Source organism: Paraflavisolibacter caeni (genome assembly GCF_025628885.1).
GTDB classification, from domain to species: domain Bacteria; phylum Bacteroidota; class Bacteroidia; order Chitinophagales; family Chitinophagaceae; genus Flavisolibacter; species Flavisolibacter caeni.
In genome coordinates this window covers 48,721-101,983 of sequence record NZ_JAOTIF010000006.1, presented here as the reverse complement: position 1 = coordinate 101,983, position 53,263 = coordinate 48,721, and the positions used below count along the sequence as shown (strand labels likewise).

Sequence of the window (53,263 nt, the reverse complement as noted above, 5' to 3'; positions counted from 1 at the left end):
TGGCTGAAGCTGTTGCCGACAATTACCTGCGTATGTTTTCCGTAGAACAAGTCATCAATCAATAATGCGTAAAAAGATCTGGTATATATTGACCATTGCCTGCAGCATTGCTTGTTGCGTATTACTGATGGATGCCTGCAAAAAGGGGGATATTATGGTCTCCCTAGTTTCTGCCAACTCCAAATATGACCAGGTAAAAAGGGGCCAAGCCTTGTTTACCAAAAGTGAGCAGGCGGGTTATAACACGTTTAAAGCCAAATGTGCATCCTGCCACCAGGAACCACTATTTACAGATCTGAGCTACCGTAATAACGGGTTGAAGTTTAACGACTATTTGAAGGATGTGGGCAGAATGCGCATTACTCAGAAAAAGGAAGATTCTTTGAAGTTTAAAGTCCCCAGCCTTCGTAATGTGGCACTGACCAATCCCTACATGCATGATGGGAGATTCTGGACACTTCCTGATGTTTTAAAGCATTATACATCCGGCATACAACAAAGCACTACACTGGATCCTGTTTTAGCGGGAGGCATTTCTTTATCAGCAGAAGAAAAGAATAATTTAATCAGTTTCCTGGAGACGTTGACTGATGATGAATTTGTAAATGATCCGCGGTTTGAGCAACCGCAATGAACAATAAGTATGATGTTGTATATTCCCAGAACAACCAGCCAGTATTATTTACGTATTGATTATTTAACCATACAGATATGAAACAAATTCTTTTGTCCCTTTTGATACTTTGCATTGTGAGTTGCAGTAAAAATAAAGATGAAGAAGCGCCGGTCATTACCATTAGTTCACCTACCAACAATCAATCGTTTGCCGCGGGCCAGACAGTAAATGTGTCGGCAACGGTTACAGATAATGTGGAACTTCATGAAGTGCATTTGTTTGTAACCAATAATGCTACGGGACATGAAGTGGTACATTTTGAACAGCATGCAGATGCAAAAACCTTGAATATTGATAAATCATTTACTGCGCAAACTGGTATTACCTATAGAATCAGAGTAGAGGCAGATGACCATGCTGGTAATGGATCTGAAGCACAGGTACTGGTGAGTAGTCAATAATAAGAGACAAAAGACCAATTCAGAACTAATGTAACGAATGCCCTTACCGATAAAGGGCCGCAGGATTTCAAGTAATCATCATGTTTTGATTTTCTTAACTTTACAAGATGCAAAACAAGAATGTGCGGTCGGTTTCGGAGTTCAATAATGAACTGAAGTTAAAGGGGTTCAATGTGTTCGAAATAGGAAGTGATAGTAATATAACCCGCTTTTATAGCAGAAAGGACTTCTATAAAATTTGCCTGACGACGGGTAAGAGCATCATTCACTATGCCGACAGGAGTTTTGAAACCGATGGCACTGTTTTGTTTTTTGGCAATCCCCACATTCCTTATTCCTGGGAGACTATTTCAACGAGCTATGTAGGCTATACCTGCCTTTTTTCCGAAGCGTTTTTAAAGGCGTCTGAACGGTCCGAAAGCCTGCTACAGTCACCTTTGTTTAAGATTAGTGGTACACCCATTTTAAAAATAACGGACCAACAAAGAGAGTTTTTAAATACCATCTTCCGGAAAATGATTGATGAGCAACAGACCGATTATGCCTATAAAGATGACCTGATCCGCAACTACATTCATTTGATCATCCACGAAGCCTTGAAACTGCAGCCTTCGGAAAACTATGATCAACATAAAAATGCTGCTTCCCGCATTACTTCCGTATTCCTTGAGCTTTTGGAAAGGCAGTTTCCTATTGAAAGCACCGACCTTCCACTCCAGTTAAAGACGGCACAGGATTATGCAAAAAACCTGAATGTGCATGTTAATTACCTGAACCGTGCTGTAAAGGAAGTGACCGGAAAGCCCACCACTGCCCACATTACGGAGCGCATCATTAGTGAAGCAAAGGCGCTCCTGCAGCATACCGACTGGAACATTGCTGACATTGCCTATGCACTTGGCTTTGAATACCCCTCCTACTTTAACAACTACTTCAAGCGAATGACCGGCACGAACCCCAAGTCCCATAGAGTACTGGAGGTTTGAAATTCTTAATTATTGGTTTGATAATCATTAACAGCAGGGGCTATAAATGAAAGACCTTTGCTATGTGTTATCAAACGCAGTGACAATGGACAAGTTGGAAAATGGAGATATCTCCAATCAAAGAGATCGAGACATTTTCGATAGGATGAAAGCCGGGGAACCCATCCGTTTGGATGACCCGCAGTATCCGAAGGTGTGGGAAGTCGTTTCCCGTACGATCAAGCTATCTGCTGGACTTAACACTTCTACAGACGTTGACCAGATACGGGAGCGATTGAGTGAGATCATCGGTACGCAACTGGATGAGAGCACAACTGTATTCGCTCCTTTTTACACCAATTTTGGCCGGTTTACCAAAATAGGCAAAGGCGTATTTATCAATCATGCCTGTTCATTCCTGGACATGGGTGGTATTACCATCGAAGACGATGTGCTCATCGGACCCAGAGTTAATCTCACCACCGAAAATCATCCATTAGATCCCGCAGACAGAAGAGCGCTGATTTGTAAGCCAATAGTCATTAAACGAAATGCATGGATTGGTGCAGCAGCAACGATACTGCCTGGAGTAACGATTGGGGAAAACGCTGTTGTTGCGGCTGGAGCAGTGGTATCTAAGGATGTTCCTGCCAATACAATCGTAGGTGGCGTTCCTGCCAAAATCATCAAATCAATTGATTAAAAACAAAATAGAAAAATGGGTTCTAATAAAATTAAAAGAGGAAATAAAATGAAGAAGCTCACATTCATAGTCGCCGCAATGCTTATGTTTTTGGGGCAGGCTTCTGCACAGTCAACTCAAAATGAAAAGTCAGTAAAAACTGTAGAAATGAAACCAATAAATCCGGATGGCTATACCACCTTTAAGGTAAGCAACAACATTGCAATGTATAAGGTTGTTTTCAAAAACCAGTACAATATGAATGTTGCAGGCCATCTTTTTATTTCCAAGAGTTTGGACCAGAGTAAAAAACAAGCTGCTATCATTGTTGGGCATCCTATGGGTGCTGTGAAAGAACAAAGTGCTAACGTATATGCTGCAAATATGGCTGAACGAGGGTTCGTGACGTTATCTCTGGACTTGTCTTTTTGGGGTGAGAGTGAGGGCGAGCCACGCAATGTTGTTGCACCTGATATTTATGCTGAAGATTTCAGTGCAGCTGTTGACTTTTTGGGTACCCGTCCATTTGTTGACAGGAACCGAATTGGTGTGATAGGAATTTGTGGCAGCGGAAGCTTTGTGATCAGTGCCGCTAAGATTGACCCAAGAATGAAAGCCATCGCAACTGTCAGCATGTACGATATGGGAGCGGCCAGCCGTAATGCATTGAATCATTCGCAGACCCTTGAGCAGAGAAAGAAAATTATAGCGGAGGCTGCGGAGCAACGTTATGTCGAGTTTACTGGTGGTGAAACTAAATACACCAGTGGAACTGTTCATCAATTAGATGAAAACACTCACCCTATACAGCGTGAATTTTATGATTTTTACCGCACTCCACGTGGTGAATACACTCCGAAAGGAGGGTCGCCGGAGCTCACAACGCATCCAACACTGACCAGTAACATGAAGTTTATGAATTTTTATCCGTTCAATGACATAGAAACGATTTCTCCCCGTCCAATGCTTTTCATCACGGGAGATCAGGCGCACTCAAAAGAGTTTAGTGAGGATGCTTACAAACGTGCTGCCCAACCAAAAGAGTTATACATCGTTCCACGTGCCGGGCATGTGGACCTGTACGACCGGGTAGAACTCATTCCCTTTGACAAGCTAACCTCCTTCTTTACCGAACACCTGAACCAGGGTAAGCGTGATCAAATTGCAAAGGAAAAGAGCACTGTTTCAGCAGATAGCAAATAGTTCGTCAATAAATCGAAACAACAGAATGAAAGTACCATTGATTGCAGCCCCGCAAATACAAATCATCAAAGCGGAAGAAATTAATCATGCCTGGACAAAGGTCCTTAACAAAGAAGCCCGTTACCGGTATGTCATTGATGCGGCAACATTTTAACATGAGTTCTATGAAAAAATTACTCTTGCTTGTATTCTGTGCATTTTCGCTTTTCGCCAGTTGTGCATCTTATGATAAAGATATCGCTGCACCTGGTGCCGGTAACAATACTGACATTAACTCAAATCCAACCGGAGGTAAAATGAAAATCAAGATTGGAAACAGCACGTTCACCGCAACGCTGTATGACAATGCCACAGCAGGCGCATTCAAAGCCCTGTTGCCAATGACCGTCAATATGGCTGAGCTTAATGGAAATGAGAAATATGTTGATTTATCCCGCAGTCTCCCGACCAACGCTTCCAATCCCGTAACCATTCAGACCGGCGATTTGATGCTATACGGTTCTACGACGCTGGTACTCTTCTACAAAACCTTTTCAACATCTTACAGCTATACAAAGCTTGGACGGATCGATGACGTTAAGGGACTTGGTGCTGCCGTTGGTTCGGGAAATGTGACGGTTACGTTTGAATAACAATAAACTAAAAATAAGCAGAGTTAAAAGAAAGAAGATAGTACGGTTATTGTGAGATGATGGTGCAAAGAATGAAACGAATTAAATCATGTTCACTCAAAACTGATAAATTGATCAATATGGAAGCAGTAAGAACAACAGGGGAAGGAGCAATTGCGCTTAAAACCAAAGAAGTTAAAGCATTCGGCACAGAAGCAGCCGATGCACCTCTAAACCAGTTAAACATTCATCGCCGAAAACCTAAGCCACATGACGTTGAGATTGACATCCTATATTGCGGTGTTTGTCATTCTGACCTTCATACAGCAAGAAATGAGTGGCACGGTACCGTTTATCCATGTGTACCGGGTCATGAAATCGTTGGAAAAGTTGTTAGCGTTGGCGATCATGTTACAAAATTTAAAGTTGGCGATTACGCAGCAGTGGGCTGCATGGTAGATAGCTGCCGTGAATGCGACTATTGTAAAGAAGGCCTGGAACAATACTGTGAAGAAGGAAATACCGGAACCTATAATTCACCTGATAAATACCTGGGTACACAAACGTATGGCGGGTATTCGGAAAGTATTGTTGTCAATGAGGTGTTCGTTTTACGGGTGCCTGAAAATCTTGACCTGGCCGCCACTGCGCCACTGTTGTGTGCAGGCATCACAACGTATTCACCACTGAAGCATTGGAATGTAGGGCCGGGTAAAAAAGTAGGTATCGTTGGCATTGGTGGTTTGGGACACATGGGGGTTAAACTTGCTAAAGCAATGGGCGCAGAAGTTATTGTATTTACCACTTCACCTTCGAAAGTTGAAGATGCAAAACGCCTGGGTGCTGATGATGTTGTGTTATCAAAAGATGAAGAACAAATGAGCCGCTATACCGGCAAACTTCATTTTGTACTTGATGCGGTTTCTGCGCAGCACGACATTAATGCTTATCTAAACCTATTGAGAGTGGATGGTTCACTGGCATTGGTGGGAGCACCCGAAAACCCGCTTCCCGTAGCCGCATTCAGCCTTATTCCTTACCGGAGAAGCTTTGCCGGCTCCATGATCGGTGGGATTGCAGAAACACAGGAGATGCTTGACTTCTGTGGCAAACACAATATCGTTTCAGATATAGAGATGATCAACATCCAACAGATCAATGAAGCATACGAACGTTTGCTGAAAGGCGATGTCAAGTATCGATTTGTGATTGACATGGCATCTTTAAAAAAATAAGCGTAATCCTGCATGGCAAGAATATTTATCACCGGCTCGGCGGATGGACTTGGGCAATTGGCGGCAAAGGCATTGATTAAGCAGGGGCACCAGGTTGTTCTTCATGCACGCAATGCAGAGCGGGCAAAGCGGGCGTTTGATAAAGTACCCGGTGCAGGCGATGTACTAACAGCTGATCTTTCCAGTATTGATGAAACGAAAGCGTTGGCTTCAAAAGTCAATGCTTTAGGGAAGTTTGATGCGGTTATTCACAATGCCGGTGTTTATCAGGTGTCAAGGAATAGTGTTCATGCAGACGGTTTGCCGGTATTATTTGTTGTAAACAGTCTTGCCCCCTATATCCTAACCTGTTTAATACAAAAGCCTGAACGGCTCATCTACCTAAGTTCCGGAATGCATCTTCAGGGTGATCCGAACCTGGATCGCCTACCCGTTGGCACACAGGGCAGGAACAGTCATGTAACCTATTCTGATACGAAGCTGCATGATGTAATCCTGTCTATGGCTATAGCACGTAAATGGACAGATGTGTTTGCCAATGCAGTTGATCCTGGCTGGGTGCCCACAAAGATGGGTGGTGCAGGTGCGCCTGACAACATTGAAAAAGGTTTTCAAACGCAGGTATGGCTTGCTGTGAGCAATGAACCTGAGGCCAGGGTCAGCGGTTATTATTTCCACCATAAGAGACAAGCTCATTATTTGCCAGCTGCTAAGGATGCCGGTGCACAGGAGCAGTTCCTTGCACGGTGTGAACAGATTACAGGAGTACTGCTACAATAAAGATGAAACCTAAATAGGAGTTGATCCAGCAGTCATGAAAACAACAATTTAAAATATAAAAGAAAAGAATGAGTAATAATATTGAAGGAAAAGTAATCGTCATTACAGGTGCAAGTAGTGGTTTGGGTGAAGCAGCAGCCAGGCACCTTTCAGAACAAGGAGCAATGGTTGTATTAGGTGCCCGTCGTGTAGATCGCATCCAGGCATTAGCAAACGAGTTAACGGAGAAAGGCGGTAAAGCCCTTGCCCTTGCAGCCGATGTAACACAGGTTGACCAGGTAAAAGCATTGGTGGATACGGCTGTTAAAACGTTTGGCCGCGTTGATGTTATTATTAACAATGCAGGATTAATGCCGCAGTCGCCACTCGACCGTTACAAGATTGATGAATGGAACCAGATGATTGATGTAAACATCAAGGGCGTATTGTATGGCATTGCAGCAGCATTGCCTTATATGAAAGAGCAAAAATCTGGACACATCATTAATGTATCTTCCGTAGCAGGTCATAAAGTGAGAGCCGGTGGTGCTGTGTATGCAGCAACGAAACATGCAGTAAGAGTCATATCAGAAGGCTTGCGGGAAGAAGTGAAGCCATACCATATTCGCACTACGATCATTTCACCGGGTGCAGTAGATACTGAACTGCCCAACACCATCAGTGAACCAGATGTAGCAGAAGGTTTCCAGAAGTTTTACAAGAATTATGCTATCCCGGCCCATTCATTTGCCCGTGTTGTGGCTTTTGCCATCAGCCAACCGGAAGAAGTGGACATCAATGAAATTTTATACAGACCGACAAAACAGGAATTCTAAAATTGAAATTACTTTAGTGAAAAAGTAAAAACGATTAGCGATGGAAATAACAAGAGTAGGTTCAAAGCCTTCCGGTAAGGGACCAGAGGATTGGTTCACCGGAGCAGTACGAATAGATCCATTGTTTGATGCTAACGAAGCGAGACGGGGTATAGCAGCCAGTGTAACATTTGAGCCTGGTGCAAGAACAGCATGGCATACACATCCACTTGGTCAGACGCTGATTATTACAGCAGGTTGTGGTTGGGTACAGCGAGAAGGCGGTCCTGTTGAAGAAGTACATCCCGGTGACGTTGTGTGGTTTGCGCCCAATGAAAAGCATTGGCATGGAGCTACAGCGGCAAATGGTATGACACATATTGCCATACAGGAAAATCTAAATGGTAAGGTGGTTGACTGGATGGAAAAAGTAACGGACGAACAGTATAAAAGGTAAGTTATGACTTACACCTACTTAGGCGACCGCTTTACTGATGTATCATTAAAAAAGAAATCATGTATGGCGGTTCGGAATGCGAGGGGTAAGTGCATCCGTGGCAAGAACGGCAATATGCTGGTGAGATTTGAAAATGGAGTTGTGGTGAATGTGGTGGCGAGATTGCTTAGGAAGAATACTCCAAGCAAAAAAGCCTTATAAATCAATGATCTATAAGGCTTTTTATTAACTGTTGTGGAGAATACCGGAGTCGAACCGGTGACCTCTTGCATGCCATGCAAGCGCTCTAGCCAGCTGAGCTAATTCCCCTTAAATAAAAGAGCCGGGCTAAGCCCATCGAGGTTGCAAAAGTAAGGGTTCAAACAATATCATTGCATTACTGGTACAATAATTTATTTAAGGATTTTCAAAAATTTTATGCAGAAAGGCGGAGAACCTAAAGAAGCAAGACCAGCCCAGGAACAGGAGATGCCGGGCATAGAACAGAAAATGACTCCGAAGTCGAAGACTGAGCGCCCTGAGCTTCTCCAAAAACTTGAAGGCAAGGTGGCCCTGATTACAGGAGGTGATAGTGGTATAGGTGGTGCGGTGGCCCGCTTGTTTGCCCAGGAAGGCGCTGATGTGGCCATTGTCTATATAAGTGAACACCAGGACGCGGCAACAGTTAAAAAGGATGTGGAAAGCCATGGCAGAAAATGCATTCTGCTGCCAGGAAATATCCGTGATGAGCAGTTTTGCAAAAAAGCTGTGGAAGACACTGTACAACAACTTGGACATCTCGATATACTGGTGAACAATGCAGCAACGCAAACCGAACAAAAGAGCATCGAGGATATTTCGACAGAACAATTGAAAGAAACTTTTGAAACCAATATCTTCTCTATGTTCTGGTTTACCAAATATGCATTGCCCCACCTAAAGAAAGGATCTTCTATCATCAATACAACATCCGTAACGGCATACAGGGGCAGCCCCTCTTTGCTTGACTATTCCAGCACCAAGGGAGCGATTGTTACCTTCACCAGGAGCCTGAGTGCACAATTGGTTGAGAAGGGCATCCGGGTGAATGGCGTGGCGCCAGGGCCTATCTGGACTCCGCTGATCGTTGGTTCATTTGAGGCTGACAAGGTAAAGACTTTTGGTACTGATGTGCCCATGAAACGAGCAGGCGAACCAGCAGAGGTTGCGCCCTGCTACCTGTTCCTGGCAAGCGACGATGGTTCTTACATGGCAGGCCAGATCCTGCATCCGAATGGAGGTGAAATTATCAATGGATAAAGTGTAGACTGGTGCGATTTTTGAACTAGTATTTATAGTTCTCTTGAGGGGTGGTTTTTAGTAAACCTGAGATCAAACCCATTGAACCTGATCTGGGTAATTCCAGCGAAGGGACGAGAGAAAAGAGTTCTGGTTTTTAACCAGGACTCTTATTTTTTTAAACCAGTTTATAAAGTGAATGGACTCTATTGCAAGAGTTTATAGAGGTTTAAGCAGGTCTTTGACCAAGAAAATATTCTGCCTGGCAGTAATGAACAGGTCACGTCTATCTTTTCCTCCCCAGCATATATTAGCAGGAATCGTTGGCAGTTGAATCAATCCCAATTTTTCTCCATTGGCATCTATGATGATGATACCGTCCGTATTACATAGGTAAAGGTTGCCATGAGGATCGCATTTAATTCCATCGCTGTTGTATTGGCCTACGATGCGCTTGAAAGTTAATGTCTTTACATCAAACTCCAATATCGTAGCTTCAAAAGGTTTGTTGGAACAGACAAATAATGATTCCTGATCCGGCGACAAACAAACCCCATTCGGATAGAGCATTTTATTCCACAATAATTCCACTTTGCCTTCCCGCCAGCAATAAACTCCGGCAAGAGGCTGGTATTTATCGCTATTTATTTTTTGTTCTTTTAAACCATAAGGAGGGTCAGAGAAAAATACCTGTCCCTGATGATGTGCAATAATGTCGTTTGGGCTGTTGAAAGGTTTACCGTTATAGCCAGTGATGTAAGGCAATAAGGTGTGACCATCATAAGCAGCCACATCGTGATTACCATGACGGCACACCAGGAGTTTCCCTTCTTTATTATAAGCCAGGCCATTTGAACCCATCATGCGGGGCAGTTCAGCACTGGCTTCATCTTCACACCCACTGTGGGAAATGTAGACTTCTTTGGCCTCTCCAGGTATAATCTTGCTGATAATGTTGCTCGGTATATCGCTGAATAGATAATAGCCTGAAGCATTCCAAACAGGACCTTCTGAAAACAGGCAGGTATCATCCAGCAGTTCCAGTTCAAAGTCTTTATTGATATAATCGGTAAGAGATGAATGGAAAATAGTTAGCGGGTGCATAAGCAGGGATATTGAAAAAATTATCTGATTAGCTGCATTCTTATTTTATCTATTACCTGGCAGACATCCATTGTAAACTGGTGTGAATAGAAAGGTGATTCTATAATGCCTTTTTGTATGCAGGCTTGCACTTCATCCATTTCAAAATAAAGCCCCATCCCCTTCCAATCGCTTTTATGCACCATTTTGGTTCCATCGGCCAGGTCCACTTCCAGTCCTTCAGGTTTTGCGCTCCATGGATTCCTGATGTAAATATTGCCCTTTTCACCGCAGATATCTATAAATGAATCCATCTGATCGGTTACAGAAGCTTCAATAAAAGCGTACTGCCCCATATCGTATGATAAGAATGCAGAGAAATCTTCATCTTCCCCATTATAAGCTAATTTGCCAGTAGCCTTTATGTAAGTAGGTTGCCCCAAAAACAAACAAGAGAGGAAAACCGGGAACGTGCCTAGTTCAAAAAGAGCACCTCCCCCGATATCTCCGCTGGCAGGCAATACCATTTCACCTGTTTTATAATAAACAGAGGCCTTAAGAGAAACCACGTCACCAATCAAACCACTGCTTATGACGGAAAGCACCTTTTGCACAACGGGCATAAACCGTATCCACAAGGCTTCCATTAAAAATGTTTCATTCTGCTTTGATAATTTAATGAGATCAGCTAACTGCCATGTGCTATCTGCTATAGGGCGGTCGCAAAGAACCGGCATACCGCCTTCAAGGCACAGCATTGCCTGCATGTAATGCTGCTTATGCGGCGAAGCAATATAAACGGCATCAATCCCAGATTGCAGCAAATCATGCACAGTATGACAAGCAGTTACATCATGCAATTTTTCATCTACATGTAGATCATTATGGTCTGAAGGCAGAAAGGCTTGTAAGGACTGAGGGTTGCATGTATACCTGGTTTCGGCCGAAAATGACAGCGCTCTTTCCAGTGAACCAATCATGCCCCATTTGAATGGCTCCATTTTGTGTTTTGTCTACAAGATATAAATATCCATTATACAAGCAATCGATTTAATATTTTTTTCAAGTCGACTCCTTTCCCCAGAATGGGTTTAAACAAATCGCCCTCCGTTTTTAAGCGGTCAAAAATATTTGTTGCATTGTGAGTGGTTGGCGTCAGTCCTTTTTTGACTTCGCTCCAATCCACAGGCGTTGAAACAGGAACACCCGGTTTGGGGCGGAGTGAATAGGGAGCTGCCGCTGTTTGCGCCTGACTGTTTTGTAAAAAGTCGAGGTAAATCTTCCCTTTCCGTTTGGCAGGGTTGCGTTCCAGGCTAGTGATTCCGGGCATTTCCTGGTGTACCAGTCCTACCAGTAGTTCTGCAAATTGTTTCGATTCATCATAAGTGTATTTCGCGCCTAGTGGAACATAGATGTGGAGGCCGGTTGATCCGGAAGTTTTGCAATAACAATCTGCTTTCAATTCATCCAGCAGGGACTTAACAACATGAGCCGTTTCAATTACCTGCTCAAATGAATTATTTTTATCGGGGTCCAGATCTACCAGGCAATAATCAGGCAGATCAGGCTTTTGATGACGGCTATGCCAGGGATGCATTTCTATACAGCCCAAGTTGGCCATGTATAGTAATGAGGCTTCATTATTACAAATCATGTATTGAATTGTCTCATCGGTAGACTCGCTATAATCTTCATGAGTTGGTATCCAGTCCGGCAGCTTGCCAGTCATATCTTTCTGGAAAAAGTGCTTACCATTGATTCCGTTGGGGTGACGGTGTAATGACTGTGGCCTGTCTTTCATATAAGGAAGTATATAAGGAGCGATGCGATGATAATAGTACAGCATATCGCCTTTGGTAAAGCCCTCCTTTGTCCAATACAGCTTTTTCAGGTTCGTTACCTGAACTAAGTGGCCGTTCAACTTGATATCAGCAGCTTTTTCATCGGCAGTTCCCAGCTGTTCGGGTTCCAGCTTTTTATTTTTGTAGGCGCCTGGATTTACTTTTTTACCAGCAGTTTTTGGTTCAGCCTTTTTTATCTTTTTCACAGAAGATGCCTTTACTGACTGTTTGTTTTCCGGATGGTTCAAAACAGCGCCTTTTTCTGTTGCGATCTGCAATAAGGTTTTCCCGGATTTAACAGATTTATCCTGGGCTGTAACATCTTCACCGGAAGCGTACTCATCCTTCTTTTTCACCAGCAACCAGGGTTTTTCATCGCCTTTCATTCTGAATAAAGCAAATAAGCCTTTTAGTTTATTGCCATGTAAATTAATAATCAGGTTTCCCTCTTCATATTGTTGCAACAGCAGCTGCTCCTGTTTCTTTTTACTCATCCCCTCGCCTTTTTCCGGCTCGTATGTGCCCTCATCCCAGACCATTACAGTTCCTGCACCATAATTTCCTTCCGGAATCACTCCTTCAAAATTCCGGTAGTCGTATGGATGGTCTTCCACCGGCATCGCCAATCGCTTATCGGCCGGTTTTAGGGAAGGGCCTTTAGGGACAGCCCAGCTTTTCAATACCCCATCCATTTCCAGGCGAAAGTCGTAATGCAGTTGAGATGCATCGTGCTTTTGAACAACGAAACGGAGCATGCCCTTGGATGATTTTTCCTTGCCTTCGGGTTCCGGCGTTTCGGAGAAACTCCGCTTTTGATGATAAAGCGATAGGCTCATGAAAGAATTTTACTAAAAGGAGTTTAAATCCTGTGCCATAAATGGTTTATTGTTTGCGGTTCTTTATTTACAGTCATCTCACAACCAAATTGAATTACTTATTTAAAATTTATTTTATGTTAAACAAGAAAAACAGCGACAGCAAACTCCCAGGTGCAAGAGAGGAAGAAGTGAACAGGGAAACTCCAGAAAATAGTACTTCAACGGCCATGCATAGGGGCAAAAGAAGTGCTTTCAATGAAGACGTGAACTTGAGCACTAACCCACCAGGACGTAAACGCGACCTTTCTGATCCATCCATTGAAGAAGGTGACGAAGACTATGATGATGAAGAAACAGAGCCAGATGATTATTTTGAAGATGCACACTACAGAAATGAAGAAGCGGAAATATTGAGAGAAGAACAGAAAGAGTATGAAGGATATGGTGATGAGGACTACCTGGATAAACCTTGATGCAACAGCACAACGACAAAAAAGCCCCGCAACTCATCGCGGGGCTTTCAATAACGTAGACAAACTTTTAAAGTTGGCATTTTACCTTATTTATGAGCCCGGTAGTTTCTGCTCGTTATGAGGTAGCATAATAAGTAGAAGGTTGATAAGTATTGGAATTTTTGAACATAGTAGAGAACACATTCACTGTGTTGTGCCACCAGGAGTTACGAGCTGTGGTTTGGGCTTCGTGGTAATCAGCTTTTTGCATTTTTACCTTTACCAATACCATTTGATCGTCGATCTTTTGGATGAGATCTTCCTGGAACAGGGATAAGGCATTGATTTCTTCCGGATCAGTAACGACCCAAGCCTTACCTGCTACTTGTAAAAAGTAGTTTTTTCCTTTTTTGTAAAAGTCCAGCCGCACAGGAAAGCCTTCTTCAAATTCGCGCAGGCTTTGCTTAGGCTTTTGCACCAGAAGCCATACAAATCCGAAATCGTCGACCTTTAAAGTAGAAACGATGGTAGTGGGAAACTTTAGCACTGAATCGCTCAAGTTAAAAAATATTGCAGTACCAATTTCCTCGATTTTCTGTTGAACAAAATTAAACTGTTGATTTACTTGCATAAGCTCCTATTTTGGTGATAAACGGGAGAGATATAAATACCTCTATCCAAATTAAATACCATAATGGATTAGGATTATTAGGCCTTTATCTAGGAGTTGGATGTGTAAAATTGTCCACAGGATATGGTGGTCATAGGATGTTAGCTGGCATTATTTTTAAAGAACTAACATAAACCTACAAAAAATTTTTGTTTATGGCAAGAACTTCAAAATCATTAAGTACAAAAAAGTCCGGAACTGCCATGGTTAAGCAGTACGATGAACACACAAAACTTCACGAGCTATTTGTTGAAGAACTGAAAGATATCTTCTGGGCAGAGAAACACCTTTTGAAAGCATTACCTAAAATGGCGAAAGCTGCCACTTCAACAGAATTGGCCAATGCATTCCAGGATCACTCAGAACAAACTGAAAACCAGATAGCCCGCCTGCAAGAAGTTTTTGAAATGTTGGATATGGCGGCAAGAGCAAAGAAGTGTGAAGCAATGGAAGGATTGGTAAAAGAGGCTATGAATGCTATAGAAGATACGGAAAAGGGAACGTCAACCCGTGATGCTGCGCTTATCATTTCTGCTCAGAAGGCAGAACATTATGAAATTGCTTCTTATGGTAGCCTGGTACAACTGGCCAAGACCATGAATCGTATGGACATTGCAGATGTTTTGCATGAAACACTGGATGAAGAAAAAGAAACGGATGTACACCTGACAGAAATAGCGGAAAGCAGCATTAATATTAATGCTCAACGTGAAGAAGAGTAATTAGCCATATGTAAAAATACGAAGTGTGCAAGCAGCCGCTTGCACACTTCGTATTTTTACATTTCCCCAATCAGCAATCGCCTCCCCTTATACCGTATTTTCCCCAAACTGGCTTGACTTTTTCTTTTTATGTAGAAAAGTCAATATGTCGAAAAAAAAAGTTCATAATCATTTTACAGCCCGCTTCGAAGCATTTGCGTCTGCAGTTACAAAAATCACCGGATCTTCTGTGGCATTTATTGTCGCCCTCCTGATCATTATTGTCTGGGGTATTACAGGGCCGCTCTTCCATTTTTCAGATACCTGGCAGCTTGTGATCAATACAGGTACTACGATCATTACCTTTTTAATGGTTTTCATAATCCAACAAACACAAAACAAAGATTCAATGGCATTGCAGTTGAAATTGAACGAACTTATTGCCTGCGAAGAAAGAGCCAGCAATCGCCTTATTGATGTTGAAGACTTAACACAGGAAGAACTGGAAATGCTTAAAAAGTTTTACATCAGATTAGCTACCCTGGCCAAAAAAGAACATGACCTACACAGTTCCCATTCTTTTGATGAAGCAAGCGAAATCCATGAACTAAAAAGCAAATCTCAGAAAGCCCGGATTGCTAAACGCTTAAAAACATAAACTTTTTCCCTATGGAACATATAGAACAACTTTCACATAAAGAATTCCTGGAAATTGATAAGGATTATGTCAGTGCAGCAATAGTAGCGGAATTGACATATGTCAACGATAAGGATCCCGGTATTCAGCGCGTAAAAAAAGGAACAGGCTTCTCTTACCTATATAAAGATCAGCCTTTGAAGGATGAGAAACAATTAGAACGGATACGGAAACTGGCAATCCCGCCTGCCTGGACAAACGTATGGATATGCCCAAAAGAAAATGGACATATACAGGCAACCGGACTGGATGCCCGCAACCGCAAGCAGTATCGCTATCATCCGCAATGGCACGAACTGCGCAATGAAACCAAATTTCACCGGTTGTATGAATTTGGCAAGCTCCTTCCCTCCCTACGTTTAAAATTAGAAGAGGATAGCGCAAAGAAAGATTTGAATGAAGAAAAGGTTGTGGCCATTGTGATCAGCCTTATGGAACGCACTTACATCAGAATAGGCAACAGTGATTACGAAAAACTCTACGGCTCGCATGGGCTGACCACTTTAAAGGACAAACATGTGAAAGTTGATGGCAGTAAAATCACATTTTCATTTAAAGGAAAGAAAGGAATTGATCATAAAATAACATTACGCAACCGCCGGTTAGCTAAAGTGGTGGAAGCCTGTCGTGAGATTCCTGGTAAAGAACTGTTTCAATACTATGATGCGGAAGGAAATAAGAAACCTATTGATTCCGGCCTGGTCAATCAATATATAAAAGATGCAACAGGAGGCGACTTCAGCGCAAAAGATTTTCGCACCTGGGCGGGCACACTCAACATTTTACGGGCTTTTAAATCACTAGGAGAAGCCTGCTCAGAAACCGACTATAAAAAAAACATAATAGCCGCACTCGACGAGGTGAGTAAAAAACTAGGCAACACCAGGACTGTATGTAAAAAGTATTATGTTCACCCCGGCATCATCAGGCTTTATGAAGAAAATAATTTGAACAAATACCTGCAAGAACTGGAAGAAATAGAAAAGCCCGATGATCTTACCGGGCTTACTTCAGAAGAGAGGGTCCTGATGAAAATCCTCAAGGAATTAGTTTGAGTAGTTGATGATCAACTCACTTGCTTTTACTGCGGCTCCTGGCAGAGGTGGCAGATTTCTTACTCCTTGCAGACTTAGATGCAGCAGCTTTTGATCTTGTGCGGCTAGCAGTACTGGTCGCACGTTTCGTTCCCCTAGCAGCCTTAGTTGTACGTGTTGTAGCTTTTTTAACTCCCCTGGCAGATTTACTTGCTGTGGCTTTGGTCCTGGAAGAGGTTGCCTTAGCCCTTTTAGCGGCTTTTGTTCTTCCTGGGGCTGCAGATTTGGATGCTGCCTTTTTAGGGACTTTTGCTCCCCGCTCTCTTGCTTCAGACAATCCAATTGCAATTGCTTGTTTACGAGAGGTTACCTTTTTTCCACTGCGCCCGCTTTTCAATTTTCCCCTTTTCATTTCATGCATTGCTTTTTCAACCTTGTCGCCGGCTTTTTTTGAATACTTTGCCATGGATGTACGTTTTAAGGTTAGTAATTCTCATGATTAGAAAGAAATAATTATACCCAAAAATGGGCATTTCCGGTACGGTTTTTTAAGAACCCAACATTAAAACCTATCACTATGGCAGACACTAAAAAAATAACAGGAATTTTAAATGATCTTATCCAAATCAACAATGACCGGGTTGTTGGTTATGAAAAAGCAATAGATGAATTAAAAGCAGGCGATGCTGACCTTAAAACGTTATTTAAACGTTATACACTTGAAAGCAAGCAATTTGTGAGTGAACTAACTCAAGAAGTAACACGGCTGGGTGGTAACCCATCGGATAGTACTACCAATTCTGGTAAGATATACCGTGTGTGGATGGATCTCAAAGCTGCTATCAGTGGCAAGGACAGGAAAACCATATTAGAAAATTGTGAGTTTGGTGAAGATGCAGCTCAAAAAGCCTATGATATAGCACTTAATTCAGATGTAGATTTGGAACCTACATTACGAGAGTTAATTGTTCGTCAAAAGGCTCAGTTGCGTATTGGACATGATGAAGTAAAGCGCCTGCGTGATCTGCAAAAAGCAAACAGGTAATTGACATTATCAACTGGTAATAAGCAACCGGCAATGTGCATTATGGAATATTATCATTTCAATTTGCCTAATGCCGGTTGCTTATTGTTTTATAGCTTGTTGATGTCTTTACTGAAGAATTGAATAATATGAAGTTTTTAATTTCATTTGAAGGTTCTGGCAAACATTTTTTATTTGGATACACTATATTAAATCCCCTTTTATGATCATCAATGAATACAATACGCAGCCCTATATGAAGAGCCTTTCCACCTGCCTGAATAAAATGGTTATGGAAGGTTATGTTGAAGATTTTAAAGTAACCGATCATGGATTAGAATCATTGAACCATGGTAAATATTATAAACCAGAAGAAATCCAGGTAGTCAATTACTTCCGTTTCGAAGGCATGTCAGACCCGGACGATAATGCAATTTTGTATGTGATCCAAACAAATGACGGTACCAAGGGAACTCTCATTGACGGTTATGGCGTTTACATGGATACAAAGCTTTCTGCTTATATGAAAGAAGTTGAAAACATTCACAAGAAAACTTCCAAGTAAACGTATTCTAAGTGGTAGTGATGATGAATTTATGTAAGGATTTTACATCTTTCTAATAAAAAAACAGGCTATCTCAATGCATTGAGACAGCCTTTGATAATATGGACTGTATATATAGAAATTGTATCAGCAATTAATTTATGCCCTCCTTATTATACCTAACAAAAGAGCAATAATTGCCAAGACAATTAGAATGTGTATTAATCCTGTAGCACTCCAATAGAATACACCTAAAAGCCAACCTATGATCAAGATCACTGCTATTATATATAGTAAGCTACTCATAAAATATATTTTTTGCTTCATTGATAGTATAGAAAAAATATTGCCAGAATCGGTTAAACCAATTAAGAATTTTCTATTTGTAGATGCAATAAAATATCAAAAGTTTCTTGTGTAGTAAATTCCACATTAGCTCTGGAATAGCTTAATTTTATTAAGTGATGAGCTGTTGATCATTCATTCCATAATTAATGAAAAAATTAAAGGCTTTCTGGAAGGTTTTTAAGAACGCATCATATGGGTTTGTAGATGATAATGCTTTTAAGTTAAGCGCATCCTTAAGCTATTATACCGTTTTTGCGTTAGCTCCTTTATTGATCATTATTATTTCCTTAACGGGGATATTTTTTGGCCGGGATGCTATGCAAGATCGCATCTACATGCAATTAAAAGGTTTAATCGGTTCGGAGGCGGCCATGCAGGTACAGGATATTATCCAGAACATTCATACGGCACACTCCAGTACGGCAGGAGCCATTATTGGAATTATTATTCTTTTTATCGGAGCTACGGGCGTTTTTACAGAAATGCAGGACTCAATAAATTATATATGGTCTGTTAAAGCAAAGCCTAAAAGAAGCTGGGTTAAATACCTTGCTAATCGCCTGCTCTCCTTCTCTCTTATTATAGGTATGGCTTTTCTACTATTGGTTTCTCTTATTGTAAATGCCTTGCTTAGTTTCCTGAGCGATTCTTTGATGCGTCTTTTACCCCAGTATACTGTCCAGTTATTTTATGTAGTCAATACATTAGTCATACTGAGTTCCATTAGCGGCTTATTTGCCGTAATTTTCAAGGTGCTGCCAGACGCTATTATCGAGTGGCGTGATGCCATTATGGGCTCTGTATTTACAGCCCTGCTTTTTTTACTAGGCAAACTCCTGATCAATTACTATATCGGTAAGGCCAATCTTGGCATCACCTATGGTGCGGCAGCTTCGATTGTTATTATCCTGGTTTGGGTATATTATTCTTCTATGATACTTTTTTTTGGTGCAGAGTTTACAAAAATGTATGCTTTGTCGCATGGAGAAGGCATCCGTCCCAAGGAAACTGCAGTCTTTATTATCAAGAAAGAAGCTAAAGAGATTTCTCTTTCACACCTGGAGACATGAATTTATGATGAGTGGCATAAATTTTTAAGAACCTATCCAAGATTTGAGATAAAGACTATTAGATGATATTAAAACTGCTAATATGAAATATGCAAAACACCCAAATTTTATACTGGGAATTATAGCAGCGATTGTCGTATTGATCGGAATTGGATTTAAAGGTAATGGGTATAATTCAGGTAACTACATTATAATGGGAGGGTCTGTTCTAGGAGCGATCCATTATATCTGGACACTTTTTGATGTGATAGGAAGGGACAGAGATGATTTAAGAGGCTTTCAAAAACGTTTCTGGCTGATTGTTGTTGTTGCTGTTCCCGCCCTGGGAAGTTTACTTTTTTATATCATGCACCAACAACATGATAAAATAGTTACTTAAAAAGGAGGTTAGCTTTAAAGCTAACCTCCTTTTTAGTTGCGTTTATGCTGTGGGAAATGTAATGACAAATGTTGTTCCTTCTCCAACTGTAGATGAAACGTCTATATGCGCTTTGTGCGCTTGAAGAATATTCAAAGTAGAGGCCAGGCCAAGTCCCATTCCGTTACGTTTTGATGTAAAGTAGGGCTCAAACAAGCGCGATAAATTTTCCTCCGGAATGCCACAGCCGTTATCGCGAATAGTGATCTTGTGAATCACATTTACACTTTCAATTTCAATATCCAGCTCTCCCTCATTTGACAGCATAGCTTCTAATGCATTGATAATAATATTCAAAAAAGCAATTTTCAGCTTTTCCCTATTTGCCATAACCCAACAAGGTTCGTTACAATAGCGAATCTGCATATTGACGCGTTGGAGTGTAATGCGGTCCAAGGCGTCAGCAACGCTGTCGTCCATTACAGATTGCAGGGTTGTGCGTTCGAATGTAAGTTCTGTTGGTCTTGAAGAGTCCAGCAATTCTGTAATCAGGTCACCAATACGCTTACTGTTGCGTTGTATAATATCCAAGTATAATCCTTCCTCTTCATCTTTTGCTTCATGGTTTAATTGCTCAACGGACATGTTGATGTTATTGAGGGGATTGCGCACTTCATGTGCCAACGTACGGACAAGGCGCCCTGTGGCTGCCAGTTTTTCGGCCAGGAGATTTGCTTTTTCTGCCCTTTTCAGGGTTGTAATGTCATGGACCAGGCATTGGTAATAGGTTTGCCCCTGTGCACTAGGTGTGGCTGTAATTGAAAGAATACAACTTTTCTTTTCTCCGACTTTTGTCTGAAATTCCAGTTCCAGGTCATTTATTTCAGCTTCTTCGTAAAGAATCTTTTCCAGGAGTCTCTTTGAAGCCTCTCCATCAATGACATTATATAAGCTCATGTTCAAGAGCTCTTCCTTTGGATGGCCCAACAGGTCGGAGGTAGCCTGGTTGAAATCTTTGAACAACAGGTTTTTATCAGCAATGAATACCGCATCTTTTGAAAGCTCAAAAATATTCCGGTATTTCTTTTCATTTTCACGCAATGCTTTCAGGTAGGATGTACGTTCCAATGCATAGCGGATGCATCTTTCCAATTTATCAATGGTCAATTCTGTCTTTATAAGATAGTCGGTAGCCCCCATTTGCATTGCTTCAATATCAATCTCCCTGTTACCCTTGCCAGTTAGTAATACAATTGGTTCCTGTACACCCATGTACACTGCCTGTTTCAGAAAGTCCAACCCAGTTTTAGCACCCAAGCGATAGTCAACAAAGTAAATATCGTAGTGTGGGTCCATCAGCTGCTCAACCGCATCGCTGTATTTGTAACACCAGTCAATTTGAAAAAGATAACCTTGAATTTGCTTTAATAAATCGGAAGTGATAAAAAAGTCGTCCTCATCATCATCTATTATCAAGATTCTAATGTGGCTATTGTTAAAGGATGACATTGGCTTAATCTTGTTTTCCGGGTAAGGTGATTGAAAATAAACAGCCATTTTCTACATCTCGATTATAAGCAAAGGAGCCTTTTAAAGCGTCGACTGTCAATTCTATTTCTTTTAATTTGTTGTTATACAATTGAATCCAACTTTCGTTGACTGTTATATTGGTATTGAAATCTATTTGAAAATTCCTAAAGCCTTTTTTTAACCTTACATTTGATGTGCTTACAGTATATGGATCACATTTTATGTGCAGGAAAAAGAAGCCTTTTGGAGGGTGTTTCATGATCATGGTTAGAAGACCATCAATAACAAAATGCCATTGTGTTTCATCGCCCTCGACTAATGGCAATGGATCGAGCCGGGCAGCCATTTGCTGAACAATGCTTTTCTCAAAACGTTTCCAATTACTTATTAAAAGCAGGTTCAGATCTACTACCTTTTCCTGCTTTTCCATGAATTGAACCCTATAGCTTTGACCAGGATGCCCTTGAGGATAGTTTTTGGATACAGAATTTTCTTTATCCCAACTCATGACTATTGATTATTAAACTCCTGATATTGTTTCATTTTATTGTATAATGTCTTACGATCAATATTGAGCAATTTTGCTGCTTTGCTTTTATTGAAGTTCACTTTCTTTAAGGCTTTCAATATCATTTCGTATTCAGCATCAATGCTTGCCCCTTTCAGTGTCGTTTCAGAAATCCCTCGCGGAGTTTCAACTACTTCTTCCCTAACTATTGTAGGTGGCGTTGCTGGCCTCACTGTGGTTTCGGGCTGACTCTCAAACTGGAGCTTGTTGTGATGAGATATCTCAAATGGAAGGGAAGTTGCTTCAACTTGTTCTCCATCTGTAAGCAAGGTCGCTCTTTTGATCACATTTTTCAACTCGCGAAGGTTGCCATACCAAACGTAAGTTTTAAAGATTTGCTCGACTTCATCGCTGAAGCGTTTTACATTTTTTCCAAGCTCCTGATTGGTTTGTTCCAGGAAGTGATTGGCAAATAGCATCACATCTTCAGGCCGCTGGCGTAAAGGCAGCACATCGATGGTAAATTCATTAAAACGATGGTAAAGGTCTTCACGGAATTTTCCTTTTCGAGTTGACTCCCAGAGTTTTTCATTGCTGGCAACAATAATGCGAACGTCAAGATCTATATCCTTTGTCCCCCCTACCCTGCGCATTTTCCGTTCCTGCACTACACGCAGCAGAGAAACCTGAATATCGTACGAAAGGTTGGCAACCTCATCCAGGAAGATCGTGCCACCATTGGCAATTTCAAAGCTGCCTATTTTTTGGTTCAAAGCACCGGTGAAAGAGCCTTTCTCATGACCGAACAGTTCACTACCAGCCAATTCTTTTGAAAGTGATCCACAATCAATGGCCACAAAAGGTTTGCCTTTACGCTTACTGCGTTTATGAATTTCCTGAGCGATTGCCTCTTTACCACTTCCACTTTCACCGTATATAATTACGGTATAATTAGTGGGTGCGACAAGATCGATCTGTTGCAAAAGAGCTCTGAACACTGAAGAATCTCCAAAAATATATTCACCAGAATGTATGATTTTAGAAGGTACCTGTTTTACAGCAGGAGGTGGCGTTGCATTTTCCTTTACTGGTGGTACAACCTGCTTAGATTCGCCGGCAAATGGTGTTTCTAATGCTTTCTTAATAGTCACAAGAATTTCATCAGGGAAGAGCGGCTTAGTTATATAGTCATACGCACCCATTTTCATTACTTCTACAGCTATTTTGATATCGCTATATCCAGTAATAATAATTACAGGGAGGGCCGGATACTTTTCTTTAATTTTTCCTAGCAATACATTGCCTTCCATATCCTCAAGACGAAAATCACACATTACTAAAGCAGGTTCGGTTTCATCCAGGATTTCAAGGGCTTTTTTACCATTATAAGCTTCCAATACCTCGTAGCCGTGGCGGGTTAAAAAACGTTTTAACAGCAGACACATGTCTCTGTCATCATCAATAATAAGAATTGTTTGCATATTGCTAGATTTCTATGGTTCGTTAATATTCTAATTGCTTGTTACTAAAGTAATAAAATTATCAAGTAATGAAACTATGCCCATAAACTACGCACATGAGATACAGGAATTTGTAATTGCTCGCGGTATTTGGCAACTGTGCGCCGGGCCACAGAAAAACCTTTTTGTGACAATATAGTCACCAATTGCTGATCTGTATATGGATTATGCTTGTCTTCACTTTGAATTACGTCCTCGATAGCAGATTGAATCACACGGTTGCTAATAACTTCACCTTTTTCATTGGCGATTCCTTCTGTAAAGAGATCTTTTAATAATATCAATCCAAACGGTGTTTCTGCATATTTGTTGCACGTAATACGAGATACCGTTGAGATATCAACTCCAACCATTTCGGCTACATTTTTCAAAATCATCGGTTTCAGCAAATTGATATCCCCTGTTAAAAAGTATTCATGTTGTATTTTGACAATGGCTTTCATGATTTTCAACATGGTTGCTTCGCGTTGCTGAACGGCATGTATAAACCATTGTGCTGACTGTAATTTGTTTTTCAAGTATTGCACTGCAGATTTATCCGTATTCATCTGAGTGTGGTTGTCAGCCATTTGTTTCCATGTGGAGTTAATATTTAAACTTTCAGAGCGATGCCTGTACAATTGAATTTCAATATCGTCTCCATTACGGATTATTATAAAATCTGGCAATATATTCTGATTAGCGATCAATGATTCCTGTTCTTCACATATTGGTTTCATTTTTAATGAAGCAATAAGTTTTAGAACTATTTTCATTTCCTCATCATCAATCTTCAAGTGGCTTTTAATTTTATCCATATTACGGTTGTGAAGATCCGTAAAATGTTCCTCCAGTAGCTTAATAGCCATTTTAACATCAGGCCGTTTGGTATTCATGCGACCAAGCTGAATCAACAAACATTCACGGATGCTCCGGGCACCAACCCCGACGGGCTCCAGTTCCTGAATTTTCTTAATAATTTCTATAATTTGTTCTGCCTCTATCCACTTATTGATCCGGAACGAAATATCCTCAGCCAAATCGTCGGGACATTGTTCCATTATCCCGTGGTCGTTAAATGAATCTATCACGAATTCGGCAAGCATTATTTCTGTTTCATCATCGCAACTCAGTTTAAACTGTTCCTTTAAGGCTTTACGGTAGTCAAACTGATTTACAATTGGCCGTTCAGGAAGTTTTTCGTTGTGCAGATAGTTGCAATATTCCATTTTATAGTCAGGTATATCATCGTAGCCATATTCCTCCCAATCCTGAAAGTCCTGAACCGAGTCTTTATTAAACTTTTCTGCTAACGGCTCAAATTCATTTTTCTGATCTTCCAGGAGCGGATTTTCCTCCAGTTCCTGTTGAATACGTTGTTCTAATTCTAATGTATTCAAATGGAAGAAGTTAAGCAATTGAATTTGTTGTGGTAAAATCTTAAGCCGTTGCTTCTGAGCTAAGCGCTGATTGATCATCATTTTTATTTTGGCTTACTATTTAATAAACAACTGAAACACCAAAATTTACAAAATAGTAAACAATTAATGTTGACTGATTTTCAATTAGTTATTGCAGAGTCTTGCATCTTTCTATCTAAATTACTAAATCGAATTTTACGTAAGCTCAACTTTTGGGGAATGAATTCCACGAAACACCAATTTCAACTATTGCCAAAAACAAATAAACCCAGCACTTTGCCGAGTTTATAAAATTGTATATCTCTAAAGTTATTCGGCTCTCTGAAGCCTCTGCTCAAAAAAAGAAGGAACCGGATACCGGTTATTTCTTGTACTTGACGAAGGGTCTGCCGACTTGCGCACCAGCTTTTCATGTTCAGCTGTTGAGGGCATTACAGGCTTATCTGCAATAAAAGCCTGGCGTATTATTGTGCCAGGTTCTCTTCCTGCTTGTTCGGTTTTCATCATGGCTTTCTAATTTTAAACCATTAAAAATTCTAGAAATTGATTGGACAAGACATTTCTATTCCTATTAAGTTCAAAATATTATACCAATTTTAAAAAAGTTGTACAAAAGGGTTCTCCAGTAAATAAGTAGTTTATAAAATTCAATACTTGTGTATATTTTCAGTTCAGGCTTACTAATCATTGATAATATTGCGTAAAGTGGGGCAATTAAATAGATCATTTTCACTAAGCTCATTAGTAGAACTATTTCCTCAATAACCACTGCATTTAAGCGCTGCGCAAAGAAATTGTTGCATATAAAGAAAATGGTACAATTCTTTAATTATTGAACCATGAATTGTTAACCTTAAAATACCTATACTTATGTTACGTTGGACAATCATCTTTTTAGTAGTTGCTATTATTGCAGCTATATTTGGATTCGGAGGTATTGCTGCTGGAGCAGCCTCTATAGCGAAAATTTTGTTCTATATTTTCTTAGTACTTTTTGTACTGTCATTGATAGCAGGCGGATTCCGCAGAGTTGATTAACAAATTAAAATTATCATCAGGAAATAAAAAAAGGTGCAGCAAACTGCACCTTTTTTTATAATGAAATGCCTCAATATACTGTGTCCTCATCCGAACTTTCGTTTTCACTTGTATTAACTGCTGTTTGGGAAGGAGCATTAACGGTTTTATTACCTGCCTGTTCATTTACAATAACTTTTTCATCAGCTCTGCTATCAGCAGGATTTGCATTTTCCAGAGAGTCTTCACTGCGCTCTCTCTTTTTTGTGGGGTCGGGTGGCTGAAATTCTGACAAGTATGCCACGCCGGATTGAGCCTGGCCGTTATTTTCATACTTATTCATAATTGTACATTTTAGATTGATGTTACATCACATATAATGGGAAAAAATTGTACCTAAGCTTATATCAAGATACAGTTGAGGTATCAAAACAATGTCATTATGAACAATGAGAAAATCTTAATGGGATCATCGCGCATGTCGACAAAAAGCCGCCTTCATTTATTTGTTTGGTATTCTGCTTTTGTTAAGTATCTCTCCTGGACTCCTCATCCTTAAATAAATCAGAAGTTCTGGCGGTAAAATCATCCTGTTTTTCCTGCATACCTGATGCTGGCGGAGCTTCTGAAGTGGCATATGCCTCAGGTGATGCATGGGGCCTAATTTTTTGGAAGAAATTGCGCACTTTCTGGAATATAAATAGCCGCGTTTCTTCGCCGATAATATGTGAGGAATAATTTTTAACCAGGAATGGGATGATGATCTTTGTAAACCATCCGGACCTGGCCAAAATAAACTTGCGGAGCAGCAGATCAACACCGAACTCTAATCCGAAGTTCATTAAAGGAGCTGTATTATCACGCGTAGCTATATTGTTGATTTGCCTTGCTACTTTATTGAAGGGTTTCAAACCTTCCTTTACACCGGCAATATCTTTACGTATGAGCTCTTCCTGGGTTTTAATAATGCCTATTAACCGTTGCTGCTCCTTTAAAAGGTCTTCGTATGTGCGAATGGTGCTATTCATATACTTTACTAATGATTGTATTACGGATCCAAGGAACAATTACTTTTTTACGCAGGGCGAAAATACAAATTACGATTAGCAGGAATAATCCGGCAACAATAAAGAATCCTCCTGCCGTACTATTTATCAGAGTACCTAACCACCAGGCAAGACCGAAAAAGATAAACTGTAGAAAGAAAAAAGAAAAGAAGAGCGTTGCAATACCAATGGCAGCCCCGGCGGCGGCATTAGAAGCCCCTATGGTAGCTTTGGTTTTTGCTAATTCTGAATAAGTCTTTACATAATCACTAACGTGCTCTTTTAAGTCCCTGACACTAGATTTCAATTCTTCCATAATGAAAATGTTTGAAAAGAAAATAGCAGGTCAAGAGACCTGCTAGAATTTTAGCTAAAATTATCTGCGGCTCCACTATAACGTTCGGCCATTTCACTGGTCATTTTAGCACCTTTTTTCTTCATATTGGCTATTTCTTCTTTTGCACTGGCAAAAAGGTCAGATAATTGGTTTGCCCAGTCTCCTGCTTTTTTAGATATATTCTTACGGGTTTGCAAACCTTTGTCAGGTGCTAAAAGCATCCCTAAGGCAGCGCCCGCTGCAGCGGCTCCGAAAATTCCCAGAATTAATTTAGTTCTTGTAGTCATGATTTAAATATTTAAGGTTAAGCAATAGCTTTCCTGAATATTTTAAATAATCGTACCAGAAAAAATGCCTGAGCTTGATAAATACTTCTTATCATCCTGTGTAAAAAACTCTACAAGAAAATTGAATGAATTGCCAATTAAAAATAAATGAATTTGTAAGTACCCTAATCAGCTATTGCCAGGGAAAAAGCAGGAATAAATTAAATTTTTAAGAAAGTATTTAAGAGGAAATTTGATGGCCAGCTGCTCTTTATTGGCTGAGATTAAGACAAATAGGTCGTTCATCTTTGAAATTCGATTAATACTCATTTCTTTGCACAGGTTTTGGTATGAAAATTACGGTACCCTATTAACTCCATGAACTATATGACGCAAAGGAAAAAAGTTTTAATAATAGATGATGAAGTAGATCTATGTTTGTTAATGAAGGCATATTTTATCCGTAAAAACTATGAAGTTCATATTGCTCATACTTTAAATGACGGTATGATCCGTCTTAGCCAAATTCATCCAGATTATTTATTAATTGATTATAACCTTCCGGATGGACTTGGATGGGATAAATTACCTGAAATGTACCAGAAGTATCCAAACATACAATACCACCTTATCAGTGCGTTTCGCCCATCAATGCCAGACGAGTTGGATGGCGCCAAATTAACTATTTGGGAGAAGCCTATTAGTCTTAAGGCACTGGATAATTTTTTTTAAGCATACCAGTCATACCCCTAATCCGCCTAAGGCGGAGAACTGCCAACGCACAAAGACTTTTAACAGGTACATTATAAGAAAAGCCCTCAACTTTAATATTGAGGGCTTTTCTTATATAAATCTAATATAGCCAAGGCTTTGCAGCGCTGCCCTCACCTTTAGGGGGCAGGAGTGTGACTGGGGGTGTTTTTTTACTCACCCCAAATTTCACCTTCTCCTTTCAGCCAGCTTTTTACCAGATCGGTTGTTACTGACTTTGGACGCTCGATTGGCAAACTTAATGCTCTATCCCAACACAAGCTGGCCAGAACACCTAAAGCACGGCTTACGCCAAATAACACTGTGTAAAAGTCGTACTCTACCATGCCGTAGTGTACCAGTAAGGCACCACTATGCGCATCTACGTTTGGCCAAGGATTTTTGATTTTACCTAAAGATTGTAAGATTGGCGGCACGGTTTCATAAATATTCCAAACCGTTTTAACCAGCGGGTCTTCTGGCATATGTTTCTTACCAAATTCCATTTGGGCTGTGAAACGAGGATCTGTTTTACGCAAAACAGCATGACCATAGCCTGGTACTACTTTACCTGCTGTCAAAGTTTTACGAACATATTCTGCAATTTGCTCCTTGGATGGGGATTCGGTATTTAATTCTTCACGCATTTCAAAGATCCACTTAATTACTTCCTGATTCGCCAGACCGTGGAGCGGACCAGCCAATCCATTCATACCAGCAGCGAAACTTAAATAAGGATCACTCAAAGCAGAACCTACCAAGTGTGTTGTATGGGCAGAAACATTACCTCCTTCATGGTCAGCATGAATGGTCATATAAAGCCTCATCAACTCCATAAAACCTTCATCATCATAACCCAGCATATGAGCAAAGTTACCTGCCCAATCGAGTAAACCATTTGGTTGAATGTGTTCGCCATTTTTGTATTTGCGGCGATAGATATACGCTGCAATGCGTGGCAAGCGAGCTATCAGGTCCATTGCATCATCAAAGACGGCATCCCAATAATCTTTTTTGTTCATGCCTGCCGCATAACGCTTTTGGTAATGACTTTCCGTCTGTAAAGCCATAATTGCCACTACAAACTGGGTCATTGGATGGGAATTAATAGGTAAGGCTTCAATTGTGTCGAAGACATGGTTTGGCACGTGACTGCGTCTTTGTAAGTTACTTGTCACCAGTTCCACATCATTCGCACTAGGAAGATCACCAACCAACATCAGGTAAAACAGTCCTTCAGGAAGAGGCTCACTGCCCCCTTCTGCTTTTGGCAACTTTTCCTGAAGTTCCGGAATGGAGTAGCCACGAAACCTAATCCCTTCCTGGGCATCTAAAAGAGAAGTTTCAGAAACTAAGCCAGTGATGCCACGCATGCCCTGGTAAATCTGTGACAGTTGTACCTCCCCAATTACTTTGTTGCCATGCGTTTTGAGGATGTCTTTGATCTCAATGGCAAGCGAATCTGCTTTTTCTTTAAACCTTGCTTTTAGGGAACCCATTTTATTTCACTTTTGGTTATTTTAAGGGAATAGTTTACTAATTAGGGACGCTAAGTTATATAATGATGACCTTGATGCAAAAAAAACACACATTAATATCTTTTATAACCCGACATAGTATTCATTCTTTGTATGTAATATGTGCATGAAACTCTTATTTTGGTGCTTTCCTGTATAAATAATAAGCGACAAAGGAAAATACTATATTAGGCATCCAGGCTGCTAATAAAGGAGGAAAATTTCCTTTGATTGAAAATACGGTAGAAAATCGATCGGATAAAATAAAAACAGCAGCGATAATAATTCCAATAGCGAGGTGTAAGCCACTCCCCCCTCTTGTTCTACGGCCAGCAACAACGGCTCCGATCAAAGTCAATAGTACAACGGAAGCAGGCGTGGCTGTACGGCGGTACATTTCTACCTTTAATGTGTTTAATCCCTCTGTACCTCTTAATTCTTCTCTTTTTATATATGCAACCAATTTTGGAGTACTTAGTTTATCTTTCAAATACTCGTCTTTTCTCAGTTCTGACGGACTTAAGTTCAACTTCATATTCTTTTCAGGCAAATACGCAACTTCTTCTTTCATGCTATCAATTTTGCGCTCGACGATACCATATAGCTTCCAGTTTTTTTTCGCTGTATCCCACTGCATTCTATCTGCCCGAAGATTATAAAAAGCTTTTCCATCGCGGATTCGTTCCAAGAAAAAGTTTGTAGCAGTTTTAGAGCCTGTATCATAATAGCGCAGGCCCACATAGGTGTTGGTATCAATTCGTAAATAGAAAGAATATTGGGTATTCAGGCTTTTATAAGGATCGCCCTTATCAAGATAGGTTGTCTGAAAATCGCTCCGGATCACATTTGCCCTGGGAATACCATACCGGTAACCAAACCAAAGCACAATAGCAAAGAATAAACCGCCAATCATATAGGGCCTTAACCATCTGTTGTAAGAAGTTCCACTGGCCAATATGGCTATCACTTCGGAACGTAAAGCCATCTTACTAGTGAAAAATATAACAGCGATGAAAACAAATAATGGAAACAGAAAGCTCCAGATATAAGGGATAAAGCCTGTGTAATACTTAACTGCAATATCGTAAGAACTGAGGCCTGTTCTAAGGAAATCCTCAGCTTTTTCACTACTGTCAACAGCCACTGCAATTACCGTAAACAGCAACATGCAAAAGATAAATGTAACGACAAACTTGCCTAGAATATACCAATCGATTTTTTTCATCTTCTGCGAAATAAAAGTATAAAAAACAAAAGGAGGTGTAAAGAAATGATAAGTTTTATCTTATTTAAACTTTGGTTTCTCTATGATCGAATTAGCTTGCTGAAAACAGTTGCCAAGGCTATTTGCTGCTATCCAACCGCTAGTCCAGGCGTGCTGAAAATTGAATCCGCCAGTGATACCATCAACGTCCAGAACTTCTCCTGCAAAGTATAAATTTGGCTGCTTTTTGCTCATCATCGTATTTGCATCTACTTCTGATAACATTATGCCTCCTGCGGTCACAAACTCTTCTTTGAAGGTTGTTTTCCCCTTTACTTCCACAACATAGTCAACTAAGTTCCGAATCAAAGCATTTTCCACTTTTGATGGCAGATCTGCAAAACGAAAATGATCAGAAACGCCTGACTGGTGGAGCAGGTATAAAAACAGCCTGGCAGGCAGATCTGTAAAATTATGATTGGTGACCTTCTTTGTACTCAAATGATTTCTAAAGCTCCTGAATTCTTCTTTCAAATTATTCTCATTAAAATGGGGCAACCAGTTTATATGTACTTTAAAAGCATAATTTTTAGCGGCCAATTCGCGAGCGCCCCAGGCACTTAGCCTTAAGATTGCAGGCCCACTTAATCCCCAATGAGTAATTAAAACTGGACCTTCTTCTGTGAGTTTTGAACCTTCAATTCTCACGCGAGCTTTTTCAGTACTTACTCCCATCAGTTCTGTAATGGGATGTTTCGGCAAATTGAATGTAAAGAGCGAGGGTACAGGTTCTGCAATTGTATGACCAGCATCTCTCAGCCAGTCGAACATGGACAATTTAGGATATCCGCCACTAGCAATACACAGCAAATCAGCGGTCAGTTGCCGCCCATTTCCCAGGATGAGTTTAAATGTCCCGGCATCATATTTCAGATCTTTTACCTCAGCCTGCATTATTATTTGAACACCATACCTGTCAGCTTCCTGTAACAAACAATCAATAATTGACTGAGATGAATTTGTCACCGGAAATATTCTTCCGTCCCTTTCTGTTTTTAGTTTTACACCTCTATCTTCAAACCATTTGATGGTATCTTTTGTAAAGAATCTATGGAAAGTTTTTTTGACAAAGTTTTGTCCCCTGGGATAACGCTTGCTCATTTCGGAGATCTCGAAGCAAGCATGTGTAACATTACAGCGCCCTCCCCCCGAAATCTTTACTTTAGATAAAATCTTATTCGTCTTTTCAACTATTAAAACCTGTAAGCCTGGATGGAGCCTTGCTGCATTGACTGCACAAAAAATGCCGGCAGCCCCTCCTCCTATTACTACCAAAACACGCCCGCTTAGGTTAGAATTTTCCTGATGCATAGCACACAATTATGGGCATGCAAATAAGTTCTCATTATTCTTCTCAGCAGCTTCAATTGGAGCATAATCAGAAAGCACATCAGCTTTTCCTTTTCTTATGCAAACATCATGTTCAAAGTGGACTGAAGGCTTGCCATCAGCTGTTCTAACAGTCCAACCATCCTTATCTGTATAGACCTCTTTTTTACCTAAATTGATCATAGGCTCTATAGCCAATACAAGTCCAGACTTCAACTTTGGCCCTGATCCTCGTTTGCCATAGTTCGGTACCTGCGGATCTTCGTGAAGTTGTCGGCCAAGTCCATGCCCTACAAGTTCCCGAACCACTCCATAGCCGTGTTTCTTCTCAGTATGCTCTTGGATGGCAAAGGCAATATCACCAATGCGGTTTCCTTCAATAGCCTTTTCTATGCCTTTATACAAAGATTCTTTGGTAATTTTTACCAGTTGTAAGATATCATCAGTGGGCTTTCCAATCAGGAAGGTATATGCATGGTCTCCATGAAATCCATTTTTGTACACGCCTATGTCAACAGAAACAATATCCCCTACTTTCAGTTCATTACCATTTGGAAAACCATGAACTACCACATCATTTACAGAAATGCAGGAGTTGAAAGGATAGCCATGATAATTTAAAAAGGAAGGAGCGCCGCCATGATCCTTGATAAAATCGCCAATCATTTTATCCAGAGATAAAGTTGTAATTCCAGGCTTAAGGATCTTAGCTACTTCAGCAAGTGTTTTACTTACCAATTGTGCACTCTCCCGCATTAATTCAATTTCCTGCGGATTTTTGATATGAACCATATTATATTATAAAAAAACCTGGTAAGCAAGCCTACCAGGTTCGTTTGTTTATGAAAATACTTATTAATCTATTCTTTAGTACTCTTTATTACAAACTTAATATGAAGCTTGAGTTACAGTTTGTCTTCCCTGGATCCGGCCGCTTTTCATTAATCCATCATATTGTCGCATCAATAGTTGCGTTTCGATTTGCTGGAGTGTATCAAGAATAACGCCCACCATAATCAACAATGAAGTACCACCAAAGAAAGTTGAAAAGCCATGGGTTACTCCAAGCAATTGAGCAATCCCAGGTAAGATACCTATCAAAGCCAATAAGATAGCGCCGGGCAAAGTAATTTTATCCATTACAGCACCTATGTAATCGACAGTGGGTTGACCGGGTTTTACTCCAGGAATAAAGCCGTTGTTTTGCTTTAAGTTATCAGCTATTTGCTTAGGATTAAAAATCAAAGCGGTATACAAATATGTAAATCCAATAACAACCACAGAATAAATTACCATATACCAAACGTTAGAGTGGTCGGTAAACATGGCAGCTATACCATGTCCTGTAGCAGTTCCTGTCAAATTAAATAAGGTAGGCAGGAAAAGAACAGCCTGGGCAAAGATGATCGGCATAACGCCTGCGCTATTTACTTTAATTGGCAGGAATTGACGAGCACCACCAAACTGGCGATTGCCTACGATTTGCTTAGCATAGTTTACAGGTATTTTTCTAACCCCCTGAACCAGCATGATACAACCCATAATGATAGCGATCAGGATCGCTATTTCGATGATAAATACCAGTATTTGTCCTGTACGAACTGATTTATTTGCCAGTTCCTGCATGAAAGATTGAGGCAGACGTGCCAGGATTCCCACCATGATAATCAGAGAGGTACCATTACCAAGCCCTTTATCAGTAATTTTTTCACCCAACCACATCACGAACAAAGTTCCAGCCGTCAATAAAACGACAGTAGATATCCAGAAATAACTTGCATATCCTTCAATAATTCCACCGGATTGAGCAGTCATTTGTCGCAGGTAAGCAACATAAGCAGAACCCTGAACCATGGTTACCGCAACGGTTAAATAGCGAGTCCATTGGTTGATCTTTTTACGACCACTTTCCCCTTCTTTCTGCATTTTTTGGAACTGCGGAACCAAAACTGTCATCAACTGCATAAAGATTGAAGCGGAGATGTAAGGCATAATACCCAATGCAAAGATTGAAGCCTGAGAGAAGGCTCCGCCCGCAAAAGTATCAATAAGGCCAAGAATACCACCGCTTGCTGACTGACCAAGTTGTTCAAGCTTTGTTGGATCAATACCAGGTAAAACAACATGTGTTCCCACCCGATAAATAAATAAAAGGAGCAGTGTAAAAAGGATTTTGTTGCGCAGTTCCTCTATGCTCCAGATATTCTTTAATGTTTTAATTAATTTCTTCACAGAATGATGAGAGTTTACAGTACAGAATTTGTTGAATTAAAAAGGGTTTGCGATATTAAGACATATAATCTTTATTGCAAACCCTTCTTCAATTTTTTATAAAATTATTACCCAATTATACGCTATATGCGCATCAAATTTAATCAATTTTAACTTACAATTTCAACTGAACCACCAGCAGCTTCAACAGCTTCTTTAGCTTTTCCGCTGATCGCGTTTACTTTGAAAGTGTATTTGTTTTTGAGCTCACCATTACCCAATACCTTTACTCTGTCAGTCTGGTTGATCAATCCATTCATGTACAAGTTCTCCAAAGAAAACTCCTGAATTCCATATTTCTCAGCAATCTGCTCAATTTGACCCAGGTTAAATACTTTGTATTCTACCCTATTGATGTTTTTGAAGCCACGTTTTGGAACACGACGTTGAATTGGCATCTGGCCACCTTCGTGAGCCATTTTTCTTTGATAACCAGTACGGCTTTGTTGACCTTTGTTACCTTTTGTAGAGGTACCGCCATGACCAGAAGCTTCACCACGACCTAAACGTTTTTCCTTATGTACAGCGCCTTTAGCAGGCTTTAAATTGTGTAATTTCATTGTTTTTGATTTTTACTCTGCGGGGCATCTCCCCTCGCTTATTTTACTATAATCCTATTCAAAAGTAATAGAGAAACCTAAAGGATATTCAATTAATTAGGCGATTTCTTCTACTGCTACCAGATGTTCTACTTTACGAACCATGCCCAGGATTTGGGGGGTAGCTTCTACTTCTTTAGCAATGTTCAATTTATTCAAACCCAAAGCTATTAATGTTTGCTTTTGACGCTCAGGTCTGTCAATTGGGCTTTTTACTAAAGTTATTTTTATTTTTTTCATAATTCAGTTATTTAACATAGCCAGAATAAAGCATTATCAATAAAAAAGTATTGATAATCAATACAGGACTATTTTAGCCATTAAAAACTTTCTTTAACCCGATTCTTCTGGTCTTAGCAACCTCAACAGGTTCGCGAAGAAGAGACAAAGCTTTGAATGTTGCTTTCACCACGTTGTGCGGGTTTGCAGAACCTAAAGATTTTGCTAATACGTCTGTAACACCAGCGCTTTCCAATACTGCACGCATAGATCCACCGGCGATTACACCAGTACCATGAGCGGCAGGTTTGATCAATACTTTAGCAGCACCTTCTTTAGCCAGTTGGTCATGAGGAACAGTACCATGCATAACAGGCACTTTGATCAAGTTTTTCTTTGCATCCTCAATTCCTTTTGTAATAGCTTCCTGAACTTCTTTAGCTTTTCCAAGACCGTGGCCAACTACGCCATTTTCATTGCCTACTACTACCAATGCAGAGAAACTGAAAGCACGACCACCTTTGGTAGTTTTTACTACCCGGTTGATAGCAACAACCTTTTCTTTTAATTCAAGATCGCCTGCTTTTACTCTGTTTAAATTAGCTTTTGCCATAAATTATTTTCGAATTACGATATACTATTAAATTGATTACGCTTTACAACCTACGATAGCAATCAGATAGCATATCGTAAATTATACATTGTAAATTTTAGAACTGAAGGCCTCCTTCTCTTGCACCATCAGCAACCGCTTTTACACGGCCATGATATAAGTACCCACCACGATCAAAAACAACTTCCTTAAGTCCTAATTCAGTTGCTTTACGAGCGATTGCCTGTCCAACTAATTTACTTTTTTCTGATTTAGTACCAGTTTGGGCGGCAATATCTTTATCTCTTGAAGATGCAGCTGCAATGGTTACAGCTTTATCATCATCAATCAATTGAGCATAGATGTCAGAATTGCTGCGGAAAACAGACAGGCGTGGTTTCTGAGTCGTACCAGCAATTTTAGTTCTGATGCGGTTACGAATATTTTTCCTTCTAAGTGTTTTAGCGCTTGTTCTCATTGCTTTTATTTATTTTCCTGATTCTGCCAGGAGAAAATTTGAAAATTTAAAATGAGCGAATGTGAAAACCAAAGATTTTCACATTCGCATATCAGCTCATTATTTACCAGCCGCTTTACCAGCTTTCTTACGAACCACTTCACCAGAGTAGCGAACACCTTTTCCTTTGTAAGGTTCAGGTTTACGAAGGCTACGCAATTTAGCAGCTACCTGTCCAATTAATTGGCGGTCGATTCCATTCAAAGTAATTGTTGGATTTTGACCTTTTTCCTGAGCAGTTGCAACTTTCAGTTCTGAAGGAACTTCAAAAATGATATTGTGAGAATAACCCAGAGCTAAATCTAAAACGTTACCAGTGTTAGCTGCTTTAAAACCTACACCGACAAGTTCTAATTTTCTTTCATAACCATCAGTTACACCTTTCACCATGTTTGCAACTAAGGCTCTATATAAACCATGCATAGCACGGTGGCGGATCTGATCTGTAGGACGAGAGAAAGTCAATTGATTGTCTTTTATTTCAGCAGTAATATCACGATCAATCGCTTGCTTTAATTCACCTTTAGGTCCTTTTACTGTTACAATATTGTCATTGTTTACAGTTATAGTTACACCTGCAGGGATTGTAATTGGTTGTTTACCTATACGAGACATAAAAAAAGATTGTTGTTTGTAGATTAATCTGATAGCTGTTGACCGGTCAGCCTGGATAGGTGTCGGCTTAATGTATCAGCAACTCTTTTATATTGAAACAAGTTCTGATAAGGAATTTATAAACCTAGTTCCTTATCAGAACAAGTGCATTAATAAATGTAACAAAGAACTTCGCCGCCTACGTTTTGAGCTTTAGCTTCTTTATCAGTCAATACACCTTTAGATGTAGAAAGAATAGCAACACCTAAACCACCTTTTACACGACGGAAATCAGCTGGCTTTGCATAGTGACGCAGACCTGGACGGCTTACTCTTTCCAGACTTTGAATAGCTGGTAATTTTGTTTGAGGATCATACTTCAAGGCGATTTTGATCAAGCCTTGTTTGTTATCATCTTCAAACTTGTACTTCAAAATATAACCTTGATTGTACAAGATCTCAGTCATACGCTTTTTTAAATTAGAAGCAGGAATTTCTACGATTCTGTGTCCTGCCATTTGTGCGTTGCGAATTCTTGTCAAAAAATCTGCTATGGGATCTGTTACCATATTTATTGCCCTCCTACATTCCGCCTGAGCGGAATAATTGGAAAAGTTTTAAGTTTTAAGTTTAATTATTTTAAGCTTACTTATTAAATTCTGAAATGCCAGAATACAATAAGCTATATTACCAGCTGGCTTTTTTCAATCCTGGTATTTTACCATTCAGGGCCATGTCACGCAGGGCAACACGGGAAATTCCAAAGTAACGAACATATCCTCTTGGACGTCCAGACATTTGGCAACGATTTTTCAAACGTACGCTTGAAGAGTTCTTGGGTAATTCATCCAAAGCTTTCCAGTCGCCAGCTTGCTTCAATGCTTCTCTTTTTTCAGCATATTGAGCAACCATTCTTTCTCTTTTGCGCTGTCTGGCTTTTACTGATTCTTTAGCCATAATTATTTATTTATGATTTACGATTTGTGATTTACGATTTACGATTTAGAAGTTTGTATTGCTTCTGGCAAATCGCAAATGGTAAATCGTAAATTTTTTTACTTCTTAATGTTTTTGAAAGGCATCCCTAATTCTTTCAGTAACTCATATGCTTCTTCATCAGTTTTAGCAGTAGTTACGAAAGTGATATCAAGACCAGTGATTTTGTTTACTTTATCGATATCGATTTCAGGAAATATAATTTGCTCAGTCACACCCATTGTGTAGTTTCCACGACCATCAAAAGATTTCTCATTGATACCTTTAAAGTCGCGAACACGAGGTAAAGAAACAGCAATCAACCTATCCAAGAATTCGTACATCTTTTCACCACGTAAAGTAGTTCTTGCACCAATGGGCATGTTTTTACGCAACTTAAAGTTGGAGATATCTTTTTTAGAGTAGGTAGCTACTGCTTTCTGACCACTGATGGTTGTCAGTTCTTCAATCGCGATATCCACCAACTTTTTATCAGCTACAGCACCGTTAACACCACGGTTGATAGCGATTTTTTCAAGTTTAGGAACCTGCATGATTGATTTGTAACTAAAGCGCTTCATCAAAGCAGGAATTACTTCCTGTTTGTATTTGTCTTTTAATCTCGGAGTATGTTTTACTGTAGCCATTATTTAATTACCTCCCCAGATTTTTTAGATATACGTACTTTTTTGTCTTCTTTTACTTCTCTTTTTACTTTAGCGGCTTGCTTACCATCCCACAACATAACATTGCTAATATGGATAGGAGCTTCTTTTTTTACAATTCCGCCTTTGGTATTTTGTGCTGAAGGCTTAGTGTGCTTAGTGATGATGTTGACACCTTCAACAATTACTTTACCATCCTCAACCAATACTTCTTTTACCAGGCGAGGCTTTTTCAAGTCTTTATCATCACCAGCAATCACTACTACCTGATCGCCTTTCCTGATATTGTACTTTGGTTTGAATCTTGTTTTCATAACCTAAATCCCCGGAGGGACTTTTTGTTTTATGTTATCAAATATTTATTATCGTTTGTGAGTGTTGATTGGTCAGTAGTGAAAGAGCATTTCAACTTTCCGCGCACTCCAGCCAACTTACTACAAAACTTCTGGGGCCAATGAAATGATCTTCATATAACCTTTATCACGAAGTTCTCTTGCAACGGGTCCGAAGATACGTGTACCACGTGGTTCATCAGCTGCGTTCAAGATCACTACTGCATTGTCATCAAAACGGATGTAAGAGCCGTCTTTACGACGCAGTTTGTTCGTTGTTCTTACGATTACTGCTTTAGCTACTGTGCCTTTTTTTATACCACCGGCTGGTATAGCGTCCTTTACGGTAACTACGATTTTGTCACCCACTTTTGCGTAACGCTGACCACTATTTCCCAATACACGGATACAAAGCACTTCTTTTGCGCCGCTATTATCCGCAACATTTAACCGGGATTCTTGCTGGATCATTTCAAAAACGATTTACGAATTACGAATTACGAAGTACGACTTTCATAATTCGTACTTCTTATTTGCGATTTCAACTAATTATTTCACTTTCTCGATAACTTCAACCAACCTCCAACGCTTAGTTTTGCTAAGGGGGCGAGTTTCCATAATCTTCACAACATCACCAATGCTGCACTCATTTTTTTCATCGTGAGCATGGAATTTGGTTGTTTTCTTTACGAACTTACCATAGATGGGGTGTTTTACCTTTCTTTCTACGGCAACAGTGATGGATTTAGTCATCTTGTTGCTGGTAACTACACCAATTCTGGTTTTTCTTAAGTTACGTTCTACTGCTGTAGTTGTATTTTCAGCCATTGTATTCAGTTTTTAGCTTCGAGCTTCGAGCTTCGAGCCACGGGCAAATCCTCGTTGCTCAGAGCTAATGACTCGTTACCTATGCCTCTAATTGTTTTTTTCTTAATTGTGTTTTCAAACGTGCTACTTCTCTACGCATGTTTCTGATGCTCATTGGATTTTCCAATGGAGTGATAGCATGTGCAAACTCAAGCTTTCTTAAGCGAATCTCATCTTCAGTGATCCTTGCTTGTAAATCTTCTACGCTCAGAGCCTGAATGCTTTTTTGGAAATCTACTTTCTTTGACATTTCAGTTAATTTGAAATTATTTATACGCCCATTAAGTCGTAGCGTTTAACAAACTTGGTTGCAATAGGTAATTTTCCTGCAGCCAGTTCCAATGCACCTTTTGCTACTTCTTCGGATACACCATCCAATTCGAAAAGGATACGACCTGGTTTTACAACGGCAGCCCAGAATTCAAGGTTACCTTTACCTTTACCCATACGTACTTCTAAAGGCTTACGGGTAATTGGCTTATCAGGGAAAATACGGATCCAAACATTACCTTCACGTTTCATATGACGTGTCATAGCCTGACGGGCAGCTTCGATCTGACGGTCAGTGATCCAATGGCTTTCCAAAGCTTTCAATGCATAAGAACCGAAGGAGATTGTAGCTCCTCTTTTAGCATCGCCCTTCATGCGACCTTTATGCATTTTCCTGTGCTTTGTTCTTTTCGGCTGTAACATTTATGTTTAATTTGAAAATTTGAAAATGAACGATCAAACAATTACTGATTGATCATTAACATATTTATTCATTATTGATGCTGGCCTCTTCCACCGCGACCTTTGCTGAAATCACGGCCTCCGCCACCACCTTGCCTTCTATCTCTTCCGAAATCACTTCTACCTTCTCTTCTATCTCTTCTGTCGCTTACTTCACTCTTACCACCAATGAAGTTTGGATTCAGGTCTCTCTTTGTCAATACTTCACCTTTACAGATCCATACTTTAATACCGATCTTTCCGTAAACTGTTAAAGCAAAAACATTTGCATAGTCGATATCCATACGAAAGGTATGCAAAGGAGTACGACCTTGCTTGATTTCTTCAGTACGGGCAATTTCAGCACCACCTAAACGGCCGCTAACTTTAATTTTGATACCTTCAGCACCCATGCGCAGTGCAGAAGCTATTGCCATTTTAATTGCGCGTTTGTAATTAATACGGTTTTCAATTTGACGAGCGATGGTGTCACCAACGATCATGGCATCCAGCTCAGGACGGCGAATTTCAAGAATGTTGATCTGAACATCGTCTTTGCCTGTCAGTTTCTTTAATTCTTCCTTGATTCTGTCCACTTCATTACCGCCCTTACCTATGATGATACCAGGCTTAGAAGTATGAATAGTAACGATTAGTTTTCCTAATGTTCTTTCAATAACTATTTTGGAAATACCACCTTTATTGATACGGGCATTCAGGTAGGTTCTGATTTTGTTATCCTCAATCAGTTTGGTTGCAAAATCTTTTTTATTACCATACCAGTTAGATTCCCATCCTCTGATGATACCTAACCTGTTACCTATAGGATTTGCTTTTTGACCCATGTTTTTTATTTGATAATGTGATAATTAGCTAATGATGTTGCAATCATCACTTTGTTTAATCTATTCTTTTTATTAGCACATTAGCTAATTATCGTATTAGCTAAATTTTTGCGTCAACAACTACAGTTACGTGATTACTTCTTTTACGTACACGGTATCCACGACCTTGAGGTGCTGGACGCATACGCTTTAAAGTTCTAGCACCATCAACGAAAATGGTTTTGATGTATAATCTGCCTTCATCACCGTTCTCGTTTCCTTGTTTCCAGTTGCTGATAGCGCTCAGAACCAATTTGCGAAGAGGTACTGCAGGGTGTTTAGCATTATGCTCTAATACAGCAAGTGCTTTTTCTACTTCCATACCACGAACCAAGTCAGCCAGTAAGCGCATCTTGCGTGGTGATGTAGGGTAATTGTTCAGTTTAGCTACTGCTTCCATTTTTATTATTATTTCTGATTGAGGGATTTTGTGATTTTGAGATATATATCAAATAATCCCGCAACCCCAAAATCTCAAAATTTCTTTTATCCTTTTTTACTTGAGTGTCCTTTGAAGTTTCTGGTTGGTGCAAATTCACCTAATTTGTGACCTACCATAAACTCTGTTACATAAACAGGAATGAATTTATTTCCATTATGTACAGCGAACGTATGCCCAACAAAATCAGGAGTAATTGTCGAACGGCGGCTCCAGGTTTTAATTACGCCTTTTTTTGCTTTTCCTTCATTTACAGCCAACACTTTATCTTCAAGATGTGCTGCTACATAAGGACCTTTTTTAATCGAACGAGCCATTGATATTTACGATTTACGATTTACGATTTTGATTTGTTTGTTAAATGGTCAATAATCAATTACAATCATTGACCATTCACCATTGATCATTCAATTATTTAGACAGTTTGCTGCCGTTGCTACGTTGAATGATTAATTTATCGCTACCTTTTCCTTTAGTTCTTGTTTTTTCACCCTTAGCGTATTTGCCAGTGCGAGAACGAGGATGGCCACCTGATGCACGGCCTTCACCACCACCCATTGGGTGATCTACAGGGTTCATAGCCACACCACGGTTGCGAGGTTTGATACCTTTCCAACGGTTTGCACCTGCTTTACCTTTGCTTTCCAGGTTGTGGTCGCTGTTAGAAGCCACACCTACAGTAGCATAGCAGTTGATCAAAACCTTTCTTAATTCACCACTTGGCATCTTAAGAACCGCATATTTTGTTTCCTTGTTCGAAAGCTGAGCGGAAGCACCAGCGCTACGGGCAATTTTACCACCTTGGCCAGGTTGCATTTCGATGTTGTGAACAACAGTACCCAAAGGCATGTTTTTCAATTGTAAAGCATTACCCAATTCAGGAGCTACTGCATCACCACTTACAACTGTTGCACCTACTTTCAGACCCTGTGGAGCGATGATGTATCTTTTTTCACCATCTGCATAATGTAACAAAGCGATGAAAGCAGAACGGTTTGGATCGTATTCGATCGTTGCTACAGTTGCAGGGATTTCTTTCTTATTGCGTTTGAAATCGATGACACGGTACATTTTCTTGTGACCGCCACCGATATAGCGCATTGCTCTGCGACCAGAAGAGTTACGTCCACCAGTTCCTTTTTTAAATTCAACCAATGATTTTTCTGGTTCATTGGTAGTGATTTCTGCGTATGCATTACCGATTCTCCAACGAGTACCGGCTGTCATCGGTTTATATTTCTTAAGTGCCATTTTTATTAACCCTTAAAGAGTATTTTGATATTTCTAAGAATCAAGACTTCTCGGCGCTTGTTACCATATTTTTATTTACTAGATCGTTGAATACAGATCGATTGTTTCGCCTTCAGCTACAGTTACCAGAGCTTTTTTGTATGCTGGCTTTTGACCTTGAACGAAACCTTTCTTTGTATAACGTGTTTTATTTTTTCCTGGAACAACAGCTGTATTTACGTCAATAACGTTCACACCATAAAACTGCTCAACAGCTTTCTTAATTTCCAGTTTGTTTGCTTTTCTTGCAACTTTGAAAGCATAACGGCGCAATTTGTCTTGCTGCTGATTTGCTTTTTCAGTTAAAATTGGTTTTACCAATATTTCAGAAGTTTTCATCTGATTTTAATTTGAGAATTTGACAATCTGCTTATTAGCTAATTATGCAGCTACTTCAGCTTCTTCACCAGCAAAAATTTTCGCCGCGCTTTCTGATAATACGATTACTTCTGAGTTCACAATATCATAAGTGTTGATATCGCTTAACAACACACCTAATACAGAAGGAATATTGCGAAGGCTCAGACTAACGTTGGTATTGTATTCCGGAGCAACATACAATGCTTTTTTATCAGCAACGTTGATGCTTCCCAATACATTCATGAAAGCCTTTGTTTTTGGAGTGTCGAAGTTCAGATCTTCCACCACAAAAATTGAATTTTCCTTAGCCTTGTGAGAAAGAGCTGAAATTTTAGCCAGGTCTTTTACTTTACGGTTAAGTTTGATATCATATTTGTGAGGCTTAGGTCCGAAGATAGTACCACCACCTTTATACAAAGGGTTGCGGATATTACCTTTACGAGAACCACCAGTACCTTTTTGACGGTGTAACTTGCGGCTAGCACCTTTTACTTCAGCCCTGGTTTTTACTTTATGCGTGCCTTGACGTTGAGCTGCCAGGTATTGTTTTACTGCGAGGTAGATTGCGTGGTTGTTCGGCTCGATTCCGAAGATTTCTTCGGGGAGTTCAACAGTTCTACCTGTTTTTTGTCCTTGTATATTTAATACTTCTACTTGCATGATTACTTCTGGATTAAAACGATTGAACCATTGTGGCCTGGAACAGAACCACTTACCAAGATGTAGTTTTTATCAGGGAAAATCTTAACGACTTTCAGGCCTTTAACTTTTACGCGGTCCTGACCCATACGGCCGGCCATGCGCATGCCTTTGAATACACGGCTAGGGTAAGAAGAACCACCGATAGAACCCGGAGCTCTTTGACGGTCGTGCTGGCCGTGAGAAGCTTCACCAACACCGCTGAATCCATGGCGTTTCACAACACCCTGGAAACCTTTACCTTTTGTAGTACCAACAACTTCAACTTTTTCGCCTTCAGCAAAAATGTCAACAGTGATGGTATCACCGATATTTTGTTCCTGATAGAAATTTCTGAATTCTTTTACACACTTTTTAGCCGGGGTACTGGCTTTAGCGAAGTGATTTTTCTCAGAGAGTAAAGTGTGTTTTTCTTTTTTATCGCCGTATGCGATCTGCAGGGCCGTATAGCCATCTGTCTCCTGCGTTTTCACTTGGGTTACAACGCATGGACCAGCTTCGATGATCGTGCAGGCGGTTTGTTTTCCGCTCGCATCGAACACACTGGTCATCCCAATTTTTTTACCAATGATTCCTTTCATTTTCTTACGGTTTTTCCCCGCAAGGTCATACAAGACATTCTCCGATGCTGATAGTCAAATCCTTTTTATCATCGAAGGGTCAATCCTGGTTTATCACCGACCTTTTCCTTTATCCGTCCTTGTAACGGGCCTTTGGCTTCAGAAGTACCGGCGACAAACAAACCTCGAAGGGCTTGTTTTATATGTTAACTCCATGTTCTTTTGGAACCGGAGAATATTACTATTTCAGAGCTCTTTTCTCTCATCGCTATTGATGAGATTGAGAGATGACATCTTTTATAAGAACTATCCGGATCCTACTTTATTCAATCCGGCAAATCCGCAACCGGAATAGAGCGATCCGCTGCTTCTACGCTTTGATCTCAACTTCAACACCGGAAGGCAAATCAAGCTTTGACAAAGCATCTACAGTTCTGGAAGAAGAAGTGTAGATATCAAGCAAACGCTTGTGAGTTGCTAACTGGAACTGCTCGCGGCTTTTCTTGTTTACGTGCGGAGAACGTAATACTGTAAAGATCTTTTTGCGTGTAGGCAAAGGAATTGGTCCCGTTACTACTGCACCTGTGCTACGAACAGTCTTTACTATTTTCTCTGCTGATTTGTCTACCAAATTGTGGTCGTAAGACTGTAATTTAATTCTGATTCTCTGTGACATAAGTCTTAACCCATTTTTGGAATGGGAGTGCAAAGGTAACGGTCTACATGAATATCAACAAAGTTTTCAAAACTTTTTTTCTTAAATAAAACCTTAAATGCAGTTACTTGCAGCCCTATTTACTCCTACAGACTATTATTTTGATGGAAAATAATTCTAATAAAGAAGGGAAAAGCAAAGGAAAGCTACTGAAGCTGATGCTTAAAATTGTAATTACGGCTCTTTGTTTTTGGTATATTTCCAAGAAGATCGACTTTTCGGATGTGTGGATCGCATTATTAAAAGCCAACTGGTTGCTTTTGGGAATTGCGGTTCTGCTGTATGCTCTATCGAAACTGTTGTCTGCCTTCCGTTTGAATATTTATTTCAGGAACATTTCACTTTTCATTTCAGAATGGGATAATATTAAGCTGTACTGGCTGGGCATGTTTTATAACTTGTTTTTGCCCGGAGCTATTGGCGGGGATGCGTATAAGGTTATTATTTTGAACAAGAAGTTTAAGGCTTCATATAAGAAGACTACCTCGGCTGTACTTTTGGACAGGTTCAGTGGATTATTGGCCTTAGGTGTTATTCTCTGTGCATACGCTATCGCCGTTATCAATGAGACGCTGGTTGATGCAGTTATGGTTAGTGGTGCATTTGTTGGGGTAGGGATTTTTTATTTGGCCATCAGATCCTTTTTCAAAGACTTTATAGCAGGCTTCTGGCCTACTTTCTTTTGGGGCCTTGCCGTTCAGCTTTGCCAGGTGATCTGTATCTATTTTATTATGGCGAGTTTAGGAGTTCCCCTACAGCACGAATGGATTCTCATCTTTTTACTGGCGTCGATTGTTTCTGTGTTTCCTGTTTCTCTTGGAGGTGGGCTAGGAACAAGGGAATTGGTGTTTGCTGAAGGAGCACGTTTTTTCCATTTAGACCCTCACATCGGGGTCATTATTAGCCTGCTTTTTTATTTGTGCAATGTATTAAGCTGTGTTTGGGGTGCCTATTATATTTTTAATGATCCCCTAAAGAATGTGGATGTACCTGCTGGTGTGGCGGATTTGCAGCCAGAGGTATCTGAAAAAGGATTTTGAGATTTGGAGTTTGAGGTCTGGAGTTTGGAGTTGGAAGTTGGGGAGCAAAACTTGGAAAGTGGGGGTTGGTTTTGTACCTTTAGGACCAGTTCCATTAACTCCATTAAAGGCTTTGAAGGCGTTCTGCCTATAGGTTGATTTCCCCTTATTTATGAGCATTTGCTCCATTCAGATCGAAGCATAGTCGAAAGATGGTCGAAGGATGATCGAAGGATGGTCGAAGTAGCATCGGCTTAGGTATGCTTAAAGTATACCTAAAGTACGCCTATGGTACGGCTATGGTACGGCTTAAGTATGGGGTAAGTAGGGGGAATGGAGGGATGCTGTTGGAATACTCTAGCTCTACTTTAAGTATACTTAAGGTATACTGATGGTATACTGAAGCAACGAAGGTTGAGTTTATTTTTTGGAGACAGAGAGCGTGGAAGACTAGGATTCGTGCATAGAGAAAATCTGCACCTTGTTATAAAATAAAAAAGGCCGTCCTTGTATTTTAGGACAGCCCATAGGTTTATAAAATATAATTAAGAGTTCCTGATCTGTATTACTTCAATTTTAATGTATCAACAGTTGTAACCTTGCCGATGGTGACACTGATGCCGGTTTTTACCTGTTTAGCTAAGGTTGTATCTGAGGGAAGGAAATGCAAATCATAAGTGCCAGGATTCAGGCCTTTGATCAGGTAGCCACCTGACAAGCTAAAGGTGCTAGCGACAGTATCCGGACCTTGAATGGCTAATATTGCAGTTTGAATGGAATCTGGTTTGATATAACCCTTGATGGTACCGCCTGCTGCTTCAAGGATAGTACGGATCACTGGCTTCAGCATAAACTTGCCATTTCCAGTTTGATGGATTGATTTTGCTACATCAAAATCCAAATGAAGCTTGTATATGATATCACCTGTTACGTCCTGATGAATATTCAATTTCAAACCTGATTGCTGGGCACTTGGCGTTTCCAGCTTGATAGTAGAGCCATTCACCTTTACATAATTGTTAGGTCCTAATATCAGCCTGATCTGTTCTATTTTTCCTGTGGGCATTTCAGCATCCGCCAACATGGTATCCTTGTCGTTTACCAGCTTAAGGACATCATAGGTTCCTCTTTTTACATTATTAAGGCTTTCCCATCCCTCGTTCTCGTTGGAGGTATAGTTCACTAAAATATCCTGAACATCAATCAGGACTTCATCATAATCACCGGGATCATCGGTCAAGTATACTTGTAAACGAGCTTTACCATTAGATTCATTCTTAGAGCAAGAGATAAATGAGAGCGAAAGTGATACAACTAAAACAGCTAAGAGCAGTTTTGTGATTTTCATAAAGTAAGGTTTTCGCGAAACTCTGCAAAAAAGGGACCAAACTGTTAAAAAAAGAGAAACAATATCCTAAAGCAAATAAAGACTTTATAATCGCCTAATGGAAACACCTAACTAATAAAAAGAGGCTGCCTCAAACTTTTAAAACAGCCTCTTTCTAATCTCTCCATTAGTCTTTCATAGCCATTACTGGCTCTCGGATATATAAGGTTTAAAAACGGGACATTTCGTACGAATTATTTATTATAAACAAAATAAATACCTGTTTATTGTGTCAGGCTGACCTAAATTATTAAGTTTCTTTACAAACTGTATTTCCAGCGTATTTCCTGACTAATTAACCTTAAAAACAACAAATGCCCTGATTAAAAGTTCAATGAAGGTGCAGGCAGGTATTTATAGCTGAGCATATATTTTAATTGATCAGATCACTTGCAAGAATGAAAAAGGCTGTCTCAAATTATGAGACAGCCCTTCAGTATAACTAAATGCTTATAATCAATTACTCAGCACTTACTTTGCCTTTGCTCTTAGCAATCACTTCTTCAGCGATGTTGTTTGGAGCTGGAGCATAGTGAGAGAACTCCATGGTAGAAGATGCACGACCAGAAGACAGAGAACGAAGTTGGGTCACATAACCGAACATTTCGCTCAGCGGAACTTTTGCTTTGATCACCTGAACACCTGCACGTGTATCCATACCTTCCAGCATACCACGACGACGGTTCAAGTCACCAGTAACATCACCCATATATTGATCAGGAGTCAACACTTCAACTTTCATGATCGGTTCGAGTAATACCGGTTTTGCTTTGCGAGCTGCTTCACGGAAACCTTGCCTTGCACAAAGTTCGAATGACATTGCATCAGAGTCAACCGCGTGGAAGCTACCATCATATACACGGATCTTCATATTATCAACCGGGTAGCTAGCCAGTACACCTGTAGTCATCGCTTGTTCGAAACCTTTCTGGATTGCAGGAACGAACTCGCGTGGGATAGAACCACCGAAGAGATCATTGACAAACTGGTACTTCTTATCAGGATTTTCTTTTACAAACTCCTCATCAATTGGTCCAAGGTTGAACATGATATCGGCAAATTTACCACGACCACCTGATTGTTTTTTTAGTACTTCCCTGTGTTCAACAGTATTTTGGAAAGCTTCTTTATAAGCAACCTGGGGAGCACCCTGGTTTACTTCTACTTTGAACTCACGACGCATACGATCTACGATGATCTCCAGGTGCAACTCACCCATACCACGAAGGATGGTTTGTCCTGTTTCTTCATCTGTATTTACGCGCAGTGTAGGATCTTCTTCTACCAGCTTGGCAATAGCCATACCCATTTTATCAACGTCGGCCTGAGTTTTAGGCTCAACGGCGATAGCGATCACCGGCTCTGGAATAAACATGTTTTCCAGAACGATTGGGTGATTTTCGTCACAAAGGGTATCACCGGTTTTAATTTCCTTGAAACCAACAGCAGCACCGATATCACCAGCTTCGATGAAGTCGATTGGGTTCTGCTTGTTAGCGAACATTTTCATGATACGAGAGATACGCTCTTTCTTACCGCTTCTTACGTTCAATACATAAGAACCTGCATCCAGGTGACCGGAATAAGCGCGGAAGAACGCCAGACGACCTACGAAAGGATCGGTCATGATTTTGAAAGCCAAAGCTGCAAAAGGTTCTTTTGCATCAGGCTTACGGGTCAATTCTTCACCTGTATTAGGATCTGTACCAACAATAGCTTCTACATCAGCAGGAGAAGGCAGGTAACGACAAACGGCATCCAAAGCAGTTTGTACACCTTTGTTTTTGAAAGAAGAACCGCACATCATAGGAACGATGCTCAGGTCGATAGTAGCCTTGCGAATAGCTTCATGAATTTCATCCTCAGAGATAGTGTCTGGGTTGTCGAAGAATTTCTCCATCAGCGTATCATCGTACTCGGCAACAGCCTCGATCAGTTGGCTTCTCCAGTATTCCACTTCTTCTTTCATATCATCCGGAACAGGAATTTCATCGAAGGTCATACCTTCAGTTTCCATGTGCCAAATGATACCTTTGTTTGTGATCAGGTCCACAACGCCTTTGAAGTTGTCTTCAGCGCCGATTGGTAATTGCAGGGGAACAGCTTTAGCACCCAGCATTTCACGAACCTGGTTCACTACCATCAGGAAGTCAGCTCCTGAACGGTCCATTTTATTTACGAAACCGATACGAGGAACGCGGTAACGGTTTGCCTGGCGCCATACAGTTTCAGACTGAGGTTCCACACCGTCAACGGCAGAGAACAAGGCAATCAGACCATCCAATACACGCATAGAACGCTCTACTTCTACAGTAAAGTCCACGTGTCCCGGAGTATCGATAATGTTGAAATAATATTTTTTAGTGTTTGCATCGGCCTTTCCTTTAACAGTAGGGAAGTTCCACTGGCAGCTTACAGCAGCAGAGGTAATCGTGATACCTCTTTCCTTTTCCTGTTCCATCCAGTCGGTGGTAGCGGCGCCATCATGCACCTCACCGATTTTGTGGATCATACCTGTGTAGCGCAGGATACGCTCGGTTGTAGTGGTTTTACCCGCATCGATGTGGGCCGCAATACCAAAATTGCGTTGAAATCTCAAGTCTGCCATGATTATTAATTGTTGTAATGTTGTGTTTTACTTGTTGTGGGATACCAATCAGCGATCCTTGCTGAAACAGTTGATTCCACACTCTTTTCTTCTATTTTACAAAAAAGAGGTGCAAAGGTAAGAAAATGCAAAATATATCCATATTTCCTTTATTCAATGTTTGTTAAAGATGGTCTTCAAAGGATAGTTTAACAAATTGGGACGGAAAATGAGTAGGCCGAAACATTGTTTGAAGGAGTAAGCTATCTGATATTTAGAGATCATTCAAACAAAAAAGAAGCATAGAATAATTCATTCCGTTTGTATTCATTTCGATATTTATTATCATTATTGTATCATTTATAGCTTCTTCAAAGTTCAGTAAACATCAGGCTGATATCGGGACCAGACAGATTTACTATTGCTATATAGAACACCTAATTTAGTTTAGATCGTTAAGCATATTACATTAAATGATCATTAAGTTTATGGTAGCATCAACCTGCCATCTATGTTGTATCTATTGAGCAAGTTTACTTCTCATTTACTGTTATATAATCATCAAATGTGGCTGCGATGATATTAATCTATATAAATCTACAAATCATGTTCGCATAATTTTTGCAATTCATTATCAAGATTGTAATTTCAACTTTTGAATTTTTTTTCTTATTACTAAACCCTTTTTATTCTCATTAAAAACCCATTAAAATGGCAAAAGCAACAAAGAAAGCTGCCACTAAGCAAGTAAGCAAAAGTGCTGGTGGCAGAACTGCAGCTAAAAGCGCATCCAAGGCAGCAAGCCAGTCGCGCGGAGTTGCAGGAAAAGCAGCCAAATCTGTAAAATCTGCTTCTAAAGGTGCCAGCAAAAGCGCAAAAGCAGCACGTCCTGCAAGCAAAGCTGCTGCAAGTGCAAAAGGCCTTGGAAAAGCAAAAGCTGCTAAAGGAGCTGCTGCTCGTGGCGGATCTGCAAAGAGTGTAGCTTCACGCGGAGGATCAAGTGCAGCACGCAGTGTAAAAGGTATGGCTAAAAAATCGCCAGTAGCTGGACGTTCAGTTAAAGGTGTTGCCTCCAGAGGAACTAGTGTTAAAGCAGCATCCAAAGGACGTGTTACAGCTCCCAAAGCTGCAAAAGCAGCAAAAGGTGTTAAAGCTGTAAAAGCTGTAAAAAGTGTAAAAGCGGCTAAAGGTGCAGCTGGTAAAGGTGTAAAAGGCGCAGCATTCCGCGGAACAGCAAAATCAGTAAGTGCCAAAGGCGCTTCTTCAATAAAGAAAGGTGCAACTATAAAGAAAGGTGCAGCTGTTAAAGGTGCCGCTAGCAGAGTTAAAGCTGCTAAAGGAGCAAGCGTAAAAGGCGCTGCTTTAAAAGGCACAAAAGCTGCTAAAGGTGTTGGCATCAAGAGCATTAAAGGAGCGAAAAGTGTAAGCAAAGGAACTAAAGCAGTTAGTGTTAAAAAAGCTGGTAAAGCTGTAAGCACTAAAAGTATCAAAGGCGCAGCTGTTAAGTCAGCAAAAGCCGCTAAATCTGTAAGCAAAGGAACCAAAGCAGTTAGTGCAAAAAGTGTAAGCAAAGGCACAAAGGCTGCCAGTGTAAAAAGCGTCAGCAAAGGAACTAAAGCTGTGAGTGTTAAAAAAGCAGTTAGTGTTAAAGGAGCTGGTAAAGCTGTAAGCACTAAGAGCATCAAAGGCGCAGCTGTTAAGTCAGCAAAAGCCGCTGCACCTAAAAGTGCAATTGGAAGCCGTAGTGCCGTAGTTAAGAAGAGTGCAGCACGTCCAAAAGCGAGTGTAAATGGAGGACGTAAAGCAGCATCTGAAGAGCCACGCATATCACCTGTTCCTACTACAGGAACTCAATATGAAGGTTCGGATATTTCTACAGGAACACAAACTCCTGAAGGTATCACTACTCCTACAGACCTGGAATCTCCAGCAACACCTGAAGCTCCTGAAACAGGAGAAACTCCGCAAACCGGAGGAATGGGCAGCACCCCATCTGAAGAAGGTGATAATGCTTAATATATAAGATAGTTCAATAACTCGAAATCCCGCACAAGCGGGATTTTTTTATGCCAATTCCATTATGGTAATAACATAAAAAAGAGGTAGCTTCTGGTTAGAAGCCACCTCTCCTATTATAATTAGCTACGAAAAAAGTTCGTTATACTCTGAAGTGTGCAAAAGCTTTGTTTGCCTCGGCCATACGGTGAGTATCTTCTTTCTTTTTGAAAGCAGCGCCTTCACCTTTAGCAGCAGCAACGATTTCGTTTGCCAGTTTATCCGCCATGCTACGGCCATTTCTTTCACGGCTATAACGGATCAACCATTTAATGCTCAAAGAAATTTTCCTATCAGCGCGAACTTCTGCAGGAATTTGGAAGGTAGCACCACCAATACGACGGCTGCGCACTTCTACGGCAGGCGTTACATTGGACAAAGCTCTTTTCCAAATTTCATAACCGTCTTCGCCGGTTGTTTTTGCTACTTTTTCAAGAGCATTGTAAAAAATATCAAAAGCTACGCTCTTTTTACCTTCCCACATAATGTTGTTTACAAAACGGGTAACCAGCTTATCGTTAAAACGAGGATCTGGAGCCAGAGGTAATTTTTTTGCTTGTGACTTACGCATCGTATCACTATTTTATGGATTATAACAGGAACTCCTGATAAACCCTTTTAATTTGAATTTTATAACTGTCAGGTTATTGAATAACCTGGCTTATCTGAAATTATTTTTTCTTAGCTGGAGCTGCTTTAGCACCGCCTTTATCTTTTTTAGTTCCGTATTTAGAACGGCTT

The 53,263-nt window shown here is 40.3% G+C and carries 70 protein-coding genes, 1 tRNA gene and 1 riboswitch (1 of these 72 cut by a window edge); of the genes, 26 read left to right on the top strand and 45 right to left on the bottom strand.

Annotation, left to right across the window (positions count from 1 at the left end; genetic code table 11):
• The 13 genes from OCK74_RS10605 to OCK74_RS10545 form a co-directional block, all read left to right on the top strand.
• Nucleotides 1-65, top strand: partial view of an MbnP family protein gene (locus OCK74_RS10605; RefSeq protein WP_279297009.1) — the 3' portion only. Its footprint begins 712 nt before the window's first position; 65 of the gene's 777 nt are visible here — the last part of the coding sequence; its start codon lies off the left edge, out of view; its stop codon occupies nt 63-65.
• On the top strand, nt 65-634 hold the full coding sequence (locus OCK74_RS10600) for a cytochrome-c peroxidase (RefSeq protein ID WP_279297008.1): 570 nt from the start codon (nt 65-67) through the stop codon (nt 632-634). The genes OCK74_RS10605 and OCK74_RS10600 overlap by 1 nt, the downstream gene beginning before the upstream one ends.
• A 77-nt stretch (nt 635-711) precedes the next feature.
• Complete coding sequence (locus OCK74_RS10595) at nt 712-1,077, top strand: Ig-like domain-containing protein (protein ID WP_279297007.1); 366 nt, start codon at nt 712-714, stop codon at nt 1,075-1,077.
• 107 nt (nt 1,078-1,184) lie between these two features.
• Nucleotides 1,185-2,063, top strand: coding sequence for a helix-turn-helix domain-containing protein (locus tag OCK74_RS10590; protein WP_279297006.1), 879 nt, complete (start codon nt 1,185-1,187; stop codon nt 2,061-2,063).
• Nucleotides 2,064-2,148: 85 nt separating this feature from the next.
• Nucleotides 2,149-2,745, top strand: a complete 597-nt coding sequence (locus OCK74_RS10585; protein ID WP_279297005.1) for a DapH/DapD/GlmU-related protein — start codon at nt 2,149-2,151, stop codon at nt 2,743-2,745.
• Between the two features lie 48 nt (nt 2,746-2,793).
• On the top strand, nt 2,794-3,927 hold the full coding sequence (locus OCK74_RS10580) for an alpha/beta hydrolase (protein WP_279297004.1): 1,134 nt from the start codon (nt 2,794-2,796) through the stop codon (nt 3,925-3,927).
• 25 nt (nt 3,928-3,952) lie between these two features.
• Nucleotides 3,953-4,081 carry a hypothetical protein gene (locus OCK74_RS10575; protein WP_279297003.1) on the top strand — a complete coding sequence of 43 codons (129 nt, stop codon included), beginning with the start codon at nt 3,953-3,955 and terminating at the stop codon, nt 4,079-4,081.
• Nucleotides 4,082-4,091: 10 nt separating this feature from the next.
• Complete coding sequence (locus tag OCK74_RS10570) at nt 4,092-4,559, top strand: cyclophilin-like fold protein (protein WP_279297002.1); 468 nt, start codon at nt 4,092-4,094, stop codon at nt 4,557-4,559.
• A 119-nt stretch (nt 4,560-4,678) separates the two neighbouring features.
• Complete coding sequence (locus OCK74_RS10565; RefSeq protein ID WP_279297001.1) at nt 4,679-5,773, top strand: NAD(P)-dependent alcohol dehydrogenase; 1,095 nt, start codon at nt 4,679-4,681, stop codon at nt 5,771-5,773.
• Nucleotides 5,774-5,785: 12 nt separating this feature from the next.
• Nucleotides 5,786-6,553 (top strand): SDR family NAD(P)-dependent oxidoreductase, encoded by a 768-nt coding sequence (locus OCK74_RS10560; protein ID WP_279297000.1) that lies wholly within the window; start codon nt 5,786-5,788, stop codon nt 6,551-6,553.
• A 68-nt stretch (nt 6,554-6,621) separates the two neighbouring features.
• Entirely contained in the window at nt 6,622-7,368 is a 747-nt protein-coding gene (locus OCK74_RS10555; RefSeq protein ID WP_279296999.1) for an SDR family oxidoreductase, read from the top strand.
• 40 nt (nt 7,369-7,408) lie between these two features.
• Entirely contained in the window at nt 7,409-7,804 is a 396-nt protein-coding gene (locus OCK74_RS10550; protein WP_279296998.1) for a (R)-mandelonitrile lyase, read from the top strand.
• 3 nt (nt 7,805-7,807) lie between these two features.
• The gene (locus OCK74_RS10545; protein ID WP_279296997.1) at nt 7,808-8,005 is read left to right on the top strand and encodes a hypothetical protein; all 198 of its coding nucleotides are present in this window, start codon (nt 7,808-7,810) and stop codon (nt 8,003-8,005) included.
• A 34-nt stretch (nt 8,006-8,039) separates the two neighbouring features.
• Here the strand turns inward: OCK74_RS10545 and OCK74_RS10540 are convergent.
• Nucleotides 8,040-8,113 (bottom strand) — tRNA-Ala (locus tag OCK74_RS10540).
• A 108-nt stretch (nt 8,114-8,221) separates the two neighbouring features.
• Between OCK74_RS10540 and OCK74_RS10535 the strand changes: the two genes are divergently transcribed.
• The gene (locus OCK74_RS10535) at nt 8,222-9,082 is read left to right on the top strand and encodes an SDR family oxidoreductase (RefSeq protein ID WP_279296996.1); all 861 of its coding nucleotides are present in this window, start codon (nt 8,222-8,224) and stop codon (nt 9,080-9,082) included.
• 36 nt (nt 9,083-9,118) lie between these two features.
• Nucleotides 9,119-9,213, top strand: a riboswitch (TPP riboswitch).
• 67 nt (nt 9,214-9,280) lie between these two features.
• Here the strand turns inward: OCK74_RS10535 and OCK74_RS10530 are convergent.
• The 3 genes from OCK74_RS10530 to ligD are packed head-to-tail and all read right to left on the bottom strand — an operon-like array spanning nt 9,281 to nt 12,821.
• Complete coding sequence (locus OCK74_RS10530) at nt 9,281-10,165, bottom strand: SMP-30/gluconolactonase/LRE family protein (protein WP_279296995.1); 885 nt, start codon at nt 10,163-10,165, stop codon at nt 9,281-9,283.
• A 20-nt stretch (nt 10,166-10,185) separates the two neighbouring features.
• Nucleotides 10,186-11,145 (bottom strand): Gfo/Idh/MocA family protein, encoded by a 960-nt coding sequence (locus OCK74_RS10525; RefSeq protein ID WP_279296994.1) that lies wholly within the window; start codon nt 11,143-11,145, stop codon nt 10,186-10,188.
• A 32-nt stretch (nt 11,146-11,177) separates the two neighbouring features.
• On the bottom strand, nt 11,178-12,821 hold the full coding sequence (gene ligD, locus OCK74_RS10520; protein ID WP_279296993.1) for a non-homologous end-joining DNA ligase: 1,644 nt from the start codon (nt 12,819-12,821) through the stop codon (nt 11,178-11,180).
• A 116-nt stretch (nt 12,822-12,937) separates the two neighbouring features.
• On the opposite strand from ligD, the gene OCK74_RS10515 reads away from it, so the two are divergent.
• Nucleotides 12,938-13,276 (top strand): hypothetical protein, encoded by a 339-nt coding sequence (locus OCK74_RS10515; protein WP_279296992.1) that lies wholly within the window; start codon nt 12,938-12,940, stop codon nt 13,274-13,276.
• Nucleotides 13,277-13,391: 115 nt separating this feature from the next.
• Here OCK74_RS10515 and OCK74_RS10510 read toward each other — a convergent pair whose 3' ends face one another.
• Entirely contained in the window at nt 13,392-13,886 is a 495-nt protein-coding gene (locus OCK74_RS10510) for a pyridoxamine 5'-phosphate oxidase family protein (protein WP_279296991.1), read from the bottom strand.
• A 194-nt stretch (nt 13,887-14,080) separates the two neighbouring features.
• Here OCK74_RS10510 and OCK74_RS10505 point away from each other — a divergent pair, with 194 nt between their 5' ends.
• The 3 genes from OCK74_RS10505 (at nt 14,081) to OCK74_RS10495 (ending at nt 16,378) form a co-directional block, all read left to right on the top strand.
• On the top strand, nt 14,081-14,647 hold the full coding sequence (locus tag OCK74_RS10505) for a YciE/YciF ferroxidase family protein (RefSeq protein WP_279296990.1): 567 nt from the start codon (nt 14,081-14,083) through the stop codon (nt 14,645-14,647).
• A gap of 145 nt (nt 14,648-14,792) precedes the next feature.
• Entirely contained in the window at nt 14,793-15,284 is a 492-nt protein-coding gene (locus OCK74_RS10500; protein ID WP_279296989.1) for a low affinity iron permease family protein, read from the top strand.
• Between the two features lie 11 nt (nt 15,285-15,295).
• Nucleotides 15,296-16,378 (top strand): DNA topoisomerase IB, encoded by a 1,083-nt coding sequence (locus tag OCK74_RS10495; RefSeq protein WP_279296988.1) that lies wholly within the window; start codon nt 15,296-15,298, stop codon nt 16,376-16,378.
• Nucleotides 16,379-16,394: 16 nt separating this feature from the next.
• On the opposite strand, the gene OCK74_RS10490 is transcribed toward OCK74_RS10495, so the two are convergent.
• Nucleotides 16,395-16,823: a DUF6496 domain-containing protein gene (locus OCK74_RS10490; protein ID WP_279296987.1), complete on the bottom strand. Its 429-nt coding sequence runs from the start codon at nt 16,821-16,823 to the stop codon at nt 16,395-16,397.
• A 111-nt stretch (nt 16,824-16,934) separates the two neighbouring features.
• On the opposite strand from OCK74_RS10490, the gene OCK74_RS10485 reads away from it, so the two are divergent.
• Together OCK74_RS10485 and OCK74_RS10480 are read left to right on the top strand one after the other, a co-directional pair.
• Nucleotides 16,935-17,402 carry a ferritin-like domain-containing protein gene (locus OCK74_RS10485; RefSeq protein ID WP_279296986.1) on the top strand — a complete coding sequence of 156 codons (468 nt, stop codon included), beginning with the start codon at nt 16,935-16,937 and terminating at the stop codon, nt 17,400-17,402.
• 202 nt (nt 17,403-17,604) lie between these two features.
• Nucleotides 17,605-17,946, top strand: coding sequence for a hypothetical protein (locus OCK74_RS10480; protein WP_279296985.1), 342 nt, complete (start codon nt 17,605-17,607; stop codon nt 17,944-17,946).
• 138 nt (nt 17,947-18,084) lie between these two features.
• Here OCK74_RS10480 and OCK74_RS10475 read toward each other — a convergent pair whose 3' ends face one another.
• Nucleotides 18,085-18,231, bottom strand: coding sequence for a lmo0937 family membrane protein (locus tag OCK74_RS10475; protein WP_279296984.1), 147 nt, complete (start codon nt 18,229-18,231; stop codon nt 18,085-18,087).
• A 188-nt stretch (nt 18,232-18,419) separates the two neighbouring features.
• Here OCK74_RS10475 and OCK74_RS10470 point away from each other — a divergent pair, with 188 nt between their 5' ends.
• Together OCK74_RS10470 and OCK74_RS10465 are read left to right on the top strand one after the other, a co-directional pair.
• The gene (locus tag OCK74_RS10470; RefSeq protein WP_279296983.1) at nt 18,420-19,343 is read left to right on the top strand and encodes a YihY/virulence factor BrkB family protein; all 924 of its coding nucleotides are present in this window, start codon (nt 18,420-18,422) and stop codon (nt 19,341-19,343) included.
• Nucleotides 19,344-19,425: 82 nt separating this feature from the next.
• Entirely contained in the window at nt 19,426-19,722 is a 297-nt protein-coding gene (locus tag OCK74_RS10465) for a PLDc N-terminal domain-containing protein (RefSeq protein WP_279296982.1), read from the top strand.
• Between the two features lie 42 nt (nt 19,723-19,764).
• Here the strand turns inward: OCK74_RS10465 and OCK74_RS10460 are convergent, their stop codons facing one another.
• The 5 genes from OCK74_RS10460 to OCK74_RS10440 all read right to left on the bottom strand — a co-directional run bounded on the left by OCK74_RS10460 (nt 19,765) and on the right by OCK74_RS10440 (nt 25,166).
• Nucleotides 19,765-21,210, bottom strand: coding sequence for a hybrid sensor histidine kinase/response regulator (locus tag OCK74_RS10460; protein WP_279296981.1), 1,446 nt, complete (start codon nt 21,208-21,210; stop codon nt 19,765-19,767).
• Nucleotides 21,211-21,214: 4 nt separating this feature from the next.
• Nucleotides 21,215-21,739, bottom strand: a complete 525-nt coding sequence (locus tag OCK74_RS10455; RefSeq protein ID WP_279296980.1) for a hypothetical protein — start codon at nt 21,737-21,739, stop codon at nt 21,215-21,217.
• Nucleotides 21,740-21,741: 2 nt separating this feature from the next.
• On the bottom strand, nt 21,742-23,220 hold the full coding sequence (locus tag OCK74_RS10450) for a sigma-54-dependent transcriptional regulator (protein WP_279296979.1): 1,479 nt from the start codon (nt 23,218-23,220) through the stop codon (nt 21,742-21,744).
• A 74-nt stretch (nt 23,221-23,294) separates the two neighbouring features.
• On the bottom strand, nt 23,295-24,716 hold the full coding sequence (gene rpoN, locus OCK74_RS10445; protein WP_279297105.1) for an RNA polymerase factor sigma-54: 1,422 nt from the start codon (nt 24,714-24,716) through the stop codon (nt 23,295-23,297).
• A 252-nt stretch (nt 24,717-24,968) separates the two neighbouring features.
• A complete protein-coding gene (locus OCK74_RS10440) occupies nt 24,969-25,166 on the bottom strand; it encodes a hypothetical protein (RefSeq protein ID WP_279296978.1) in 198 nt (65 codons plus the stop codon).
• Between the two features lie 363 nt (nt 25,167-25,529).
• Between OCK74_RS10440 and OCK74_RS10435 the strand changes: the two genes are divergently transcribed.
• On the top strand, nt 25,530-25,697 hold the full coding sequence (locus OCK74_RS10435) for a DUF1328 family protein (protein WP_279296977.1): 168 nt from the start codon (nt 25,530-25,532) through the stop codon (nt 25,695-25,697).
• A 70-nt stretch (nt 25,698-25,767) separates the two neighbouring features.
• Here OCK74_RS10435 and OCK74_RS10430 read toward each other — a convergent pair whose 3' ends face one another.
• The 4 genes from OCK74_RS10430 to OCK74_RS10415 form a co-directional block, all read right to left on the bottom strand.
• Complete coding sequence (locus tag OCK74_RS10430; RefSeq protein ID WP_279296976.1) at nt 25,768-26,019, bottom strand: hypothetical protein; 252 nt, start codon at nt 26,017-26,019, stop codon at nt 25,768-25,770.
• 184 nt (nt 26,020-26,203) lie between these two features.
• Entirely contained in the window at nt 26,204-26,704 is a 501-nt protein-coding gene (locus OCK74_RS10425; protein WP_279296975.1) for a hypothetical protein, read from the bottom strand.
• Nucleotides 26,697-27,038: a phage holin family protein gene (locus OCK74_RS10420; protein ID WP_279296974.1), complete on the bottom strand. Its 342-nt coding sequence runs from the start codon at nt 27,036-27,038 to the stop codon at nt 26,697-26,699. Before OCK74_RS10420 ends, OCK74_RS10425 begins: the two co-directional genes overlap by 8 nt.
• 50 nt (nt 27,039-27,088) lie before the next feature.
• Nucleotides 27,089-27,346, bottom strand: a complete 258-nt coding sequence (locus OCK74_RS10415; protein WP_279296973.1) for a YtxH domain-containing protein — start codon at nt 27,344-27,346, stop codon at nt 27,089-27,091.
• Between the two features lie 366 nt (nt 27,347-27,712).
• Here OCK74_RS10415 and OCK74_RS10410 point away from each other — a divergent pair, with 366 nt between their 5' ends.
• The gene (locus OCK74_RS10410) at nt 27,713-28,057 is read left to right on the top strand and encodes a response regulator (protein WP_279296972.1); all 345 of its coding nucleotides are present in this window, start codon (nt 27,713-27,715) and stop codon (nt 28,055-28,057) included.
• 191 nt (nt 28,058-28,248) lie between these two features.
• On the opposite strand, the gene OCK74_RS10405 is transcribed toward OCK74_RS10410, so the two are convergent.
• From OCK74_RS10405 to rpsJ, 26 genes are all read right to left on the bottom strand, one after another.
• Complete coding sequence (locus OCK74_RS10405; RefSeq protein ID WP_279296971.1) at nt 28,249-29,574, bottom strand: citrate (Si)-synthase, eukaryotic; 1,326 nt, start codon at nt 29,572-29,574, stop codon at nt 28,249-28,251.
• A 154-nt stretch (nt 29,575-29,728) separates the two neighbouring features.
• Nucleotides 29,729-30,817 carry an LptF/LptG family permease gene (locus OCK74_RS10400; protein WP_279296970.1) on the bottom strand — a complete coding sequence of 363 codons (1,089 nt, stop codon included), beginning with the start codon at nt 30,815-30,817 and terminating at the stop codon, nt 29,729-29,731.
• 60 nt (nt 30,818-30,877) lie between these two features.
• Nucleotides 30,878-32,167, bottom strand: coding sequence for a BaiN/RdsA family NAD(P)/FAD-dependent oxidoreductase (locus tag OCK74_RS10395; RefSeq protein ID WP_279296969.1), 1,290 nt, complete (start codon nt 32,165-32,167; stop codon nt 30,878-30,880).
• Nucleotides 32,168-32,176: 9 nt separating this feature from the next.
• Nucleotides 32,177-32,977, bottom strand: coding sequence for a type I methionyl aminopeptidase (gene map, locus OCK74_RS10390; protein WP_279296968.1), 801 nt, complete (start codon nt 32,975-32,977; stop codon nt 32,177-32,179).
• A gap of 96 nt (nt 32,978-33,073) precedes the next feature.
• The gene (gene secY / locus OCK74_RS10385) at nt 33,074-34,417 is read right to left on the bottom strand and encodes a preprotein translocase subunit SecY (RefSeq protein ID WP_279296967.1); all 1,344 of its coding nucleotides are present in this window, start codon (nt 34,415-34,417) and stop codon (nt 33,074-33,076) included.
• Nucleotides 34,418-34,566: 149 nt separating this feature from the next.
• Complete coding sequence (gene rplO / locus OCK74_RS10380; RefSeq protein ID WP_279296966.1) at nt 34,567-35,016, bottom strand: 50S ribosomal protein L15; 450 nt, start codon at nt 35,014-35,016, stop codon at nt 34,567-34,569.
• A gap of 96 nt (nt 35,017-35,112) precedes the next feature.
• On the bottom strand, nt 35,113-35,295 hold the full coding sequence (rpmD, locus tag OCK74_RS10375; RefSeq protein WP_279296965.1) for a 50S ribosomal protein L30: 183 nt from the start codon (nt 35,293-35,295) through the stop codon (nt 35,113-35,115).
• A 73-nt stretch (nt 35,296-35,368) separates the two neighbouring features.
• Complete coding sequence (rpsE, locus tag OCK74_RS10370; protein ID WP_279296964.1) at nt 35,369-35,887, bottom strand: 30S ribosomal protein S5; 519 nt, start codon at nt 35,885-35,887, stop codon at nt 35,369-35,371.
• 97 nt (nt 35,888-35,984) lie between these two features.
• Complete coding sequence (gene rplR, locus OCK74_RS10365) at nt 35,985-36,344, bottom strand: 50S ribosomal protein L18 (RefSeq protein ID WP_279296963.1); 360 nt, start codon at nt 36,342-36,344, stop codon at nt 35,985-35,987.
• Between the two features lie 99 nt (nt 36,345-36,443).
• Nucleotides 36,444-36,998: a 50S ribosomal protein L6 gene (rplF, locus tag OCK74_RS10360; RefSeq protein ID WP_279296962.1), complete on the bottom strand. Its 555-nt coding sequence runs from the start codon at nt 36,996-36,998 to the stop codon at nt 36,444-36,446.
• A gap of 149 nt (nt 36,999-37,147) precedes the next feature.
• Entirely contained in the window at nt 37,148-37,546 is a 399-nt protein-coding gene (rpsH, locus tag OCK74_RS10355; RefSeq protein WP_279296961.1) for a 30S ribosomal protein S8, read from the bottom strand.
• Between the two features lie 118 nt (nt 37,547-37,664).
• Complete coding sequence (rpsN, locus tag OCK74_RS10350) at nt 37,665-37,934, bottom strand: 30S ribosomal protein S14 (RefSeq protein ID WP_279296960.1); 270 nt, start codon at nt 37,932-37,934, stop codon at nt 37,665-37,667.
• Between the two features lie 98 nt (nt 37,935-38,032).
• The gene (gene rplE / locus OCK74_RS10345) at nt 38,033-38,599 is read right to left on the bottom strand and encodes a 50S ribosomal protein L5 (RefSeq protein ID WP_279296959.1); all 567 of its coding nucleotides are present in this window, start codon (nt 38,597-38,599) and stop codon (nt 38,033-38,035) included.
• Nucleotides 38,599-38,931, bottom strand: a complete 333-nt coding sequence (rplX, locus tag OCK74_RS10340; protein ID WP_279296958.1) for a 50S ribosomal protein L24 — start codon at nt 38,929-38,931, stop codon at nt 38,599-38,601. Before rplX ends, rplE begins: the two co-directional genes overlap by 1 nt.
• Before the next feature lie 120 nt (nt 38,932-39,051).
• Nucleotides 39,052-39,420: a 50S ribosomal protein L14 gene (gene rplN, locus OCK74_RS10335; protein ID WP_279296957.1), complete on the bottom strand. Its 369-nt coding sequence runs from the start codon at nt 39,418-39,420 to the stop codon at nt 39,052-39,054.
• Between the two features lie 78 nt (nt 39,421-39,498).
• A complete protein-coding gene (gene rpsQ, locus OCK74_RS10330; RefSeq protein WP_279296956.1) occupies nt 39,499-39,777 on the bottom strand; it encodes a 30S ribosomal protein S17 in 279 nt (92 codons plus the stop codon).
• A gap of 79 nt (nt 39,778-39,856) precedes the next feature.
• The gene (gene rpmC, locus OCK74_RS10325; RefSeq protein WP_279296955.1) at nt 39,857-40,066 is read right to left on the bottom strand and encodes a 50S ribosomal protein L29; all 210 of its coding nucleotides are present in this window, start codon (nt 40,064-40,066) and stop codon (nt 39,857-39,859) included.
• Between the two features lie 20 nt (nt 40,067-40,086).
• The gene (gene rplP, locus OCK74_RS10320) at nt 40,087-40,509 is read right to left on the bottom strand and encodes a 50S ribosomal protein L16 (protein WP_279296954.1); all 423 of its coding nucleotides are present in this window, start codon (nt 40,507-40,509) and stop codon (nt 40,087-40,089) included.
• A 71-nt stretch (nt 40,510-40,580) separates the two neighbouring features.
• On the bottom strand, nt 40,581-41,372 hold the full coding sequence (rpsC, locus tag OCK74_RS10315) for a 30S ribosomal protein S3 (protein WP_279296953.1): 792 nt from the start codon (nt 41,370-41,372) through the stop codon (nt 40,581-40,583).
• Between the two features lie 100 nt (nt 41,373-41,472).
• Entirely contained in the window at nt 41,473-41,811 is a 339-nt protein-coding gene (rplV, locus tag OCK74_RS10310; protein ID WP_279296952.1) for a 50S ribosomal protein L22, read from the bottom strand.
• Nucleotides 41,812-41,897: 86 nt separating this feature from the next.
• Nucleotides 41,898-42,167, bottom strand: a complete 270-nt coding sequence (gene rpsS / locus OCK74_RS10305; RefSeq protein ID WP_279296951.1) for a 30S ribosomal protein S19 — start codon at nt 42,165-42,167, stop codon at nt 41,898-41,900.
• 94 nt (nt 42,168-42,261) lie between these two features.
• Nucleotides 42,262-43,101: a 50S ribosomal protein L2 gene (gene rplB / locus OCK74_RS10300; RefSeq protein ID WP_279296950.1), complete on the bottom strand. Its 840-nt coding sequence runs from the start codon at nt 43,099-43,101 to the stop codon at nt 42,262-42,264.
• A 78-nt stretch (nt 43,102-43,179) separates the two neighbouring features.
• Complete coding sequence (rplW, locus tag OCK74_RS10295; RefSeq protein WP_279296949.1) at nt 43,180-43,479, bottom strand: 50S ribosomal protein L23; 300 nt, start codon at nt 43,477-43,479, stop codon at nt 43,180-43,182.
• A 42-nt stretch (nt 43,480-43,521) separates the two neighbouring features.
• Entirely contained in the window at nt 43,522-44,160 is a 639-nt protein-coding gene (rplD, locus tag OCK74_RS10290; RefSeq protein ID WP_279296948.1) for a 50S ribosomal protein L4, read from the bottom strand.
• A gap of 2 nt (nt 44,161-44,162) precedes the next feature.
• Nucleotides 44,163-44,780 carry a 50S ribosomal protein L3 gene (gene rplC / locus OCK74_RS10285; protein ID WP_279296947.1) on the bottom strand — a complete coding sequence of 206 codons (618 nt, stop codon included), beginning with the start codon at nt 44,778-44,780 and terminating at the stop codon, nt 44,163-44,165.
• A 349-nt stretch (nt 44,781-45,129) separates the two neighbouring features.
• Entirely contained in the window at nt 45,130-45,435 is a 306-nt protein-coding gene (gene rpsJ, locus OCK74_RS10280; RefSeq protein ID WP_028787065.1) for a 30S ribosomal protein S10, read from the bottom strand.
• A 143-nt stretch (nt 45,436-45,578) separates the two neighbouring features.
• Between rpsJ and OCK74_RS10275 the strand changes: the two genes are divergently transcribed.
• The gene (locus OCK74_RS10275) at nt 45,579-46,514 is read left to right on the top strand and encodes a lysylphosphatidylglycerol synthase transmembrane domain-containing protein (RefSeq protein WP_279296946.1); all 936 of its coding nucleotides are present in this window, start codon (nt 45,579-45,581) and stop codon (nt 46,512-46,514) included.
• Nucleotides 46,515-47,058: 544 nt separating this feature from the next.
• On the opposite strand, the gene OCK74_RS10270 is transcribed toward OCK74_RS10275, so the two are convergent.
• Both OCK74_RS10270 and fusA read right to left on the bottom strand, forming a co-directional pair.
• Nucleotides 47,059-47,841, bottom strand: coding sequence for a DUF4382 domain-containing protein (locus OCK74_RS10270; RefSeq protein WP_279296945.1), 783 nt, complete (start codon nt 47,839-47,841; stop codon nt 47,059-47,061).
• A 499-nt stretch (nt 47,842-48,340) separates the two neighbouring features.
• Complete coding sequence (gene fusA, locus OCK74_RS10265; RefSeq protein WP_279296944.1) at nt 48,341-50,488, bottom strand: elongation factor G; 2,148 nt, start codon at nt 50,486-50,488, stop codon at nt 48,341-48,343.
• Nucleotides 50,489-51,178: 690 nt separating this feature from the next.
• Between fusA and OCK74_RS10260 the strand changes: the two genes are divergently transcribed.
• On the top strand, nt 51,179-52,483 hold the full coding sequence (locus OCK74_RS10260; protein ID WP_279296943.1) for a hypothetical protein: 1,305 nt from the start codon (nt 51,179-51,181) through the stop codon (nt 52,481-52,483).
• A gap of 142 nt (nt 52,484-52,625) precedes the next feature.
• On the opposite strand, the gene rpsG is transcribed toward OCK74_RS10260, so the two are convergent.
• Nucleotides 52,626-53,093, bottom strand: a complete 468-nt coding sequence (gene rpsG, locus OCK74_RS10255; RefSeq protein ID WP_279296942.1) for a 30S ribosomal protein S7 — start codon at nt 53,091-53,093, stop codon at nt 52,626-52,628.
• Nucleotides 53,094-53,263 lie beyond the last annotated feature (170 nt).

What these genes read in the sequence shown, in the direction of transcription:
- rplV (WP_279296952.1), bottom strand. Translation starts at nt 41,811, where the DNA reads ATGGAAGCAGTAGCTAAACTGAACAATTACCCTACATCACCACGCAAG.
- OCK74_RS10470 (WP_279296983.1), top strand. Translation starts at nt 18,420, where the DNA reads ATGAAAAAATTAAAGGCTTTCTGGAAGGTTTTTAAGAACGCATCATAT.
- rplW (WP_279296949.1), bottom strand. Translation starts at nt 43,479, where the DNA reads ATGAAAACTTCTGAAATATTGGTAAAACCAATTTTAACTGAAAAAGCA.
- OCK74_RS10435 (WP_279296977.1), top strand. Translation starts at nt 25,530, where the DNA reads ATGTTACGTTGGACAATCATCTTTTTAGTAGTTGCTATTATTGCAGCT.
- OCK74_RS10515 (WP_279296992.1), top strand. Translation starts at nt 12,938, where the DNA reads ATGTTAAACAAGAAAAACAGCGACAGCAAACTCCCAGGTGCAAGAGAG.
- rplR (WP_279296963.1), bottom strand. Translation starts at nt 36,344, where the DNA reads ATGAGAACAAGCGCTAAAACACTTAGAAGGAAAAATATTCGTAACCGC.
- OCK74_RS10410 (WP_279296972.1), top strand. Translation starts at nt 27,713, where the DNA reads ATGACGCAAAGGAAAAAAGTTTTAATAATAGATGATGAAGTAGATCTA.
- OCK74_RS10490 (WP_279296987.1), bottom strand. Translation starts at nt 16,823, where the DNA reads ATGGCAAAGTATTCAAAAAAAGCCGGCGACAAGGTTGAAAAAGCAATG.
- map (WP_279296968.1), bottom strand. Translation starts at nt 32,977, where the DNA reads ATGGTTCATATCAAAAATCCGCAGGAAATTGAATTAATGCGGGAGAGT.
- OCK74_RS10425 (WP_279296975.1), bottom strand. Translation starts at nt 26,704, where the DNA reads ATGAATAGCACCATTCGCACATACGAAGACCTTTTAAAGGAGCAGCAA.
- OCK74_RS10560 (WP_279297000.1), top strand. Translation starts at nt 5,786, where the DNA reads ATGGCAAGAATATTTATCACCGGCTCGGCGGATGGACTTGGGCAATTG.
- OCK74_RS10580 (WP_279297004.1), top strand. Translation starts at nt 2,794, where the DNA reads ATGAAGAAGCTCACATTCATAGTCGCCGCAATGCTTATGTTTTTGGGG.
- OCK74_RS10485 (WP_279296986.1), top strand. Translation starts at nt 16,935, where the DNA reads ATGGCAGACACTAAAAAAATAACAGGAATTTTAAATGATCTTATCCAA.
- rpsE (WP_279296964.1), bottom strand. Translation starts at nt 35,887, where the DNA reads ATGGCAAAAGCTAATTTAAACAGAGTAAAAGCAGGCGATCTTGAATTA.
- rplC (WP_279296947.1), bottom strand. Translation starts at nt 44,780, where the DNA reads ATGAAAGGAATCATTGGTAAAAAAATTGGGATGACCAGTGTGTTCGAT.
- OCK74_RS10480 (WP_279296985.1), top strand. Translation starts at nt 17,605, where the DNA reads ATGATCATCAATGAATACAATACGCAGCCCTATATGAAGAGCCTTTCC.
- OCK74_RS10595 (WP_279297007.1), top strand. Translation starts at nt 712, where the DNA reads ATGAAACAAATTCTTTTGTCCCTTTTGATACTTTGCATTGTGAGTTGC.
- OCK74_RS10275 (WP_279296946.1), top strand. Translation starts at nt 45,579, where the DNA reads ATGGAAAATAATTCTAATAAAGAAGGGAAAAGCAAAGGAAAGCTACTG.
- OCK74_RS10500 (WP_279296989.1), top strand. Translation starts at nt 14,793, where the DNA reads ATGTCGAAAAAAAAAGTTCATAATCATTTTACAGCCCGCTTCGAAGCA.
- rpoN (WP_279297105.1), bottom strand. Translation starts at nt 24,716, where the DNA reads ATGATCAATCAGCGCTTAGCTCAGAAGCAACGGCTTAAGATTTTACCA.
- OCK74_RS10465 (WP_279296982.1), top strand. Translation starts at nt 19,426, where the DNA reads ATGAAATATGCAAAACACCCAAATTTTATACTGGGAATTATAGCAGCG.
- rpsC (WP_279296953.1), bottom strand. Translation starts at nt 41,372, where the DNA reads ATGGGTCAAAAAGCAAATCCTATAGGTAACAGGTTAGGTATCATCAGA.
- OCK74_RS10455 (WP_279296980.1), bottom strand. Translation starts at nt 21,739, where the DNA reads ATGAGTTGGGATAAAGAAAATTCTGTATCCAAAAACTATCCTCAAGGG.
- rplE (WP_279296959.1), bottom strand. Translation starts at nt 38,599, where the DNA reads ATGGCTACAGTAAAACATACTCCGAGATTAAAAGACAAATACAAACAG.
- OCK74_RS10530 (WP_279296995.1), bottom strand. Translation starts at nt 10,165, where the DNA reads ATGCACCCGCTAACTATTTTCCATTCATCTCTTACCGATTATATCAAT.
- OCK74_RS10535 (WP_279296996.1), top strand. Translation starts at nt 8,222, where the DNA reads ATGCAGAAAGGCGGAGAACCTAAAGAAGCAAGACCAGCCCAGGAACAG.
- rplF (WP_279296962.1), bottom strand. Translation starts at nt 36,998, where the DNA reads ATGTCTCGTATAGGTAAACAACCAATTACAATCCCTGCAGGTGTAACT.
- OCK74_RS10430 (WP_279296976.1), bottom strand. Translation starts at nt 26,019, where the DNA reads ATGAATAAGTATGAAAATAACGGCCAGGCTCAATCCGGCGTGGCATAC.
- rpsG (WP_279296942.1), bottom strand. Translation starts at nt 53,093, where the DNA reads ATGCGTAAGTCACAAGCAAAAAAATTACCTCTGGCTCCAGATCCTCGT.
- OCK74_RS10505 (WP_279296990.1), top strand. Translation starts at nt 14,081, where the DNA reads ATGGCAAGAACTTCAAAATCATTAAGTACAAAAAAGTCCGGAACTGCC.
- rpsN (WP_279296960.1), bottom strand. Translation starts at nt 37,934, where the DNA reads ATGGCTAAAGAATCAGTAAAAGCCAGACAGCGCAAAAGAGAAAGAATG.
- OCK74_RS10405 (WP_279296971.1), bottom strand. Translation starts at nt 29,574, where the DNA reads ATGGGTTCCCTAAAAGCAAGGTTTAAAGAAAAAGCAGATTCGCTTGCC.
- OCK74_RS10450 (WP_279296979.1), bottom strand. Translation starts at nt 23,220, where the DNA reads ATGCAAACAATTCTTATTATTGATGATGACAGAGACATGTGTCTGCTG.
- OCK74_RS10545 (WP_279296997.1), top strand. Translation starts at nt 7,808, where the DNA reads ATGACTTACACCTACTTAGGCGACCGCTTTACTGATGTATCATTAAAA.
- OCK74_RS10555 (WP_279296999.1), top strand. Translation starts at nt 6,622, where the DNA reads ATGAGTAATAATATTGAAGGAAAAGTAATCGTCATTACAGGTGCAAGT.
- OCK74_RS10420 (WP_279296974.1), bottom strand. Translation starts at nt 27,038, where the DNA reads ATGGAAGAATTGAAATCTAGTGTCAGGGACTTAAAAGAGCACGTTAGT.
- rpsJ (WP_028787065.1), bottom strand. Translation starts at nt 45,435, where the DNA reads ATGTCACAGAGAATCAGAATTAAATTACAGTCTTACGACCACAATTTG.
- OCK74_RS10440 (WP_279296978.1), bottom strand. Translation starts at nt 25,166, where the DNA reads ATGATGAAAACCGAACAAGCAGGAAGAGAACCTGGCACAATAATACGC.
- rplX (WP_279296958.1), bottom strand. Translation starts at nt 38,931, where the DNA reads ATGAAAACAAGATTCAAACCAAAGTACAATATCAGGAAAGGCGATCAG.
- rpsS (WP_279296951.1), bottom strand. Translation starts at nt 42,167, where the DNA reads ATGGCTCGTTCGATTAAAAAAGGTCCTTATGTAGCAGCACATCTTGAA.
- OCK74_RS10260 (WP_279296943.1), top strand. Translation starts at nt 51,179, where the DNA reads ATGGCAAAAGCAACAAAGAAAGCTGCCACTAAGCAAGTAAGCAAAAGT.
- rpsQ (WP_279296956.1), bottom strand. Translation starts at nt 39,777, where the DNA reads ATGGCTGAAAATACAACTACAGCAGTAGAACGTAACTTAAGAAAAACC.
- OCK74_RS10460 (WP_279296981.1), bottom strand. Translation starts at nt 21,210, where the DNA reads ATGTCATCCTTTAACAATAGCCACATTAGAATCTTGATAATAGATGAT.
- rpsH (WP_279296961.1), bottom strand. Translation starts at nt 37,546, where the DNA reads ATGGTAACAGATCCCATAGCAGATTTTTTGACAAGAATTCGCAACGCA.
- OCK74_RS10570 (WP_279297002.1), top strand. Translation starts at nt 4,092, where the DNA reads ATGAAAAAATTACTCTTGCTTGTATTCTGTGCATTTTCGCTTTTCGCC.
- OCK74_RS10565 (WP_279297001.1), top strand. Translation starts at nt 4,679, where the DNA reads ATGGAAGCAGTAAGAACAACAGGGGAAGGAGCAATTGCGCTTAAAACC.
- rpmD (WP_279296965.1), bottom strand. Translation starts at nt 35,295, where the DNA reads ATGAAAAAAATAAAAATAACTTTAGTAAAAAGCCCAATTGACAGACCT.
- OCK74_RS10585 (WP_279297005.1), top strand. Translation starts at nt 2,149, where the DNA reads ATGGACAAGTTGGAAAATGGAGATATCTCCAATCAAAGAGATCGAGAC.
- OCK74_RS10575 (WP_279297003.1), top strand. Translation starts at nt 3,953, where the DNA reads ATGAAAGTACCATTGATTGCAGCCCCGCAAATACAAATCATCAAAGCG.
- OCK74_RS10590 (WP_279297006.1), top strand. Translation starts at nt 1,185, where the DNA reads ATGCAAAACAAGAATGTGCGGTCGGTTTCGGAGTTCAATAATGAACTG.
- OCK74_RS10270 (WP_279296945.1), bottom strand. Translation starts at nt 47,841, where the DNA reads ATGAAAATCACAAAACTGCTCTTAGCTGTTTTAGTTGTATCACTTTCG.
- ligD (WP_279296993.1), bottom strand. Translation starts at nt 12,821, where the DNA reads ATGAGCCTATCGCTTTATCATCAAAAGCGGAGTTTCTCCGAAACGCCG.
- OCK74_RS10415 (WP_279296973.1), bottom strand. Translation starts at nt 27,346, where the DNA reads ATGACTACAAGAACTAAATTAATTCTGGGAATTTTCGGAGCCGCTGCA.
- OCK74_RS10495 (WP_279296988.1), top strand. Translation starts at nt 15,296, where the DNA reads ATGGAACATATAGAACAACTTTCACATAAAGAATTCCTGGAAATTGAT.
- OCK74_RS10525 (WP_279296994.1), bottom strand. Translation starts at nt 11,145, where the DNA reads ATGGAGCCATTCAAATGGGGCATGATTGGTTCACTGGAAAGAGCGCTG.
- OCK74_RS10600 (WP_279297008.1), top strand. Translation starts at nt 65, where the DNA reads ATGCGTAAAAAGATCTGGTATATATTGACCATTGCCTGCAGCATTGCT.
- OCK74_RS10400 (WP_279296970.1), bottom strand. Translation starts at nt 30,817, where the DNA reads ATGAAAAAAATCGATTGGTATATTCTAGGCAAGTTTGTCGTTACATTT.
- rplO (WP_279296966.1), bottom strand. Translation starts at nt 35,016, where the DNA reads ATGAAATTACACAATTTAAAGCCTGCTAAAGGCGCTGTACATAAGGAA.
- rplD (WP_279296948.1), bottom strand. Translation starts at nt 44,160, where the DNA reads ATGCAAGTAGAAGTATTAAATATACAAGGACAAAAAACAGGTAGAACT.
- OCK74_RS10510 (WP_279296991.1), bottom strand. Translation starts at nt 13,886, where the DNA reads ATGCAAGTAAATCAACAGTTTAATTTTGTTCAACAGAAAATCGAGGAA.
- OCK74_RS10395 (WP_279296969.1), bottom strand. Translation starts at nt 32,167, where the DNA reads ATGCATCAGGAAAATTCTAACCTAAGCGGGCGTGTTTTGGTAGTAATA.
- rplB (WP_279296950.1), bottom strand. Translation starts at nt 43,101, where the DNA reads ATGGCACTTAAGAAATATAAACCGATGACAGCCGGTACTCGTTGGAGA.
- OCK74_RS10475 (WP_279296984.1), bottom strand. Translation starts at nt 18,231, where the DNA reads ATGAGTAGCTTACTATATATAATAGCAGTGATCTTGATCATAGGTTGG.
- OCK74_RS10550 (WP_279296998.1), top strand. Translation starts at nt 7,409, where the DNA reads ATGGAAATAACAAGAGTAGGTTCAAAGCCTTCCGGTAAGGGACCAGAG.
- rpmC (WP_279296955.1), bottom strand. Translation starts at nt 40,066, where the DNA reads ATGTCAAAGAAAGTAGATTTCCAAAAAAGCATTCAGGCTCTGAGCGTA.
- rplN (WP_279296957.1), bottom strand. Translation starts at nt 39,420, where the DNA reads ATGATCCAGCAAGAATCCCGGTTAAATGTTGCGGATAATAGCGGCGCA.
- fusA (WP_279296944.1), bottom strand. Translation starts at nt 50,488, where the DNA reads ATGGCAGACTTGAGATTTCAACGCAATTTTGGTATTGCGGCCCACATC.
- rplP (WP_279296954.1), bottom strand. Translation starts at nt 40,509, where the DNA reads ATGTTACAGCCGAAAAGAACAAAGCACAGGAAAATGCATAAAGGTCGC.